The sequence below is a fragment of the Mesorhizobium waitakense genome (genome assembly GCF_056431085.1).
The window spans coordinates 1-51142 of record NZ_JBWKME010000114.1 but is presented as its reverse complement, the minus strand read 5'-3'; the positions used below and the strand labels follow the sequence as shown (position 1 = coordinate 51142).

General features: G+C 63.5%; 42 protein-coding genes. 28 read left to right on the top strand and 14 right to left on the bottom strand.

Annotated elements, in window-relative coordinates; translation table 11 throughout:
* The first annotated feature begins 155 nt into the window (after positions 1-155).
* Positions 156-1532 (top strand): MFS transporter, encoded by a 1377-nt coding sequence (locus AC07FD_RS24460; RefSeq protein ID WP_478351938.1) that lies wholly within the window; start codon positions 156-158, stop codon positions 1530-1532.
* A gap of 152 nt (positions 1533-1684) precedes the next feature.
* Here AC07FD_RS24460 and purH read toward each other — a convergent pair whose 3' ends face one another.
* On the bottom strand, positions 1685-3301 hold the full coding sequence (gene purH / locus AC07FD_RS24455) for a bifunctional phosphoribosylaminoimidazolecarboxamide formyltransferase/IMP cyclohydrolase (protein WP_478351937.1): 1617 nt from the start codon (positions 3299-3301) through the stop codon (positions 1685-1687).
* A gap of 149 nt (positions 3302-3450) precedes the next feature.
* Here purH and AC07FD_RS24450 point away from each other — a divergent pair, with 149 nt between their 5' ends.
* Entirely contained in the window at positions 3451-3759 is a 309-nt protein-coding gene (locus tag AC07FD_RS24450) for a putative quinol monooxygenase (protein ID WP_478351936.1), read from the top strand.
* Positions 3760-3786: 27 nt separating this feature from the next.
* Here AC07FD_RS24450 and AC07FD_RS24445 read toward each other — a convergent pair whose 3' ends face one another.
* The 3 genes from AC07FD_RS24445 to htpX all read right to left on the bottom strand — a co-directional run bounded on the left by AC07FD_RS24445 (position 3787) and on the right by htpX (position 8063).
* Positions 3787-5511, bottom strand: a complete 1725-nt coding sequence (locus AC07FD_RS24445; RefSeq protein ID WP_478351935.1) for a heparinase II/III family protein — start codon at positions 5509-5511, stop codon at positions 3787-3789.
* Between the two features lie 147 nt (positions 5512-5658).
* Complete coding sequence (locus AC07FD_RS24440) at positions 5659-7047, bottom strand: RsmB/NOP family class I SAM-dependent RNA methyltransferase (RefSeq protein ID WP_478351934.1); 1389 nt, start codon at positions 7045-7047, stop codon at positions 5659-5661.
* Positions 7044-8063, bottom strand: coding sequence for a zinc metalloprotease HtpX (gene htpX / locus AC07FD_RS24435; protein WP_478351933.1), 1020 nt, complete (start codon positions 8061-8063; stop codon positions 7044-7046). Before htpX ends, AC07FD_RS24440 begins: the two co-directional genes overlap by 4 nt.
* A 105-nt stretch (positions 8064-8168) precedes the next feature.
* On the opposite strand from htpX, the gene AC07FD_RS24430 reads away from it, so the two are divergent.
* A complete protein-coding gene (locus AC07FD_RS24430; protein ID WP_095084156.1) occupies positions 8169-8390 on the top strand; it encodes a DUF1674 domain-containing protein in 222 nt (73 codons plus the stop codon).
* Positions 8391-8488: 98 nt separating this feature from the next.
* Here the strand turns inward: AC07FD_RS24430 and AC07FD_RS24425 are convergent, their stop codons facing one another.
* Entirely contained in the window at positions 8489-9160 is a 672-nt protein-coding gene (locus AC07FD_RS24425) for an HAD-IA family hydrolase (RefSeq protein ID WP_478351932.1), read from the bottom strand.
* 167 nt (positions 9161-9327) lie between these two features.
* On the opposite strand from AC07FD_RS24425, the gene AC07FD_RS24420 reads away from it, so the two are divergent.
* The 4 genes from AC07FD_RS24420 (at position 9328) to AC07FD_RS24405 (ending at position 13799) form a co-directional block, all read left to right on the top strand.
* Entirely contained in the window at positions 9328-10197 is an 870-nt protein-coding gene (locus AC07FD_RS24420; RefSeq protein WP_478351931.1) for a transglutaminase-like domain-containing protein, read from the top strand.
* Between the two features lie 488 nt (positions 10198-10685).
* Positions 10686-11777, top strand: coding sequence for a TadE/TadG family type IV pilus assembly protein (locus AC07FD_RS24415; protein ID WP_478351930.1), 1092 nt, complete (start codon positions 10686-10688; stop codon positions 11775-11777).
* The gene (locus tag AC07FD_RS24410; RefSeq protein WP_478351929.1) at positions 11777-12106 is read left to right on the top strand and encodes a hypothetical protein; all 330 of its coding nucleotides are present in this window, start codon (positions 11777-11779) and stop codon (positions 12104-12106) included. Before AC07FD_RS24415 ends, AC07FD_RS24410 begins: the two co-directional genes overlap by 1 nt.
* 424 nt (positions 12107-12530) lie before the next feature.
* A complete protein-coding gene (locus AC07FD_RS24405) occupies positions 12531-13799 on the top strand; it encodes a class I SAM-dependent methyltransferase (RefSeq protein WP_478351928.1) in 1269 nt (422 codons plus the stop codon).
* Here the strand turns inward: AC07FD_RS24405 and AC07FD_RS24400 are convergent, their stop codons facing one another.
* Both AC07FD_RS24400 and acs read right to left on the bottom strand, forming a co-directional pair.
* Positions 13800-14549 (bottom strand): MOSC domain-containing protein, encoded by a 750-nt coding sequence (locus AC07FD_RS24400; protein WP_478351927.1) that lies wholly within the window; start codon positions 14547-14549, stop codon positions 13800-13802.
* On the bottom strand, positions 14549-16504 hold the full coding sequence (acs, locus tag AC07FD_RS24395) for an acetate--CoA ligase (RefSeq protein WP_478351926.1): 1956 nt from the start codon (positions 16502-16504) through the stop codon (positions 14549-14551). Before acs ends, AC07FD_RS24400 begins: the two co-directional genes overlap by 1 nt.
* A 317-nt stretch (positions 16505-16821) precedes the next feature.
* Here acs and AC07FD_RS24390 point away from each other — a divergent pair, with 317 nt between their 5' ends.
* Positions 16822-17094 carry an usg protein gene (locus tag AC07FD_RS24390; RefSeq protein ID WP_457150557.1) on the top strand — a complete coding sequence of 91 codons (273 nt, stop codon included), beginning with the start codon at positions 16822-16824 and terminating at the stop codon, positions 17092-17094.
* A 162-nt stretch (positions 17095-17256) separates the two neighbouring features.
* Here AC07FD_RS24390 and AC07FD_RS24385 read toward each other — a convergent pair whose 3' ends face one another.
* Positions 17257-18291, bottom strand: coding sequence for an aldo/keto reductase (locus AC07FD_RS24385; RefSeq protein ID WP_478351925.1), 1035 nt, complete (start codon positions 18289-18291; stop codon positions 17257-17259).
* Between the two features lie 58 nt (positions 18292-18349).
* Positions 18350-19531, bottom strand: coding sequence for an MFS transporter (locus AC07FD_RS24380; protein ID WP_478351924.1), 1182 nt, complete (start codon positions 19529-19531; stop codon positions 18350-18352).
* Positions 19532-19650: 119 nt separating this feature from the next.
* Between AC07FD_RS24380 and AC07FD_RS24375 the strand changes: the two genes are divergently transcribed.
* The gene (locus tag AC07FD_RS24375) at positions 19651-20559 is read left to right on the top strand and encodes a LysR family transcriptional regulator (RefSeq protein WP_478351923.1); all 909 of its coding nucleotides are present in this window, start codon (positions 19651-19653) and stop codon (positions 20557-20559) included.
* Positions 20560-20614: 55 nt separating this feature from the next.
* On the opposite strand, the gene AC07FD_RS24370 is transcribed toward AC07FD_RS24375, so the two are convergent.
* Positions 20615-21664 (bottom strand): aldo/keto reductase, encoded by a 1050-nt coding sequence (locus AC07FD_RS24370; protein ID WP_478351922.1) that lies wholly within the window; start codon positions 21662-21664, stop codon positions 20615-20617.
* 108 nt (positions 21665-21772) lie between these two features.
* On the bottom strand, positions 21773-22435 hold the full coding sequence (locus AC07FD_RS24365; RefSeq protein ID WP_478351921.1) for a YggS family pyridoxal phosphate-dependent enzyme: 663 nt from the start codon (positions 22433-22435) through the stop codon (positions 21773-21775).
* A 153-nt stretch (positions 22436-22588) separates the two neighbouring features.
* Here AC07FD_RS24365 and leuS point away from each other — a divergent pair, with 153 nt between their 5' ends.
* From leuS to AC07FD_RS24350, 3 genes are all read left to right on the top strand, one after another.
* The gene (gene leuS / locus AC07FD_RS24360; RefSeq protein WP_478351920.1) at positions 22589-25213 is read left to right on the top strand and encodes a leucine--tRNA ligase; all 2625 of its coding nucleotides are present in this window, start codon (positions 22589-22591) and stop codon (positions 25211-25213) included.
* The gene (lptE, locus tag AC07FD_RS24355; protein ID WP_478351919.1) at positions 25200-25781 is read left to right on the top strand and encodes an LPS assembly lipoprotein LptE; all 582 of its coding nucleotides are present in this window, start codon (positions 25200-25202) and stop codon (positions 25779-25781) included. The genes leuS and lptE overlap by 14 nt, the downstream gene beginning before the upstream one ends.
* 297 nt (positions 25782-26078) lie before the next feature.
* Positions 26079-28787 (top strand): DNA translocase FtsK, encoded by a 2709-nt coding sequence (locus tag AC07FD_RS24350; protein ID WP_478351918.1) that lies wholly within the window; start codon positions 26079-26081, stop codon positions 28785-28787.
* Positions 28788-28905: 118 nt separating this feature from the next.
* On the opposite strand, the gene fsa is transcribed toward AC07FD_RS24350, so the two are convergent.
* Positions 28906-29562, bottom strand: coding sequence for a fructose-6-phosphate aldolase (fsa, locus tag AC07FD_RS24345; RefSeq protein ID WP_478351917.1), 657 nt, complete (start codon positions 29560-29562; stop codon positions 28906-28908).
* A 90-nt stretch (positions 29563-29652) separates the two neighbouring features.
* Between fsa and AC07FD_RS24340 the strand changes: the two genes are divergently transcribed.
* Positions 29653-31836, top strand: a complete 2184-nt coding sequence (locus tag AC07FD_RS24340) for a primosomal protein N' (protein WP_478351916.1) — start codon at positions 29653-29655, stop codon at positions 31834-31836.
* Positions 31837-31889: 53 nt separating this feature from the next.
* Entirely contained in the window at positions 31890-32585 is a 696-nt protein-coding gene (locus AC07FD_RS24335) for an aspartate/glutamate racemase family protein (protein ID WP_478351915.1), read from the top strand.
* Between the two features lie 48 nt (positions 32586-32633).
* On the opposite strand, the gene AC07FD_RS24330 is transcribed toward AC07FD_RS24335, so the two are convergent.
* A complete protein-coding gene (locus AC07FD_RS24330) occupies positions 32634-35603 on the bottom strand; it encodes a hypothetical protein (RefSeq protein WP_478351914.1) in 2970 nt (989 codons plus the stop codon).
* A 376-nt stretch (positions 35604-35979) separates the two neighbouring features.
* On the opposite strand from AC07FD_RS24330, the gene AC07FD_RS24325 reads away from it, so the two are divergent.
* From AC07FD_RS24325 to AC07FD_RS24300, 6 genes are all read left to right on the top strand, one after another.
* Positions 35980-36375 carry an AGROH133_08824 family phage infection protein gene (locus tag AC07FD_RS24325; RefSeq protein WP_478351913.1) on the top strand — a complete coding sequence of 132 codons (396 nt, stop codon included), beginning with the start codon at positions 35980-35982 and terminating at the stop codon, positions 36373-36375.
* 246 nt (positions 36376-36621) lie between these two features.
* Positions 36622-37182, top strand: a complete 561-nt coding sequence (locus tag AC07FD_RS24320; RefSeq protein ID WP_478351912.1) for a F0F1 ATP synthase subunit delta — start codon at positions 36622-36624, stop codon at positions 37180-37182.
* Complete coding sequence (atpA, locus tag AC07FD_RS24315; protein WP_478351911.1) at positions 37182-38711, top strand: F0F1 ATP synthase subunit alpha; 1530 nt, start codon at positions 37182-37184, stop codon at positions 38709-38711. The genes AC07FD_RS24320 and atpA overlap by 1 nt, the downstream gene beginning before the upstream one ends.
* Positions 38712-38757: 46 nt before the next feature.
* Positions 38758-39642 (top strand): F0F1 ATP synthase subunit gamma, encoded by an 885-nt coding sequence (locus AC07FD_RS24310; RefSeq protein ID WP_478351910.1) that lies wholly within the window; start codon positions 38758-38760, stop codon positions 39640-39642.
* Between the two features lie 69 nt (positions 39643-39711).
* Positions 39712-41283 (top strand): F0F1 ATP synthase subunit beta, encoded by a 1572-nt coding sequence (gene atpD, locus AC07FD_RS24305; protein ID WP_478351909.1) that lies wholly within the window; start codon positions 39712-39714, stop codon positions 41281-41283.
* Between the two features lie 99 nt (positions 41284-41382).
* Positions 41383-41790 carry a F0F1 ATP synthase subunit epsilon gene (locus tag AC07FD_RS24300; protein ID WP_457153767.1) on the top strand — a complete coding sequence of 136 codons (408 nt, stop codon included), beginning with the start codon at positions 41383-41385 and terminating at the stop codon, positions 41788-41790.
* 300 nt (positions 41791-42090) lie between these two features.
* On the opposite strand, the gene AC07FD_RS24295 is transcribed toward AC07FD_RS24300, so the two are convergent.
* The gene (locus AC07FD_RS24295) at positions 42091-43620 is read right to left on the bottom strand and encodes a mannitol dehydrogenase family protein (RefSeq protein ID WP_478351908.1); all 1530 of its coding nucleotides are present in this window, start codon (positions 43618-43620) and stop codon (positions 42091-42093) included.
* A gap of 96 nt (positions 43621-43716) precedes the next feature.
* On the opposite strand from AC07FD_RS24295, the gene uxaC reads away from it, so the two are divergent.
* The 8 genes from uxaC to AC07FD_RS24255 all read left to right on the top strand — a co-directional run bounded on the left by uxaC (position 43717) and on the right by AC07FD_RS24255 (position 50822).
* Positions 43717-45177 carry a glucuronate isomerase gene (gene uxaC, locus AC07FD_RS24290; RefSeq protein WP_478351907.1) on the top strand — a complete coding sequence of 487 codons (1461 nt, stop codon included), beginning with the start codon at positions 43717-43719 and terminating at the stop codon, positions 45175-45177.
* A gap of 33 nt (positions 45178-45210) precedes the next feature.
* Positions 45211-46188, top strand: a complete 978-nt coding sequence (locus AC07FD_RS24285; RefSeq protein ID WP_478351906.1) for a TRAP transporter substrate-binding protein — start codon at positions 45211-45213, stop codon at positions 46186-46188.
* A gap of 74 nt (positions 46189-46262) precedes the next feature.
* On the top strand, positions 46263-46772 hold the full coding sequence (locus AC07FD_RS24280) for a TRAP transporter small permease (protein WP_478351939.1): 510 nt from the start codon (positions 46263-46265) through the stop codon (positions 46770-46772).
* Between the two features lie 3 nt (positions 46773-46775).
* Positions 46776-48056: a TRAP transporter large permease gene (locus AC07FD_RS24275; RefSeq protein ID WP_478351905.1), complete on the top strand. Its 1281-nt coding sequence runs from the start codon at positions 46776-46778 to the stop codon at positions 48054-48056.
* Between the two features lie 11 nt (positions 48057-48067).
* On the top strand, positions 48068-48841 hold the full coding sequence (locus AC07FD_RS24270; protein ID WP_478351904.1) for a FadR/GntR family transcriptional regulator: 774 nt from the start codon (positions 48068-48070) through the stop codon (positions 48839-48841).
* Between the two features lie 22 nt (positions 48842-48863).
* Positions 48864-49715, top strand: a complete 852-nt coding sequence (kduI, locus tag AC07FD_RS24265) for a 5-dehydro-4-deoxy-D-glucuronate isomerase (RefSeq protein WP_478351903.1) — start codon at positions 48864-48866, stop codon at positions 49713-49715.
* Entirely contained in the window at positions 49712-50473 is a 762-nt protein-coding gene (gene kduD, locus AC07FD_RS24260; RefSeq protein ID WP_478351902.1) for a 2-dehydro-3-deoxy-D-gluconate 5-dehydrogenase KduD, read from the top strand. Before kduI ends, kduD begins: the two co-directional genes overlap by 4 nt.
* Before the next feature lie 10 nt (positions 50474-50483).
* Entirely contained in the window at positions 50484-50822 is a 339-nt protein-coding gene (locus tag AC07FD_RS24255; RefSeq protein WP_478351901.1) for a cupin domain-containing protein, read from the top strand.
* Positions 50823-51142: the final 320 nt, after the last annotated feature.

Below are 51142 nucleotides of genomic sequence, written 5' to 3'. Positions count from 1 at the left end.
GTAACCCATGTATCCGGTTCAAAGTGTTACCCATCTATCGGCTGGACACCGGCAGAGCAATGAGGGGCGGCGCCATGCTTGTTCGTTTGCACCATCACGAAAAAAGATGCAGACATGGCGCGCGACGCGGGCGGAGCGGATGCTGAGGAGGGGACATGGCCGAGGTAACCGTGCAGCGTGCGTCCGGGCGCGGCATCTGGGGATGGATGTTCTTCGACTGGGCGGCGCAGCCGTTCTTCACCGTCGTCACCACCTTCATCTTCGGCCCCTATTTCGTTTCGCGCATGGCGAGCGATCCCAATACCGGCCAGGCAGTCTGGGGCTACGGCATTGCCGCGGCCGGGTTGGTCATCGCCGTGCTGTCGCCGATCCTCGGCTCGATCGCCGACCAGACCGGCCCGCGCAAGCCATGGATCGCGTTCTTCGCCGCGATCAAGATTACCAGCCTTTGCCTGTTGTGGTTCGCGGCCCCCGGTTCCAACCTGTTCCTCATCGTGGCGCTGTTCTCGCTGGCTTCGGTGGCGGCGGAATTCTCGACCGTGTTCAACGATTCGATGATGCCGCGCCTGGTGCCGAAAAGCGAAATCGGCCGCATCTCCAACATCGCATGGGGCCTCGGTTATCTCGGCGGCATGATCGCGCTGATCTTCGTCGTCACCTGCCTGGCCGGCTCGCCGGAGACCGGCAAGACGATCATCGGCCTCGACCCGCTGTTCGGGCTCGATCCGAAACTCGGCGAGGACGCGCGCGCCACCGGGCCACTGTCGGCCGGCTGGTACTTCCTGTTCATCCTGCCGATGTTCTTCTTCACGCCGGATGCCATCAAGGGCATCCCGATCGGGCCGGCGGTGCGCGAAGGCCTTTCAGAGCTGAAATCGACGCTGGCCGAGGTGCGCCAGCGTGGCGGCATCTTCCGCTTCCTCGTCGCCCGCATGATCTACCAGGACGGCGTCAACGCGCTGCTGGCGCTGGGCGGCACCTTCGCGGCGGCGATGTTCCACTGGTCGATCACCGAGATCGGCATGTTCGGCATCATCCTCAATGTCGTCGCCATCCTGGGCTGCTGGGTTGCGGCGCGCCTCGACACCGCGCTCGGTTCCAAGGTGGTCGTGATGATTGCGCTGGTCATGCTGTCCATCGCCACCGTCGGCGTCGTCTCGACCGGTCCGGGCTTCACGCTGCTCGGTCTGATACAGCTGTCGACGGCCGATTCGGGCGGCCTGTTCGGCACGGCGGCTGAAAAGGCCTATATCCTGTACGGCCTGTTGATCGGCCTGGCCTTCGGGCCGGTGCAGGCATCGTCGCGCTCCTACATGGCGCGCAGCGTCACGGCGGCGGAATCCGGCCGCTATTTCGGCATCTATGCCCTGGCCGGGCGGGCAACCAGCTTCCTGGCGCCGTTCCTGGTGGCAACCATCACTGCCGTCAGCGACTCGGCGCGGCTCGGCATGGCGGTGATCATCCTGTTCCTGGGCATCGGCATGGCGATCCTGATCAGGACGCCCTATCCGGCGGACCAGCCGGTGGAATGAGAGACGTTCGATAATTCTACTCCGCCGGCCGGCTGGCCCGGTTTTCTACGCTTCCGGTGCTCACGGACTTGCATGTCCGCTCCGCTCCGGTTCTCGAAAACCACGCCATCCGACTCAGCGGAGCGAATTCTCAAACATCTCTCTGCCGGCAGCTAGTGCCGGAAGTGTCTCACGCCGGTAAACACCATGGCGATGCCGTGCGCGTCTGCGGCGGCGATCACGTCGTCGTCGCGCATCGAGCCGCCGGGCTGGATGACGGCGGTGGCGCCGGCTTCGATCGCCGACAGCAATCCATCGGCGAAGGGGAAGAACGCGTCGGAGGCGACAACCGAGCCCTTGGTCAGCGGTTCGGCAAGGCCCGCCGCCTCGGCCGCGTCGAGCGCCTTCCGCGCGGCAATGCGCGAGGAATCGACCCGACTCATCTGGCCGGCGCCGATGCCGACGGTGGCGCCGTCCCTGGCGTAGACGATGGCGTTGGACTTGACGTGCTTGGCGATACGGAAGGCGAATTTCAGGTCGGCCATTTCGGCCGCTGTCGGTGCGCGCTTGGTCACCACATTCAGCTCAAGGTCGTCGACCACGGCATTGTCCCTGCCCTGGACGAGGATGCCACCGGCGACGGATTTGACCGTCGTGCCAGGCGTGCGCGGGTCTGGCAGGCCGCCGGTGACCAGCAGGCGCAGGTTCTTCCTCGCCGCGACGATTGCGGCGGCCTCGTCGGTCGCGTCGGGTGCGATGATCACCTCGGTAAAGGTTTTCACGATTTCTTCCGCCGCCTCGGCATCGAGGGTGCGATTCATGGCGACGATGCCGCCGAAGGCCGAGACCGGATCGCAGGCGAGCGCCTTGGCGTAGGCTGCCTTCAGTGACGAGCCCTCGGCGACGCCGCACGGGTTGGCGTGCTTGATGATGGCGACAGCGGCGGAGCGGTTCGGATCGAATTCGCCAGCCAGTTCGAAGGCGGCGTCGGTGTCGTTGATGTTGTTGTAGGAGAGCTGCTTGCCCTGCAGCTGGCGTGCCGTGGCGACGCCCGGCCGCTTGTCGCCATTGACGTAGAAACCCGCGCTCTGGTGAGGATTCTCGCCGTAGCGCATCACCTCGACCAGCCTGCCGCCAAAGGCGCGCCACATCGGATGCTCGATCACGAGCGCCTCGGCGAACCAGCCGGAGATCGCCGCGTCATAGGTGGCGCTGCGGGCAAAGGCCTTGGCCGCCAGCTTCTTGCGGAAATCCAGCGACAGCGAGCCGATGTTCATCTCCAGCGCGCTCAGCACCGAGGCGTAGTCGCCGGGGTCGGTGACGATGGCGACATAGGCATGGTTCTTGGCCGAGGCGCGGATCATCGCCGGGCCGCCAATGTCGATGTTCTCGACAATCGCGGCATAGTCGGCGCCGGAGCGGCGGACCTCCTCGAAGGGATAGAGATTGGAAACGACGAGATCGATCGGCTCGATGCCGTATTTGCGCATCGCAGCCGAGTGCTCGGGGTCGTCGCGCACACCAAGCAGTGCGCCATGCACGCTGGGATGCAAGGTCTTGACGCGGCCATCCATGATCTCGGGAAAGCCGGTGAGCTCGGAGACGTCACGCACCGCCAGGCCAGCCTCGGCGATCGCCTTTGCCGTGCCGCCGGTCGAGACCAGTTCGACGCCGGCAGCCGCCAGCGCCCTGGCGAAATCGATCAGCCCGGTCTTGTCGAAGACGGAGAGCAGGGCGCGACGCACCGGAACGAGGTCAGGTGCTGGAATGTTCTTGGCGGCGACGGCCATGGGCGGCGGCCTTTCACGGCTGGTGTGGTGTGTGCCCGCGCCGTAGCACATGAGGCCCGGAAATCAAGCGTCGCGCGTCATTCGACGGTTTCATATGTAATTTGCCGGCCCCGGATATAGGCTCCTCTTCTCGTCAATGGAGGAAACTGATGGCATTTGGCCGTATTGGCCAGTTCACAGCGTTGCCGGAAGCGACGGAGCAATTGCGGGCGATCTATGAAACCGAGGCGATCCCCGCTATCCGCGCCGCAAACGGCAATATCAGCGCAGTGCTGCTGCAGCAGCATCAAGCGCGCGACACATTCATGGCAATCACCATATGGAGCACCGTCGAGGACGCAGAGCGCTATGACCGCAGCGGCCAAGCGGCGGCGATGGTCGACAAGATCCGCTTCGCCTTCGCCGGCCCGCCATCGCTCAGCACCTATGACGCCTTCGGTATCTCGCCACAGGCTTGAGCGAGCCGACTGTTTTCGCGCGCCAGATCAGTTGTTCTCGGGATAGCCGGCGATGCTGGTGCGTGTCAGCTGCCAATGGACTTCGGCGACGTCCGAGGCTTTGAAGGCAAGCACGATCTGGCGGCTGCGGCGCGGGCCGCCAAGGCCGGCGAAATAGATCGATTCCTCGACCTCCGGCACCACTTCGCTGGAGGTGAACACCCAGGTGTCGGCCTGATCACCGGCCAGGACCAGCCGATCGTGCTCGTCCTGCAGCAGGTTGACGTCGGGATGGACGTGGAAGCGGATGGTGACGAAGTCGCGGCCATTGTTGCGGATCGCCGCATTGCCGGGCCGCAGAAAGCGGTCCCTGCCGGCCAGCACGTTGCCATTCTGCGACAGTTTCAGCTCGCGCTCATGCAGGAAGCCGAAGCGCGGGACATAGCCGTCATGGCGGGCGATGAAACCTTGAATTCCTTTCTGGTCGGTGCGCTTGCACTGCACCTGCTGCGGCCCGCCGATCAATGGTGAGCCGAGCAGGTCGTTGACACGCAACGAATGGCTGAAGCGTGCCGACGAGGTATCGTTGATGGTGGCGGTCGAGTGCGCGGCGGTGGCGCGCGCCAGCGGCCGGAACTCGGCGACGCCATAGGTGTCGATGCCGGCGTTGACGATGTAATGCTGGCGGCCGGACGACAGTTCGAAGGCGAGGCATCCGGCGTGCGCGGCATTGGACACGTCGACCGGCGGCGGCAGGCCGGTGTCGGCGATGACGGTGACGCCGCCCATCGACAGGCGCTCATAGCCGGAATGCGGGGCATGCAGCAGCGGCGAGCCGGCGGTGTCGTCGTGACGCAGGATGGTGGCGATGCGATCGTGGATGGTGGCGCCCATGCCGTTGAAGCGGGCGAGGCTGCCGTCCTGATGACGGAAGAAGCGCAGCGCCGGCAGCATGCGGTCGATGGCGCCGATGAGGGCCTGCGGCGGCGTTTCGGCCTGGTTGGCATAGGTCTGGCGCAGCGGCAAAAGGTCGGCGAGGATTTCCAGGACGACCATCGGATTGCGTGAAATGTGACCGCCATCGGCAAGGATCTGGCGGTCGAGCTCCGCGGCGAGGTTGCGGGTGGCGCCGCGCAGCGCCGATGCCGGCGCCGGCAAGGACAGGGCGGCGAAGGCCAGCGCGATGCGGGCGCGCAGCCTGTCCTTGCCATCCGGCATTTCGCGCGCCATCGACCTGAGGTAGCGGATCTGGACGGCAAGCGTCTTCAGGAAGGCGCGGTAGAAGGGGAATTCGGCGCCCTGCAGCACGACCGAGGAATGCTGCAGCCAGGCGATGATGCGCTTGGCCGTCGTGCCGGGCTCCCAGCCGATGCCGGAAATATGGCTGCCATGGATGGTGATCCAGTCGGAGACCAGCGCGCGAGCGTTGGCGGCGGCGAGCTCGGTGCCAGCGGCGCGCATGTGGCGCAGCCAGCGAAAGCCGTGCAGCGTCTTTTGCCAGCCATGGTTGGGCACGTTGATCTGGAAGGGCGACTTGCCGCCGGTCTCGACCAGATGCCCCGACAGGGGATAACGGCCGTAGTAGATCTCGAGCGCGATCTGCGGGTCGGCCAGACGCAGGTCCGGCGGTGCGATCAGCACACGTTCGGGCGTGCGGCCGGAATAGCGCCAACGATAGATCGGCCCGGCACGCAAGCGCCGACGCGTCTTGCGCCAGAACTCCTTCGCGACAAGCGTCCACAGACGCGTCGTGTTGCTGGCAGCAAGTGCCAAATCCCCTCCTGATCGTCCTCTACCCCGGCGCAAGTCTACATGATTGCACGACTCGTGCGAAGGCGAATTCCATCGGACGGCGCCGGCTCACCCGGTCCCGCCCCCGACTCTCCCTAAAAAAGTCAATAAATCCCGGTGGTTAAATATTTAGCCGGCTCTGCGCATGCGGGCGGCGAAGAAGCCGTCGAGGCCCGAGCGTTCCGGCGCGCCGAGGTCCAGATCGGCGGGCGTGGTGCGCAATGTGCCTTGCGGCGTCAGGAACGGATCGATGCCTGCGATCTCGCCTTGCTGCAGCGGATCGTCGGCTATTTCAGCCGTCCCGGCCAGAAAGGCGCGATAGAGGTCCTCGCCCTCGAGCGGGTCGAGAGAACAGTTGGAAAAGACGATCTTGCCGCCGGGTTTTACCAGGGTGACGGCGCGGGCGAGCAGCCTGCGTTGCAGGTCGGCCAGCTTTTCAACATCGGCCGCCGTCTTGGTCCATGGCACGTCGGGATGTCGCCGCACCGTGCCGGTCGACGAGCAGGGCGCGTCGAGGAGCACGGCGTCGAACAATTCCTTCGGCTCGTATTTGGTGAGGTCGGCTTGGACGATGTCGGCGGACAGGCCGAGGCGGTCCAGATTTTGCGTCAGCCGCACCAGCCGGTTCTTCGACGTGTCGATGGCGGTGACATTGGCGCCGGCGAGAATGAGCTGCGCGGTCTTGCCACCGGGAGCGGCGCAGAGATCGGCAACGCGAAGTCCCCTGACATCACCGAACAGCCGCGCCGGCAGGCTGGCGGCGGCGTCCTGGACCCACCAGGCGCCGTCGGCAAAGCCGGGCAATTCGGTGACGGGCCCGGCAAGCTTTTCCACCCGAATTGTGCCGGTCGGCAGAACGATGCCGCCGAGCCGCTCGGCCCACAGTTCGGGATCGGCCTTGACCGAGAAATCGACCGGCGCTTCGTGCCGATGTGCTGCGAGAATCTGCCTGGCCTTTTCATTACCGTAGGCAGCCTTCAGCCGGTCGGAGAACCATTTGGGCGCTTCGTCGGTGGCGGCAAGGGCGGCAGGCAACTCCGTTTCCTTGGCGCGCGCGAGCGTGCGCAGCACGCCGTTGACCAGGCCGGAAAAACGCACCGTGCGCGGATCTGATTTGGCGTGGGTCACCGCCAGGTCGACGGCGGCGCTGTCGGGAATGTCGAGGAACAGGATCTGTGCCGCCGCCACGTGCAATATGTGCGACAGCGCGGTGGCGTTGGGCGGCAGTGGCTTTTCCAGCCGGCGCGCCAGCAACCCGGTGATGGTCATGCGATAGCGCAGTGCGGTGACCAGGATGGCACGCACCAGGCCGCGATCGCGCAGGTCGAGCGCTCTGTACTGCGGATGGCCGTTCTCGTGGTCGGTGAGCCCGTCGAGCGGCGTCCTGGCGTCGATAACTGCGGCAAGCAGGCGCGCCGCCGCCTTGCGGGCGGCGAGACCGGCAACGAAGTCGCCGCCATCCTTGTGTTCCTGATCGCCTGAAACTGTGCGTCGAGGTCCTCTGCCCGCCACGCTCACGACCACCGGCCTTTGGGCCCGGTCGGGTTGCGCCCCCATGGATTGGGCTTCGGTTCAGCCGATTCCGCAGGCTGTTCAGGTCGCGCTGCCTGGCCCCATGGGCCTGACGGCGGCTGTTCGTCCGGCTGCCGGGGCGCCGGGGCCTGGCGTGGTGCGACTCGAGTGTCGCTGCCTTCCATCTGGCGCGCCATCGCCTGCAAGGCGGCGATGCGGTTTTCGGTGCTTGGGTGGGTGGAAAACAGACTGTCCATGCGCTCGCCGGAAAGAGGATTGATGATGAAGAGATGCGCCATTGCCGGATTGCGCTCGGCATCGGGGTTGGGAATGCGTTCGGCGCCGCGAGCGATCTTGTCAAGGGCGGACGCCAGCCAGAGCGGGTGTCCACAGATTTCGGCACCGCGCCGATCGGCCTCGTATTCGCGGGTGCGGCTGACCGCCATCTGCACGATCATCGCCGCAAAGGGCGCCACGATCATCGCCGCCAGCACGCCGACAAAGCCGAACGGATTGTTGTCGCGATTGCCGCCAAGGAAGAAGGCGAAATTGCCAAGCATCGAGATGGCGCCGGCAAAGGTGGCGACGATGGTCATCGTCAGCGTGTCGCGGTGCTGCACATGGGCGAGTTCGTGCGCCATCACCGCGGCGACCTCTTCATGGCTCAGCCGCTGCAGCAGGCCGGTGGAGGCGGCAACAGCGGCGTTCTGCGGGTTGCGGCCGGTGGCGAAGGCGTTTGGCTGCGGATTGTCGATCAGATAGGTCTTCGGCATCGGCAGGCCGGCCTGTTGGGCCAGTGACTGAACGATGGCGTAATATTCGGGCGCGTTCTTTTCGTCGACTTCAACGGCGCGGTTCATCGACAGCACCATCTTGTCGGCGTTCCAGTAGCTGAACAGATTGGTGCCGGCGGCAATGACCAGCGCGATCATCATGCCGCCCGATCCGCCGATCAGAAAGCCGACGCCCATGAACAGTGCCGTCATCGCGGCAAGCAGCATGGCGGTGCGGAGTGTGTTCATCGTCTGCTCCTGTCCCTGTGGCGGTGAAAAGGGGTCGATCGTTGCGAGGTCATCGCTATATGATGGGAAACGCCAGTTCCTGTTTCAATCCGCCGGACATATCGCATGAACGACGAAACCAGTAAAACCGATGCCGACCTTGGCCATGACATCCAGCCAAAAGCGCTGACGCCGGAGGCCAGCCGTGCGCTCGCGGAAGCCGAAGCAAGGCGCGTGAAATATCTGGAGAAGGAGGCCGCGACGCCGAAGGAAATCGGCGGCCGTGGCGGAAAGGAACCCGGCCGCTACGGCGACTGGGAGGTCAAGGGCCTGACCAGCGATTTCTAATGCATGTCGCGCAAAAGTGGCCTCGGTTTTGCGATAACGACATGCACAACAAGAAGGCCTAAAGCGCGTCGCTTGAATCCGTTTCAACTCGACGCGCTTCAGGAAGCCGCCGCGCTTCGTATCTGCTCCAGACCAAGCTGGCCCTGGGCGTCGGCGACCGCCGTCAGGTTGCTGTAGTCAAAAATGGTTTCGTGCGGCGTGTCCATCTTGTGCTGGTGCGTCGCGGTGATCACCACCACCGTGGCGCCGGCCGCCTCGCCCGCCTGGATGCCCGGCGTTGCGTCCTCGAAAACCACGCAGTCGTGGGCGTCGAAGCCAAGCCGTTCGGCCGCCAACAGGAAGCAGTCGGGAGCAGGCTTGCCGTGAACCACGTCTTCCGCCGTGACCATTGTCGCCGGACGCGGGATGCCCGCCGCTTCGATCCGCACCAGCGCAAGCGCGAGCGGCGATGATGTTACGATGGCCCAGCGATCCGGCGGCAGCGCACCCAGGAATGCCGCGGCGCCGGCGATGGCATTGACCCCTTCGACATCGGCGATTTCGGCCCGTGTAATCTCGTTCGCCTCGTGCTGTGGGTCGACCCCGGGAAGTGCCAGCCGGCGGACGGTCTCGATGGCGCGCCTGCCATGCATCGTTGGCAGGAAAGTCGCCACGTCGAGGCCGTGCCCCATCGCCCAATTGCTCCAGACGCGTTCCGCGGCCGCGGTCGAATTGAGCAGCGTGCCATCCATATCGAAGAGGAAGGCCGCGAATTTCTTGCCTGCGAACATGGTTTTCCTTGAATTGGGGGAGCGCTTATGGCGGTCGCCGAACCTAACGTCGCGGCGTCGGTATGGGAAGGCGCGAGGGCCACCTTTTCGATAGTCCCAGGGAACCACAGTACGTCCTCTCGCGTTTGAGCAAAACTGTTTTCCACGACGATCGAAGGGGGACTGCGATGCTGATCCGGCTCGGCTACGAAATCGCCATTGAGTGCACCGCGGCCACCCCGGTGATTTCGCTGCTCGAGATCCACAAGGACAGGCAGGCCGACATAAAGCGGCAGACGCGGGTGCTGACGTCGCCTGCGGTGTCGACCAGGCTCTACCACGATCTCTACGGCAATGGCTGCCGCCGCTTCACCGCGCCCGCCGGCGGTTTTCGCATCCTTTATGACGCGGTCGTCGAGGACAGCGGCGAGACCGACGAAGTCAACACGCTGGCCAGGGAAGTGCCGGTGGCGGAACTGCCCGACGAGGTGCTCGGCTATCTCCTCGGCAGCCGCTATTGCGAGACCGATCACCTCAGCGGCCTGGCATGGCAGCTTTTCGGCCATGTCCCCTCGGGTTGGGCGCGGGTGCAAGCGATCGTCGACTATGTCCACAACCGGCTCTCGTTCGGCTACGGCTATGCGCGTTCGACCCGCACCGCGGCACAGGCGCATGAGGAGCGCGTCGGCGTCTGCCGTGACTTCGCTCATCTGGCGATCACGCTCTGCCGCTGCATGAACATTCCGGCGCGCTATGTGAACGGCTATCTCGGCGACATCGGCGTGCCGGCCGATCCGGCGCCGATGGATTTCTCGGCATGGCTGGAAGTGTTCCTCGACGGCAAATGGTACGCGTTCGATCCTCGTCACAACACGCCGAGGGTCGGCCGCGTCGTCATCGCGCGCGGCCGCGACGCCACCGACGTGCCGCTGCTGCACAGTTTCGGCCCGCACCGGCTCAGCCTTTTCAAGGTGTGGACCTACGAACAGGAAGGCAATCTGTTCAATCCGCCCTATCACGGCATCGACAGGACGGTCAGCGCGCAGATGCTGGCCTAAGGTGTGCCGATATTCAGGTGATGCCGGCCTGCAAACGGCAGCTTCCTGCGCTTCCGGTGCTCACGTACCCAAAAGTACGCTCCGCTCCGGTTCTCGGAAACCACCGTTTTCGACACGGCCTGACCTGAATCTCAACACACCTTAATTCCCGGCAGCCGGACGCGTGTGCTTCGGTCGGTTCGCGCATCACTTTTGCACTGCGGGTTCTGGACAGCTGGTCCGCTTCGGCACAGAAGCCCTGTGCCGCTACAGGACGTCATCGGGCATTGCGTGATCCCTTGGCTCGATCATGGTAAGCGGCTGGTAAACGAAGCCGGAAAAGTATTTTTCTATTTACCGGTCATTCACCTTTGCGCAGCTCTCAACCTAACAAAAACAATAGGTTGTTGGCGAACGGCTGGCCTTCTGTCTCGTAGCGGCGTTACCCGGCCGGAATCCTGCATTGTCCTTCCCGCGGCGACGAGGCCGAGGCGAGTGGAGGCTGCAGGATGCGGAATTACGGGGGTCTTGTTCACGCGGTTGGCGCCTTCGCCAGGCATCGTGGTGGAAATTTCGCAGTCCTGTTCAGCCTTACCGCCTCGGTCTTGGCGCTAGCCGTTGGCTTTTCCGTCAACGTAACGCAGCTCTACAATGCCAGATCGAGCCTGCAGGGCGTGGTCGACGCCGCGGGCACGTCGACGGCGCGCGACCTGACGACCGGCGTCATCAGGGAAGCCGATGCCAACAGATCGGTGCAGGCCTTTCTCGATGCCAACAGCCAGGCAGGCATCCTGCAGGCTGATCAGATCGTGCTCGACAGGCTGATTGTCAGCAGGACCGCCAAGACGGTCCAGGTGGACGCCCATGTCGATGTCGCCCTGTATTTCCCGATGTTCAACATGGGTGACATAAAGCGCGTCGCTGCTTCCACAACGGCGCTCTATTCTGACAAGACCATCGAAGTGGCGATGATGCTCGATGTGACCGGGTCGATGGGGCCGAACATCTGGGCCAAGACCAACAAGATCGGCGACCTGCAGATTGCCGCTTCCGGGGCTGTCAAGGATCTGCTGGACAACAACATCGATCCGAGAAATCCGCGTGTGCGTGTGGCGATTGTTCCCTACGCCGAAGCTGTGAACACTGGCGGTCTTGCTGACAGTGTCCTCGTCGAGGAGAAGGGTGGGCCGGACCTGCCGCCACCCTTGGATGCTCCGGTTTCGGTGTCGGTGACACCAGCGCCCGACAAATGCGCCACCGAACGCAAGGACAAGGATGGCTATGCCGACACTTCGTCCGACGGACCTTCCACGTCGCGGTGGGACAGCAACGGCAAGGAGTACCTGGCCAAAATCAATCGGGACGATCACATGAGAACCTGCCCGACGCCGGACCTCATCCCGCTGTCGGCCGACGAGGACAGACTGCTCGACACGATCGATGATTTCAGCGCGGCTGGCGTGACCGCCGGCGGTATCGCCGCGCAGTGGGGCTACTACATGCTTTCACCCTCGTGGCGCTCGACCATCGTCAATGCCGGGCTGGGTGCAGGTCCCGCCAATTTCGACAAGAGGAAAGTCGCCAAGGTCGCCATCCTCTGATGACGGACGGCCAGTTCAACACAGCCTTCGTCGGCGAGCGCGGCGCGCCAAAATCACAGAATGCCGGCCAGATGTCGCGCGACAATGCCGAGGGCATTTGCGCCGACATGAAGCGCGTCGGCATCGAGATATTCACGATCGGCTTCGATCTGAACGATCCAACCATGACGGCGACTGAACGGGACCAGGCAAAAAGCGTGCTCCAGGACTGCTCCACGGCGGATACGTCGTCGCTGAAGCACTATTACGAGGCGGCCACAGGGACGGAATTGAAGCAGGCGTTCGACGACATCGTCCAGAACATCGAGAAGATCACCGTCACCAAATGAGTCTTTGAGCAGCGGACAGTTCCGCGGGTTATTGGTCCAAAAGGAAAAGGCCGCCGCTTCTCTCGAAGCCGGCGGCCTTCCGTGTTTCCGTCCGTGGCGCGGCCAATGGCGGTGACCCGTGAGGTCACCTACCGCGCATCTCGCGCCTTAACGGGAAGTCTGCTTCCCGAAAGTGCAATCCGCTGAGGCCACGTTCTGGAAAACGAAATCACTCGACATCGGATCACCTCCTTTCGATTTGTTGAACACACAGAGATGATGGGGTCTGATTTGGCAAATGGCAAGGCGTCACCCTCAAAAAGCCGGGTGTGTGTCTTTCCGGACATGCTGGCCAGACAGGCTGGCCAGATGGGCTGCCAGACGGGGTGGCTTGCGATCCGGGGGCAAACGGACAACATTGGCGCTCTGGCTTTGGGGAGGAAGCATGGACGCCACCGACAAGGCCGCGCGGATCGTTCGAACGGTTGTTGAAACGCTGAAGCCGGGCTTTGCCGTCAAGTTGTGGACGGGCGAGCGGATCGGTCCCGCAGACGGGCCCGTGCTGACCATCAACGACCAGGACATCGTCTGGCAGATCGTTCGCCGACCGTCCCTATCGACCCTTATCGAAATGTGGATTTCCAAGGCAGTCGATATCGAGGACGGATCGCTGTTCGATTTCTATGCCCTGCCTTCGACGGGCAAGCCGCGGACGAAGCTGAAGGCATTGCCGAAACTGGCGCTTGTGCGCGACCTGCCGGCGGTACTGTTTTCGAGAAAGCAGATGGCATCGCGGGTCGATCTCGCCGGTCGCAACCCGTTCGTCAGCGGCTCGAGCAAGGAGGCGATCCAGCACCACTACGACATCTCCAATGCCTTCTACGGGCTCTTTCTCGACGATCGCATGGTCTACAGCTGCGGGTACTTCAGGGATTTCGCCAACGGCATCAATCAGGCGCAGGTCGACAAGCTCGACCATATCTGCCGCAAGCTTCGGCTGAAGCCCGGCGAAAGACTGCTCGACATTGGCTGCGGCTGGGGCGCGATGCTGATCCATGCCGCGAAAAATTATGGTGTTATCGGCCACGGCGTCTCGCTGTCGGAAGCCCAGACAATGCTGGCCCGCGAGCGCATTCGCGCCGAGGGGCTGGAGGACAAGATTACTATCGAGATAAAGTCCTACGCGGAGCTCACCGGCACCTTCGACAAAATATCGTCCATCGGCATGTTCGAGCATCTGGGCCTGGCAAACCATGCCGCCTATTTCTCCGCTGTCCACCGGCTGCTGAAACCGGGCGGCATCTATCTGCATCACGCCATCACAAGGCGCAGCAAGGGCGACATGAAGAAGACCCTGCGCAAGGGCCCGGAATACAAGGCGCTGATCAAGTACATCTTCCCGGGTGGCGAACTCGACACGATCGGCATGACGCTTGGCAATCTCGAAGCGCATGGTTTCCTCGTCTACGATGTCGAGAACCTGCGTGAGCACTATGCCCGCACCTGCAGGCTGTGGGCGGAGCGTCTGCACGCCCGCTTTGACGAGGCGATCGCCGAGGTCGGCGAAGCCAAGGCACGCCTGTGGCTGCTTTACCTGACGGGCTGTTCGATCACCTTCGAACGCGCCTCGGCGCAGATTTTCCAGACCGTCGTCACCAAGCGTGCGCGGGGGTCGAGCGGCTTGCCGCCGACGCGGGCGGATCTCTACCGGTGATCAGACGAATCGCATCGCCGCGCCGATTTCGACGCGGGCCGGTCGATCGACCGTGCAGTAGACGCCGAGATTGTGCGCGTTGTAGCGGACCAGATTGCGCAGGATGGCCGGGTCGTGGTCGAAACCATCCTGGGCGATGATGGTGAAGCCGCAGCGGCGGCACGGCTCGGAGATGGTCAAGAGCAGATCGCCGATCGCCAGCTTGCGGCCGATCCATTCCGTCTCCGGGAACGATCCTTCGACCGGCGCCATGTCGACGACGATGTTGGGGCGGAAGCGTCGCGGATCGGGCACGCCTTCGGGGTGCAATGCCTTCAGCCGTGCAAGCGAAGCCGTGGTCAAAAGGTGGATCGGGGCCTTGCGGTAACGCTCGGCGGTCAGCGGTCCGGAATAACCAGGCGCCGCGTGTTCCCTCCGAAACGGCCGGATCGAGGCCGCGAAGCCGAGATAGGCGGAAACGGCGCGATCGCTTGCGGCTCCCGGTGCCGCCAGCCAGTCGCCGTCCCGAATGGCAACCTCCAGTTCGCCGGTTGGCGACAACCGGGTCCTGATGCGCGGCACCTTGTGCCATTTCGCATCGCGGTCGGGCCGCGCGATTTCGTTGTCGGTGGCATCGACGAGACCGAACATGCGGTCGCCGTCGATGCTTTCCTGATCCATCGAAATCGCGTCCAGGCGTTCGCCGGCGAGCGAACTCGCCGGATAGCGCCAAAGCTCGGTGACCGAACCCATCGCGACTGTCGATTGCATCAGCTTTTCTTGTTCTGCCGGTTGGCGATCAGGTCCTCGACGACGGCCGGATCGGCAAGTGTCGAGGTGTCGCCGAGGGCCGAAAAATCGTCCTCGGCGATCTTGCGCAGGATGCGGCGCATGATCTTGCCCGAGCGTGTCTTGGGCAGGCCGGGCGCGAACTGGATCTTGTCGGGCGAAGCGATGGCGCCGATCTCCTTGCGGACATGGGCAATCAGTTCCTTGCGCAATTCCTCGCCAGTCTGTTCGCCGGCCATCAGCGTGACGTAGCAGTAGATACCCTGGCCCTTGATGTCGTGGGGGTAGCCGACGACGGCCGCTTCCGAAACCTTGTCGTGACTGACCAGTGCGGATTCGACTTCGGCCGTGCCCATGCGGTGGCCGGAGACATTGATGACGTCATCGACGCGGCCGGTGATCCAGTAATAGCCGTCGGCGTCGCAGCGGCAGCCGTCGCCGGTGAAGTACTTGCCCTTGTAGGTCGAGAAATAGGTCTGCACGAAGCGCTCGTGGTCGCCATAGACGGTGCGCATCTGGCCCGGCCAGGAATCGGTGATGCACAGATTGCCGTCGGCCGCGCCCTCCAGCACCTTGCCCTCGCCGTCGACCAGCTGCGGCTTGACGCCGAAGAAAGGCCGCGTCGCCGAACCTGCCTTGAGGTCGGTGGCGCCGGGCAGCGGGGTGATCAGGATGCCGCCGGTCTCGGTCTGCCACCAGGTGTCGACGATCGGCACCTTGCCGTTGCCGATGACGTTGAAATACCACTCCCAGGCTTCCGGATTGATCGGCTCGCCGACCGAACCCAGCACGCGTAGCGACTTGCGCGATGTCCTGGTGACATGCGCATCGCCAGCGCCCATCAGCGCGCGCAATGCCGTCGGCGCGGTGTAGAAGATGTTGACCTTGTGCTTGTCGATGACTTCCCAGAAGCGCGACTGCGACGGATAGTTCGGCACGCCCTCGAACATCAGCGTGGTGGCGCCGTTGGCGAGCGGCCCGTAGACGATGTAGCTGTGGCCGGTGACCCAGCCGACATCGGCGGTGCACCAGTAGATGTCGCCGTCATGGTAATCGAAGACATATTGGTGCGTCATCGAGGCATAGACGAGATAGCCTGCGGTGGTGTGGAGCACACCCTTCGGCTTGCCGGTCGAGCCTGAGGTGTAGAGGATGAACAGCGGATCCTCGGCCTTCATCTTCTCCGGCTTGCATTCGGCCTTAACCGTCGCGACCTCGTCGTGGTACCAGACGTCGCGTCCGGCCACCCAACCGGTCTTGCCGCCGGTGCGGCGCACAACCACTACCTTTTCGACTTTCGTTCCGGCCTTGGCGGCGATCTCGATCGCCTTGTCGGTGTTGTCCTTCAGCGGGATCGGCTTGCCGCCGCGCAGGCCTTCATCGGCGGTGATGACGAAGGTCGACTTGCAGTCGTCAATGCGGCCGGCCAGCGCGTCCGGCGAGAAGCCGCCGAAGACGATCGAGTGGATGGCGCCCAGCCGCGTGCAGGCCAGCATCGCGTAGGCGGCTTCCGGGATCATCGGCATATAGATGGTGACGCGGTCGCCCTTCTTGACGCCGTGCTTTTTCATCACATTGGCGAGCCGGCAGACATGCTCGTAAAGCTCGTTGTAGGTGATCTTCTTGTCGTCGTAGGGATTGTCGCCTTCCCAGATGATGGCGGTCTGGTCGCCGCGCTTCTTCAGGTGGCGGTCGATGCAGTTGTACGAGACGTTGGTCAGCCCATCCTCGAACCACTTGATCGAGACCTTGCCATCGAACGAGGTGTTCTTGACCTTGCTGAAGGGCTTGAACCAGTCGATGCGCTTGCCATGCTTGCCCCAGAACTTGTCCGGGTTCTTGACGCTGTCGGCATACCATTTCAGGTAGGTGTCATTGTCGATCAGTGCGTTTTTCTTCCACGCCGGCTGGACGCGATGGACATGAACCTCGGACATTCTTCACTTTCCTCCCGAACCAATCCGCCGGCTTGAAACGCCGGCGGGATCGCGGCGACGCGGCCGCGAATTCGGCGGCATTATTACCAGTTCCTCCGTTACGGCAATATTAGACGTTGGATTCGCGTGGCGTGATGCCGCAGACAGACTTGCGCCGACTGTCAGCACTCAGGCGATGCCGCTGCTAACTGCATGTTTTCGCGCGGAAAACCCGTTCTTGATCAGGAAAAATCAATAGACAGTTAAGCAACGGCGCGCACAATCCAGCGTTGGGAGGAACGGAGACTCAACCAAGGGATCGTCCAAGGGGGACTGCAATGCACGACCATTCCGAAATGGACCTGATGCTTAGGGGATATGGCCTGACCACGGCCAAGATTCTTTACCATTTTCCCGATCATCCGCACCTGCTGCAGAGCTACATCTGGCAGGACTACGACATCGCTCCGAAGTTTCCGGTCCTGATCCGGTTCATCGAGTTCTGGAAGACCAGGCTCGACGGCCCCCTGCATTCGGTTGTCTACACGCATCAGAAGCTGATCGCGCCGAACGAATGGCGCAAAGTCGACGGCGAGTTTGTGCTGCATTAGGGTGTGCCGATATTCAGGTGAGGCCGGCCTGCGAATGGCGGTTTCCTGCGCTTCCGGTGCTCACGTACTATAAGTACGCTCCGCTCCGGTTCTCGGAAGCCACCATTCTCGACTCGGCCTGACCTGAATCTTGACACACCCCGATCCCGAACGGCTGATGTGTTAGACCGCCGGCGGGTTAAGCCGGGCGAAACCTTCCTGGCGGCGATAGGGGAAATATGGGTAGGGCGCGGTGACTTCGCTTGCCACGTCGAGTTTCCCGATCTGCTCCGGCGTCAACGTCCAGCCGATGGCGCCGAGATTTTGGCGCAGCTGTTCTTCGTTGCGGGCGCCGATGATGACCGAGGACACGGTCGGGCGCTGCAGCAGCCAGTTGATGGCGATCTGCGGCACCGTCTTGCCGGTTTCTTCGGCCACCGCGTCAAGGGCATCCATGACCCGGTAGAGATGCTCATCCTCGACCGGTGGGCCGAAGCTGGCGGTGTCGTGCAGCCGGCTCTTGTCCGGCAGTTTTGCTCCCCGGCGGATCTTGCCGGTCAGGCGGCCCCAGCCGAGCGGGCTCCACACCAGCGCGCCGACGCCCTGGTCGAGGCCAAGCGGCATCAGCTCCCACTCGTAGTCGCGGCCGACCAGCGAATAGTAGACTTGGTGCGCGATGTAACGCGGATAGCCGTGCCTGTCGGCTTGTGCCAGCGACTTCATCACTTGCCAGCCTGAGAAGTTGGAGACGCCGACATAGCGAAGCTTGCCGGAGCGCACCAGCTCGTCCAGCGTCGACAGCACCTCCTCGATCGGCGTGCCGGCATCGAAGGCATGCAGCTGCAGCAGGTCGATGTAATCGGTGCCGAGCCGACGCAGCGCGTCGTCCACGGATTTGATCAGCCGCGAACGCGACGAGCCGTAGTCGGCCGGGCCGTCGCCCATCGGCAGCGCGGTCTTGGTGGAGATGAGCACCGCATCGCGGCGGCCTTTTATGGCTTCGCCAAGCACTTCTTCCGACGCACCGTTCGAATAGACGTCGGCGGTGTCGAACAGATTGACGCCGGCTTCGAGGCAGATGTCGACCAGCCGCCGCGCTTCCCTGGCGTCAGTGTTGCCCCAGGCGCCGAACAGCGGGCCTGCGCCGCCAAAGGTTCCCGCGCCAAATGAGAGTGCGGGCACTTTCAGGCCCGATGCACCGAGACGTCGATAGTCCATTTTCGTGGCTCCTGGTGGTTTGGAAAGGGATGTCGAAGGCGATCCGGTTTTGCCGGCGTTATGAGCGGACCGAGAGAGGCTCGCCGATCGTAGGGCTGCGATCGAGACGCAGTGCCAGTCCCGCCACGGCGAGTGCGGTGAGCGGCAGCAGGGCGGCCACCCAGGTGAGCGAACCCAGGCCGAAGCCCTGGGCGATCACCGCGCCGCCAAGCCAGGCGCCGGCGGCGTTGCCGAGATTGAAGGCGGCGATGTTGAAGGACGAGGCAAGGCTTTGGCCCGCACCTTGCGCCTTTTCCAGCACCCACATCTGCAGCGGCGCCACGGTGGCGAAGGCGGCGGCACCCAGCAGGCCGACATAGATCACGGCCATTACCTGGCTGTGGATGGCGAAGGTCATGGTTGCGAGCACCAGGGCCAGCACCACGAGGCTGCCCAGCACGGCCGGCACCAGCCAGCGATCGGCGACCTTGCCGCCGGCGAGATTGCCGGCGATGAGACCGCCGCCGAAGACGAGCAGGATCGGCGACACAGCTGCTTCGCCAAAACCGCTGATCTGCGTCAGCAATGGAGCAATGTAGGTGAAGACGGCGAAGACGCCGGCATAGCCGAGCACGGTGGTGGCGAGGCCGAGCAGCACGGGCGTGCGGCGCAGCACGGCGAGGTCGGCGCGCAGGTCGCTCTTTTCGGGCGCCGTCTGGCTGCGTGGCACCAGAGCCAAGATGACGGCGAAGGCCGCCAGGCCAACCACGGTTACCGCCCAGAAGGTCGCCCGCCAGCCAAAGGCCTGGCCGAGCCAGGTGCCGAAGGGCACGCCCAGGATGTTGGCGATGGTCAGGCCGGTGAACATCAGTGCGATCGCCGAGGCCTTCTTGTTGGGCGCGACCAGCCCGGTGGCGACCACCGAACCGACACCGAAGAAGGTGCCATGGGCAAAGGCGGTGATGACGCGGGCGCCCATCAGCGTCCAATAGTCGGGCGCCAAGGCACAGGCGAGATTGCCAAGCGTGAAGATTGCCATCAGCGCCAGAAGCACGGTCTTGCGCGGCCAGTTGCCGGTGGCGATGGTCAGCAAGGGCGCGCCGATGACGACGCCGAGCGCATAGCCCGAAATGAGCTGGCCGGCGGCCGAGATCGAGACGCCGAGATCCTTGCTGACGTCGAGCAGCAAACCCATGATGACGAATTCGGTGACGCCAATGCCGAAGGCGCCGGCGGCGAGGGCGTAAAGAGCAAGAGGCATGGCGATTTCCACTTCGATGAGGATGAGCGCCGTCCCGCGCCCCGACCCGAAAGATCGTGTCGCCATGCATTGTGAACCAGACTTGCGCCGGGCACATTTTCTGTGAAATAGATTCACAAATGGCCAGGCCTGATATCAATCGCTCCGGCGAGATCGAAGTGTTCGTGCGCGTCTTCGAGGAAGGTAGTTTCTCTTCCGCGGCACGCGCGTTGCGCATGACGCCGTCGGCGGTCAGCAAGCTGATCGCGCGGCTGGAGGCCCGGCTTGGCGCGCGGCTGGTCAGCCGTTCGACGCGAAAACTGCAACTGACACCGGAAGGCACCGCGTTCTACGACAGCGGTCTGCGCATCCTGGCCGACATGGCGGCGGCCGAGCAGGAAGCCGCGGCAGGGGCGGCGCCACGCGGACGGCTGCGCGTCAACTCCTACGTTCCCTTCGGGGTGCACCGGCTGATCCCGCTCCTGCCACGCTTCCTTGAACGTTACCCCGAGATCTCGGTCGATCTGGTGCTGACCGACAGTGTCATCGACCTGATGGCGGAACGCGCCGATGTCGCCATCCGCGCCGGGCCGCTCGGCGAATCACGGCTGGTGGCGCGCAAGCTCGGGCAAAGCCCGGTGGCGGTCGTTGCAGCACCTTCCTACCTCCGGACGCATGGCACGCCTCTAACACCGGCCGATCTCGACAGGCACAACCGCATGGGCTTCGGTTTCGTGCGGCATCTCGACGGCTGGCCATTCCTCGATGCGGCCGGCAACGCCATCATGGTTCCGATCACCGGCAACACGCTGGTCAGCGACGGCGAGGCAATGCGGCTGATGGCGCTGGCGGGCGCGGGCATTGCCCGGCTGGCGCGCTGGCACGTGGCAGCCGATATCAGGGCCGGCCGGCTGGTGCGGTTGCTCGAGGATTTCAATCCGGGCGACGAGGAGGCCACCCACGCCGTCTATGTCGGCCAGGGCCGGCATCTGCCGGCGCGGGTGCGCGCCTTTCTCGATTTTCTTGGCGAGAGCGTGCGGCTGACCTAAGGCGAGACGGCTCTCGGGAGTTCGTGGGCTCCCGAGATGTCTGTGCTGGCGGCGGCTATGCTTTCGGCGTGAACGGCGCCGGGCGGCGGCCGGCGGCCTGGCGCTCCACCATCCAGCCGGGATATTCGGCCGGCAGGGCGCTGACCTCATCGAGACGGACAAGATCGTCGGCGTCGAGCTTCAACTGGGTGGCGGCAAGGTTCTGTTCGAGCTGCTCCATGCGGCTGGCGCCGATGATGACGCTCATCACGAAAGGCTTTGCCAGGACATAGCCGAGCGCCACCGTGGCAACGCTCACATCGTGCTTTTTGGCGATCTCGCGCATGACGGCGACGGCCGCCCAGGCGCGCTCCTCGTTGACCGGCGGGAAGTTGAAGCTTGCCCGGCGGCCTTCGCCATTACCCGGCGCGCCGGGACCGTATTTGCCGGAGAGCAGACCGCCGGCCATCGGCGACCACACCATCAGGCCAAGCTTCTCCTCGTTGATGAGCGGCACGATTTCGCGTTCGAGATCGCGGCCGGCGATCGAATAATAGGACTGGATGGTCTCGAAGCGGGCAAAACCCTTGCGGTCGGCGATGCCGAGCGCCTTGGCGATGCGCCAGGCCTGCCAGTTGGAGACGCCGACATAGCGGACCTTGCCGCTGGCAACCAGATCGTCCAGCGCCCGCAGCGTCTCGTCGATCGGCGTCACCGTGTCGGTGCCGTGCAACTGATAGAGATCGATATGATCGAGTTGCAGCCGCTCGAGACTGGCATCGACCGAATCCATGATGTGGCCGCGTGAGGAGCCACGCTGGTTCGGACCGTCGCCCATGGCGCCGTGCACCTTGGTGGCGACGACCACCTTCTGCCTGTCGACGCCGAGATCCCTCAGCGACTGGCCAAGCAGCCGCTCGGACTCGCCAAAGGAGTAGACGTCGGCCGTATCGAAGAAATTGACGCCGGCGGCCAGCGAGCGCGCAACGATTTCGTTGACGCCCTTCTGGTTGAGGCTGGCGATCAGGCCCCATTGGGCGTTTTCGCCGGCGGCGCCGAAGGTCATGGTGCCGAGGCAGAGTTCGGAGACGAACATCCCCGTATTTCCAAGCTGGTTGTAACGCATGGTGGAAGCTCCAGGAGAATGGTGATGACACCAAGCAAATAGGAACGATACGTTTCGTTTCTAGTGTTGGCACAACGAGGCTGCCAGATTGGCCTAAAGTCCGCGGTGTCAGCGGCTGCCGAAGATCGCCGAGCCGACCCGGACGCTGGTGGCGCCGAAGGCGACCGCCGTTTCGTAGTCGCCGGACATGCCCATCGACAGTTTGGCGACGCCGGCCTCATGCGCAAGCTTCTCCAGCAAGGCGAAGTGAGGACCTGGGTTCTCGTCGGCCGGCGGGATGCACATCAGGCCTTCGATGGCGAGGCCATGGACATCACGGCAGCGGGTGACAAAGGCGACCGCGTCGCGCGGTTCGATGCCGGCCTTCTGCGGCTCGGAGCCGGTGTTGACCTGGACATAGAGCTTCGGCGCGCGACCCTGCCTGGCGATCTCCCTGGCGAGTTCGACGGCGATCTTGTCGCGATCGACCGTCTCGATGACATCGAACAGCGCTACCGCCTCCTTTGCCTTGTTCGACTGCAGCGGACCGATCAGATGCAGTTCGATGTCGGCAAAAGCCTCCTTCAGCGCCGGCCATTTGCCTTGCGCCTCCTGCACGCGGTTTTCGCCGAAGACGCGCTGGCCGGCCTCGATGACCGGGCTTGTGTCAGCGGCGTCAAAGGTCTTGGAAACCGCGACCAGCGTTACCGCGCCAGGATCGCGGCCGGCTTCGCGCTCGGCGGCGGCGATCTTGGCCTTGACCGCGAAAAACTGCTGAACGGCGTCACCCATATGCAAATCCCGCTGTTTTGATCCGCGTTTTTGACCGACGCGAGACCCATATGGTTGACGGGTTTGCCAAACCATGGTGAACACCCGGACCATATCCAATGAACTGCCGAGCTGTCGCCCGCAGTCCGCATGCTTTTAAGTGAAAAACGTCCCATGGCAACCGAACGATACAATCCGCGCGCGTCAGAGCCCAAATGGCAGAAGGCCTGGGACGCCAGGAAGCTTTTCGAAGCGCACAATGACGATCCGCGCCCGAAATACTACGTGCTGGAAATGTTCCCCTATCCGTCGGGGCGCATCCATATCGGCCACACCCGCAACTACACGATGGGTGACGTGGTGGCGCGCTACAAGCGGGCCAAGGGCTTCAACGTGCTGCACCCGATGGGCTGGGACGCCTTCGGCATGCCGGCCGAGAACGCGGCGATGCAGAACAAGGTCCATCCCAAGGAATGGACCTACCAGAACATCGCCACCATGCGCGAGCAGCTGAAGGTCATGGGCCTGTCGCTGGACTGGGCGCGCGAATTCGCCACCTGCGATGTCGACTACTACCACCGTCAGCAGATGCTGTTCCTCGATTTTGTCGAGAAGGGCCTGGTGACGCGCAAATCCTCCAAGGTCAACTGGGATCCGGAGGACATGACCGTTCTCGCCAACGAGCAGGTCATCGACGGACGCGGCTGGCGTTCGGGGGCGCTGGTCGAACAGCGCGAACTGACGCAGTGGTTCTTCAGGATCACCGATTTCGCGCAGGACCTGCTGGATTCGCTCGACGGCCTCACCGAATGGCCGGAAAAAGTGAAACTGATGCAGCAGAACTGGATCGGCCGCTCCGAGGGCCTGCTGATTCGCTGGCCGCTGGCCGACGCCATCGGCGGCGAGCATGAGCTGGAAGTCTATACGACAAGGCCCGACACCATTTTCGGCGCCTCCTTCATGGCTGTCGCCGCCGATCATCCGCTGGCCAGGAAGGCTGCCGAGACCAATCCGGCGCTGGCCAAGTTCATCGACGAGGTCCGCCATATGGGCACTTCGGTGGCGGCGCTGGAGACGGCTGAGAAGAAGGGCTTCGACACCGGCATCCGCGTCGTTCATCCGTTTGATGACAGCTGGACGCTGCCGGTCTATGTCGCCAATTTCGTGCTGATGGAATACGGCACCGGCGCCATCTTCGGCTGTCCGTCCGGCGACCAGCGCGACCTCGACTTCGCCAACAAATACGGCCTGCCGGTGATCCCGGTGGTGATGCCGGAAGGCGAGAATCCAGGGAGCTTCCAGATCATCGATGAAGCCTATGTCGGCGACGGCGTGATGATCAATTCGCGCTTCCTCGACGGCATGAAGCCGGATCAGGCGTTCGACGAGGTCGCGAAACTGCTGGAGCAGAAGACCATCGGCAACCGGCCGATGGCTGAGCGCAAGGTGAATTTCCGCCTGCGCGACTGGGGCATTTCGCGCCAGCGCTACTGGGGCTGCCCGATCCCGATGATCCATTGCGAGGATTGCGGCGTGGTGCCGGTGCCGAAGGCCGACCTGCCGGTCAGGCTGCCCGACGATGTCGATTTCGACCGGCCGGGCAATCCGCTCGACCGCCATCCGACCTGGCGCCATGTCAAATGCCCGCAATGCGGCAAGGATGCGCGTCGTGAAACCGACACGATGGATACGTTCGTCGATTCGTCGTGGTATTTCGCACGCTTCACGGCGCCCAGAGCGTATGAGCCGACCGATCCCAAGGCAGCCAATGAGTGGCTGGCGGTCGACCAGTATATTGGCGGCATCGAGCACGCGATCCTGCATCTGCTCTATTCGCGCTTCTTCACCCGCGCCATGCGCGAGACCGGCCATGTCGATCTGGCCGAGCCGTTCAAGGGCCTGTTCACGCAAGGCATGGTGGTGCACGAAACCTATCGCGTCGGCTCGGCGTCGAATGGCCGCTGGCTGGCGCCTACAGAAGTGCGGCTGGAGGACGACGACGGCAAGCGCCGCGCCATCGACATCGCCACCGGCGAGGCGGTGACGATCGGCCCGCTCGAAAAGATGTCGAAATCGAAGAAGAACACGGTGAGCCCGGAAGACATTACCGACGGCTACGGCGCCGACACGGCGCGCTGGTTCATGCTGTCGGATTCGCCGCCCGAGCGCGATGTCGAATGGACCGACGATGGCGCCGCCGGCGCGCATCGCTTCATCCAGCGCATCTGGCGCCTGGTGTCGACGGCCGCCGAGACGCTGGCGGGCGTCGAGCCGGTGGCGGCCAATGCCGGCGAGGCGGCAGCCGTCTCCAAGGCGGCGCACAAGATCCTGAAGGCGGTCGGCGAGGATATCGAAAAGCTCGCCTTCAACCGCGCCATCGCACGCATCTACGAACTGGCCAATGCGCTGACCACGCCGCTCAACGATGTGGCCGAAGGCAAGGCTGATGCGGCGCTGAATGGCGCTTGCCGGCAGGCCGTGGAGATACTCGTGCATCTGATCGCGCCGGTCATGCCGCATCTGGCCGAGGAGTGCTGGGAAACGCTCGGCGGCACCGATCTGATCGCCGAACGGCCGTGGCCGGTCTTCGATCCAGCACTGGTCGTCGACAACGAAGTTACCTATCCGGTACAGGTCAACGGCAAGAAGCGGGGGGATTTGACAATTGCCCGCGACGCGGACCAAGGTGCGGTCGAAAAAGCGGTATTGGCCCTCGACTTCGTGCAGAAAGCGCTCGAAGGTAAGGCTCCGCGCAAGGTGATCATCGTGCCGCAGAGGATCGTCAATGTCGTTGCCTGATCGAAAGACAGAGCTGGGCCGTTTGCTGCGCCGCTTGGCGCTTGCCGGCCTGCTCGGCTCGCTTGCGCTGGCCTCGGCCTGCACGGTGCGGCCGCTTTATTCGAGCGCGCCGCTGTCGACCAGCTCGACCGGCAGTGCCAATTCCGAACTGGCGTCGATCGGCATCAAGCCGGTCAACACGCGTTTCGGGCAGCAGGTGCGCAACAATTTGATCTTCGGATTTGGACGAGGCGCTGGCGAACCGGCCTCGCCGGCCTATTCGCTCTTTCTCGGCGTGGGCGAAGCCGTCGAATCCGCGGCACTCGTGCAGGTCGGAACCGACGAAGACGAGCCGACCGCTGGTTCCGTGACGCTGACCGCCAACTATACGCTGAGCGATGCCAAGACCGGGGCAAAGATCGCGTCCGGGAGGCGTTCGATCACCTCGTCCTTCGACAGGCCGCGTCAGGAATTCGCCTCATACCGGGCACAGATCGACGCCGAGAACCGTGCCGCGCGCGAACTGGCCGAAGCGCTGCAACTGTCCATCGCCCAGGACCTGGTCAAGTACGGCAAGACGGCCGGCTAGCGCATCATCGTTTCGAACGCTCCCGCCTCAAAACGCGGGTATGGCGGGCAATGGTGACGTTGATCACGCGCGCCCAAAGTCAGACCGCCGAAATTGCCGCAGAGATAGCGCGCCTCACTCCTTGTGGCTCCCCCAGGCAGATTGCGCCGGCGTGAGTGCTGCCTGACGACGGTCGCTCGTTGCGACCGGTACGATGACATTGCTGTCCCAAGATCGTCGACGATCGCGCCGCCGGGAAGCAACTGTTAACCACTCGCTCCCTATTGCTCGGCAGGTGTTTCAGAGCGAGTCGTGAGAATGGAATCCAAGCGTTTTTCCCGGGTCAATTCATTGAAGGCAACTTCGCCCGATGACCCCGGGGTAGAGCGTTTCGAGGGCGTGAGTGGCACGGCCGGTCGGCAAGCTCCTTCAGCCGCGACAGGCGGCCATGATCGCCCAACTCACCAGGGACAGGACGGCCGGCAGTCCGGCATACACCAGACAGGCTATTCCGCGCGGGTTGTTGATCTTGGCGGTAGCAAGCGGCCCTATATGGAGCCGAGGGTTGACCAGGGGACGAGCCATGCGTCCCCGAAGATCGGCGACATCGAAAGTCCTGCCTGGCAGGAATATTTCTTCCTCGCGCCCAACGTGCGTTTTACGCGCACGCCTGACTACGAGACCAAGAAGTATCGCCAGCAGAGCGACCCTGTCGTCGAACAGGGCGCTCCAGACGCGCTCCCAACGCAACAGGCCGTCACACAGCCCATCGTTGATAAGGCACCAGTTGCTCCCTCGCTGCTGGCATTGCCGGTTTCGGTGAAAAGCCGCAATTTGGAAACAGCCCGGTTGCAGGGCAGCAGCGAACCGGCCGCATCAAGGACGTCGCCGCTGGCTGCAGCGTCTGCTGCGCCGGGGCGTGCCAACGACAAGGCACGACGTGCGCCGTCGGTACCTCCGATGACCGCCGCAGCGGTACGAGCATCCGTGCGCATGGCCGCCATCCCGGCAGGCAGCGCCGCGGCCAAGACAGCCAACCCGGAGACACTGCGCTGGCCTCATCTCTCCGATCATGCCTTCTTCGAGGTCATGGCACCCTACCTAGTCGACGTTTCGTCCCCGGCCCGACCTGCCAACCCGGCCACGCCGGCGCCGGCCGCGGCTGCGCGAATTGGTATCGGTACATCGTTGGTCTCCGACGCCACCTCGCTGTTTCGTGTCATCGAATGGCTTCCAGGCCAGCCCTCGAAGCCGTCACCTGATGTCCGGCCGTCCAATTCCAACCAAGCCGTCGCCCAGCCCGACATGCCGGCGAGCAATGCGCCGTTGCAGGTTGAGGTCGCTGCAATCTCCGCTGCGGCAAGCGATGCCGTTGCCGTGCCAATCGTTCGGAGTCGAGACGTCGCCGTGCGGGCCGCGTCCGCGTCCCCACGCTTGCCTCTGGCCGGCAAAATCGTGCCTTCAATGGCGGGGGATTCCTATCAGCTCCCCTCCGAAGAGTTGTTGCAGCAGCCACCGGAGGGGCAGGGGTTCTACATGTCGCAGGAGCGGCTTGAGCAGAACGCCGATCTTTTGGAAAGCGTACTCGAAGATTTCGGCGTGCGCGGCGAGATCATTCATGTTCGCCCAGGCCCGGTCGTCACGCTCTATGAGTTCGAGCCGGCGCCGGGTGTCAAATCCTCTCGTGTCATCGGGCTCGCCGATGACATCGCCCGCTCCATGTCGGCGGTTTCGGCGCGCGTCGCCGTCGTACCTGGCCGCAATGTCATCGGCATCGAGCTTCCGAACGAGATGCGCGAAACGGTCTATTTCCGCGAGCTGATCGAATCGGAGGGCTTCCGCAAAACCAGCTGCAAGCTGGCGCTTTGTCTCGGCAAGACGATCGGCGGCGAGCCTGTCATCGCCGAGTTGGCGAAGATGCCGCACCTGCTCGTGGCGGGCACCACCGGCTCCGGCAAGTCGGTCGCCATCAACACCATGATCCTGTCGTTGCTCTACCGACTGAAGCCGGAAGAGTGCCGCCTGATCATGGTCGACCCTAAGATGCTGGAGCTCTCCGTCTATGACGGCATCCCGCATCTTCTGACCCCGGTCGTCACGGATCCCAAAAAGGCGGTCACCGCGCTCAAATGGGCGGTGCGCGAGATGGAGGACCGCTATCGCAAGATGGCGCGGCTCGGCGTGCGCAACATAGACGGCTACAATGAGCGCGCGGCTGCCGCCCGCGACAAGGGCGAGACGGTCGTGATGACCGTGCAGGCCGGCTTCGAAAAGGGCACCGGCGAGCCGCTTTTCGAACAGCAGGAAATCGACCTTGCGCCGATGCCCTATATCGTCGTCATCGTCGACGAGATGGCCGACCTGATGATGGTCGCCGGCAAGGAGATCGAAGGCGCCATCCAGCGTCTTGCGCAGATGGCGCGTGCTGCCGGTATCCACCTGATCATGGCAACGCAGCGCCCTTCGGTCGATGTCATCACCGGCACGATCAAGGCCAACTTCCCGACCCGGATTTCCTTCCAGGTGACTTCCAAGATCGACAGCCGCACCATCCTGGGCGAACAGGGCGCCGAACAGCTGCTTGGCCAGGGCGACATGCTGCACATGATGGGTGGAGGGCGCATTTCGCGCGTGCATGGCCCGTTTGTTTCCGATGCGGAAGTCGAGCACGTCGTGGCGCATCTGAAGGCGCAGGGTCGCCCCGAATATCTGGAGACGGTGACAGCCGACGAGGATGAGGAAGAAGCCGAAGGCGATCAGGGTGCGGTCTTCGATAAGGGATCGGTTGCAGCCGAAGACAATGATTCCATCTATGACGAGGCGGTCAAGGTGGTGGTGCGCGATAAGAAGTGCTCGACGTCTTACATCCAGCGCCGCCTCGGTGTCGGTTACAACCGCGCCGCATCGCTGGTCGAGCGCATGGAAAAGGAAGGGTTGGTCGGTGCACCCAACCATGTCGGCAAACGCGAGATCATCATGGGCCGGCGCCCGCAGATGAGCGCGCCTGACGATGACGGCACCGATTGATCGGCAGACGCGCCCTTGCCGACGTCTTCGGGAGCACAATAAAAAAGGCCGGTTGCCCGGCCTTCTTTATTGGAAGCGGTGTGACCTCAGCCGATCGCTATGTCAGCCGATCGCCATCTCAGCCAATGGACTGGCCGGTCTTTGTCCAGTCGGCGAGGAACTGTTCCAGGCCCTTGTCGGTCAGCGGGTGCTTGACCAGTGCCTTCAGCGTCGCCGCCGGCACGGTGGCGACATCGGCGCCGATCAGTGCTGCCTGCTTGACGTGGTTCACGGTGCGAACCGAAGCCACCAGGATCTCGGTCTGGAAATCATAATTGTCGTAGATCTGCCGGATCTCCTGGATCAGCTCCATGCCGTCGACGCCCATGTCGTCGATGCGGCCAACGAAGGGCGAGATGAAGGACGCACCGGCCTTGGCCGCCAGCAGCGCCTGGTTGGCCGAGAAGCACAGCGTGACGTTGACCAGGCGGTTCATCTCGGTGCGGATCGTCTTGCAGGCCTTCAGGCCGTCGAGCGTCAGCGGCACCTTGATGCAGACATTGTCGGCGATCTTGGCCAGAACCTTGGCCTGCTGCATCATCTCGGAATATTCGGTGGCGGTGACTTCAGCCGAGACCGGACCCTTGACGATGTCGCAGATCTGCTTGGTGACCTCGGCGATCTTGCCGCCGGATTTCAGGATCAGTGACGGGTTGGTGGTGACGCCGTCAAGCAGGCCCAGATCGTTGAGCTCACGGATATCCTTGACGTCTGCGGTGTCGACAAAAAATTTCATGGCGGTCTCCTGACGATTTCGTCGTGCTGGGAAAGGCACGTTCAGCGTTGCCCTTTGATCTAGACCAAAGTCGGGGCAAGGTCACGCTTCATGATCGAAGATTCGCCCTTTGTCGCAGCCGCACCCGTGCTGGTGCCGATGCCCGCCGAACGCCCCTACACCTATGCAGTGCCGGCCGGCATGCGCGTGGTGCCGGGCTCGATCGTGCGCGTGCCGCTTGGCCCGCGCCAGGTCGCCGGCATCGTGTGGGATGGCGCGGTCGAGACGGTCGACGCGAAAAAGCTGCGCCCGATCGAACAGGTTTTCGATTGCCCGCCGATCGACCGCGCGATGCGCCGCTTCGTCGACTGGGTGGCGCAGTACACGCTGTCGCCGCCCGGCATGGTGGCGCGCATGCTGCTCAGGGCGCCCGAAGCTTTCGACCCCGAACCATGGATCGAGGGGCTGCAGCGCACCCTCTTGACGCCCGACCGGATGACGGGTGCGAGAGAGCGCGTGCTGGAGACGGCCGAAGGCGGACTTGCCTGGACGCGCTCCGGCCTGGCGCACGCGGCAGGCGTGTCGTCGACGGTGATCGATGGCCTTAGGGCGCAAGGCGTGTTCGAGACGGTGATGATCCCGCCGCGCCCGGTGGTGGCCGCGCCCGACACAAGCTACGTCGTGCCGGAATTGATGCCGGACCAGAGCGACGCGGCGCGGATGCTGCGCGCCAATGTCGCGGCCGGTGTGTTCAATGTCGCGCTGCTCGACGGCGTCACCGGGTCGGGCAAGACCGAGGTTTATTTCGAAGCGGTGGCGGCCGCCCTCGACCAGGGCAAGCAGGTGCTGATCCTGCTGCCGGAAATCGCGCTGACGCACGCCTTTCTCGAACGCTTCCAGCAGCGGTTCGGCGCCAAGCCGGGCGAGTGGCATTCGGACCTGCCGCCGCGGATGCGCGAACGCGTTTGGCGGCAAGTGGCGGAAGGCGGCGTGCGCGTCGTCGCCGGCGCGCGCTCGGCGCTGTTCCTGCCGTTCAGGGAGCTTGGCCTCATCGTCGTCGACGAGGAGCATGACCCCGCCTACAAGCAGGAAGACCGTGTCTTCTACAATGCGCGCGACATGGCGGTGGTGCGCGGCCATATCGGCAGCTTTCCGGTGGTGCTGGCGTCGGCGACGCCATCCGTCGAAAGCCGGGTCAACGCCAGCCAGGGCCGCTACAACAGGGCGGTGCTTTCCGCCCGCTTTGCCGAGGCGGCTCTTCCTCATCTCAAGGCGGTCGACATGCGGCGGGCGCCGCCGGCACGTGGCGGCTTCCTGTCGCCGGTGCTGCTCGACCAGATGCGCCAGACGCTGGGGAAGAAGGAGCAATCGCTGCTGTTCCTCAACCGGCGCGGCTATGCGCCGCTGACGCTGTGCCGCGTCTGCGGCCATCGCTTCGGCTGCCCGGTCTGCTCGGCCTGGCTGGTTGAGCACCGGTTTCGCGGCCAACTGGTCTGCCATCATTGCGGGCACAATGAACGCCGCCCCGAAGCCTGTCCGGAATGCGGTACGCTGGACCATCTGGTCGCTTGCGGACCCGGCGTCGAGCGCATCGCCGAAGAGGTCGTCGCGCATTTCCCGGACGCGCGCACCATCGTCTTGTCGTCCGACCTGATGGGCGGCGTGCTGCGGTTGCGGCTGGAGCTGGAAGCGATCGCCAATGGCGAGGCAGACATCGTCATCGGAACGCAGCTTGTCGCCAAGGGTCACAACTTCCCGAACATGACTTTGGTTGGCGTCGTCGATGCCGATCTCGGCCTCGCCAATGGCGATCCGCGCGCCGCCGAGCGCACCTTCCAGCTGCTGAGCCAGGTGACCGGCCGCGCCGGCCGGACCGGCAAGAAGAGCCTCGGCCTGCTGCAGACTTTTCAACCCGACCATCCGGTGATGCGGGCGATCGTCTCCGGCGACGCCGAGGCCTTTTACGAGCGCGAGATCGCCGAGCGCGAACGGGCGGCCCTGCCGCCGTTCGGCCGGCTCGCCGGCGTCATCGTCAGTGCGGTGACGCGGGCCGAAGCCGAAGGCCACGCACGCGGCCTGCGCCGCGCCGCGCCCGAGGCGACCGACCTGTTCGTGCTGGGACCGGCGGAGGCCCCGCTGTCATTGCTCGGCGGGCGCCACCGTTTTCGCCTGCTGATCCAGGGCGAACGGCGCGCCGACATGCAAGGCTTCATCCGCGCCATGCTGGCCAACGGGCCGAAACAGCGCGGCTCGGTCAGGGTACAGGTCGATATCGACCCGCAGAGTTTTTTGTAAGGGCGCGATTCCAGCGCTAGGCTGCCTCCAAGCCGGCAAGACAGGAAGATCACATGAAAACCCTCGGCCTTCTGGGCGGCATGAGCTGGGAATCGACCGCCATCTACTACCGTCTGCTCAACGAGATCGTGCGCGAGCGGCTCGGCGGGCTGCATTCGGCCAAACTGCTGCTGTGGTCGTTCGATTTTGCCGAGATCGCCGAGCGGCAACATCATGGCGACTGGGACGGCGCCGGCGCGCTTCTGGCTGACGCGGCACGCAAGCTCGAGGCGGGCGGCGCGGAGGGCCTGCTTCTGTGCACCAACACCATGCACAAATTGGCCGACCAGGTGCAGGCGTCGGTATCGATCCCGTTGATCCACATAACCGACGCCACCGCAGTCGCCGTCAAGCGTGCCGGCATGCAGCGCCCGGCGCTGCTGGCGACGCGCTTCACCATGGAACAGGATTTCTACAAGGGCCGGCTCGCCGACAAACATGGGTTGCAGCCCATTGTGCCCGATGCCGCCGGCCGCGACATGGTGCATCGCGTCATCTACGAGGAACTGTGCCAGGGCGTCGTCACCGAAACGTCGAAAGCGGCCTACATCGCCGAGACCGAACGCTTAAGGCGAGAAGAAGCTGCCGACAGCGTCATCATGGGCTGCACTGAGATCACCATGCTGATCGGCCAGCCGGACTTCGACATACCTGTCTTCGACACGACGCGCATCCATGCCGAGGCGGCGGTGGCCTTCATGCTGCCCTGAAGCAATTCGAGGGAAATCGCGCAGCGATTTCCCTTGGGAAGTCAGAGATCAGGGCTGGATGGCGACAGTGCCGCTGCCGACCACTTTCAGCTTCCATCCGTCTGCCTGCGTGCCAGCGAGATTGAGATGCCCGGCCAGGAAATACAGGCGATCGGTGTCGGGGCCCTTGGCGGTGCAGAAGCGATCCTGCAGATAGGACGGAGGCGTCGCCTGGTAGTAGAGGTCCGCCTCGATGCTGGCAGGGCGTGCGCCCTTCGGCAAATCGGCAAGCGGTATCGAGTAGCTCAGCGTGTCGCTGCCGCCCGATACGTAGTCGGGATCGTCCTCGACGGCGGTCCCGCCGACATCGACGGCGAGTTCCTCATCGGCCCCCAATGCCTTGGCGATTTCGAGCCGGCTTTCGACCGGGAGGAAGCCCGCCGGCAATATCCGGTTGTCCTTCACCTCCGTGCAGATCGACAGGAAGCTGGTCGTCAGTTCGCCTTCAGGCTTGGATTGCGCATTGCAGACCGGATTGGTCGTATTGGCGGGCGGCGTGGAGACCAGTTCCTGATAGATCTGAACCTGATCCTGTCGCGTGATCTTCTGGTAATGTGGCTGATGCGGCCGTTCGCCAGGATGGAGGCGGCCGGAACAATCGTCTTTCCACCAGAGCTCACCATCAAGCGGCTGGCCGTCGGCGCCGACGATCACACCGGCAGCATTTGTGCGGCCGGAAACCCAAAGCTGTTCGCCATTCTGGTCGAGCACGCTGAAGGTGACAAACGCACGCCGGAAACCCACCCCGGAGGGAAACTTGTGACCAGCCAGGTTCTTCACCGTCACCTTGGCATCTAGCGCGTCGGCGGTCATGGCAAGATCGCTGACGGCCACGGTGGCGGTTGCCTGCGAAGCCTGGTCCAGCATCGCCTGCTCGGTGAGGACGAGAGGATCGAGCGCCTTCTTGCCCATCATCGGATCGCGCGTCCTGATGCCGAAGACATCGGGAAACTGCTGCGCCATCTTGACCAGGAAGACGTTGAGACCGACGAGCGTGTGGCGGGCAAATCCCTCGCGAACCGAAAGATCCGGTGCGTTGCTGGATTCGGTCTGCGGGAAATTCAGATTTTCCTGGATGCTGGCGATCTTGCTCATCGTCGGCGATCCGTCCTGTTCCGTCGATGGCATGTGACAACCCTGACAGCTGCGCGGCGTGGCACCGGCACCCAGTGGAAGCGGTCCGTCCGGAGTGCTGCCGGTTCGATAGGCACTGAACGCCCATTCCGGATAGGTCGTCTGCTCGTAGATATGCGCCAGGGTGTTGGTGCCCTGCAGAACCGGCAAATGAACCGTGTGGCACGTCCCGCAGACCTCGGAGCTCATGATCGTGGCGTCGTGGACTGGTTTGATGCCGAGTGCGGTATGCATCGGGCCGACTTCCGGTTCCTCGAAGGGGCCGATGAGCGTATCGGGCGAACCGACCATGAAGCTGCCGGTGAAGGTCTTGGCAAAGCCGGTCGCGTGCGGATTGAGCAGCGCCTGCCGCTCGTCCGCACAGGCGTTCTGCGGCTGATCACCGAGCGGTCCGCTGGCCTTGGTGTTGAGCACCATGCGATGACAGGATGTGCAGGTGATGCCATCGCGGGCAAGCATGCCGTAATTGGCGTGCGCGGCACTCGGATTGTCGGCCGGCCAGGGCGTCGCATCGACCATGTCGCGCGTGAACAATTCGCATTTGCCCGAGCGCGCCTTATCGTCGATGTGGAACTGCCGTTCCCCGGCGATGCCGTGGCAGCCAAGGCAAACGTCCTGCACCACACCGGACATTTTGGGGTGAAAGCTTTGCGTTTCACTGGCCAGTTGCGCGAAGAATATCGGGTCGCGGCCTCCCAGCCCCATCGGCGAGGTTCGCCAGGTTGCCAGCGGAGACAGATTGATCAAGCCGTCGCCATGCGGGTTTGGCCTGGTCATGTCGAACTGCAGCCCGGTGCTGCCGGCATCATGACAACCCAGGCACTGGCTCGAGGTCAGGAACGTATCGGACGCATCGGGACCCTTGGCCCCGACCCAGGTGTTGTCGTAAGTTTCGGAAGGCATTCGCGAGACGGTCTCATAGGTCGGCATCTCGCGGACATAGGCCTGCAGCGCGGCGATCACGTCGGCGTTCGCACTGTAGAGCGGTTGGCCAAGACGCGGGTTGCCATCGACCGGCAAAACGACGGCCTGGTGCAGGGTTGTTGCCGACGCTCCCTTGAAAAAATCCTGTGCGAGATAGTTGAGCGGCTTGCCTGGCTCACCCGCGATGTTCTTGGGCGATGCGAAGGTCAGATTGTCCGCCGCAGAGGCATGGCAGTTCATGCAGTACTGGGCGAAACCCATGTTGGGCAGGCTGTTGTTGTCAGCCGGCAGGGCTGGCCAATCCGGTGTCCAGCCGCTCTGGCTGCCAAAGCCGTACCAGCCCCAGAACCAGCCATCGTAAGAGGCGCTGGCATCGCGGATCATGATCGCGGCGCCGCTGGTTGGAAAAAGTTTGAGAGGATCGACCGTCCGGCAATCCGACGCCGGCTCCGAAAACATCTCCTTCACCATGATGGCACCGTCGGGAACCGGCGGCGGATGATCGATCTCGCCCTCGGCGGAGCGATTCTTGCGAAGCCAGTCCATCATCTCCGGCGAATACCAGATCATGACAGGCGCATGGGTTCCGAAATCCTTGCCCTGCCAGGCGCCGTTGACCAGGGTCGCGATGCGGGGTCCGGCCTGGCGCACGACTTTGTCGTGCACCCATCCAGCAGCTTCGTCGCGATAACAGTAATTGCCGAGATACTGGTTGAGCTTGTTCTCGTAGTCGCCCAGGGACAGCGACGAGGGCTTCTTGATCGTGGCCTCGAGCTCATGGCAGACCGAGGGATCGGCGGGAGCCATGACCGTCGGCCGTTCGGCGATACAGTCCGCGCGTGCACCCTGCGCGATCCCGGCAAGGGCTGCCGCGGCGATCCAGATGCTGGCCAGATGCAACGCCCGACAAAGATTCGGCATGATCTTCTCCGAATTTCGAGATCCTGCCTGCCGCACTCCGTCCGCGCAGATTTCACAAGTGATCGTGAAACATGTGAAATTGCTAAAATAAACAAGAAGTCGACGAAAGGAACATTCGAAGCATAATACTTGCGTTACGTTACGGCAAGACACGGAATCTATACTGTTGAAGAAATTGCCCCGCCCCGTCTCTTGTCCAGGAATTGTTTGCCTGGCAGCCGAATCGGCTGCGAAGCCGCTGGTTCCACGAGGGCAACTCACATAGGCGATGGCCTTTCCAGCGTGGCTTTGCCGAAACCCCGACTTGCCGGCTGGCGCTTGACTTCCTCGACGGGCGACATTCAATGCATCCAGAATTGCGTGAGGGGGAAGCAAGATGGATTTTGCGTTTCCATGGCCGATGAGCCAGGGCGAATGGCTGGCCTGGTCGAGCGCCGTCGTCACCACGCTGCTCGGCCTTCTGTTTTTTCTGGCGCCTGCCTTGGCCTTTCGTGTCCTGCGGCTGCAGGTCAAGCCCGAGAAGGTGGCGGCAATCGCCGAGGGGCGCGGCAGGATGTCGGGCTTCTATCTGGGTGTTGGGCTGTGCTGCATCCTACTGGCGCAGCCGTTGATCTATATGACGCTTGGCTTCTCCTGGCTGTTCACCGCCTTCGGCCGGTTGCTGTCGATGATGTCGGATGGCGCCAATACGCCTTTCAATTGGGTGTCCATTGTGGTGGAATTGGCATTGGCAGCATTGCCGCTCGCCTTCGCCTTCGGCTTTCTGCCTTGAATCCAAGGGTATTCCGGGGCGGAAGAGGGGACCCTTTTGCCGGATGCGACAATAGTGCCTGAAAACCATGCGGAACGACGCATTGCGGTCTTAAAATGCCTGTGCTAGACGGCAATCGACTTTCGGCCGGGGATAGCGGAAGCCGCGTCTCCGTGCTTGGAAAAATGCAGTAAGGTCAAAGATTTAGCCAGAGTTTTTGCTCGAGCCAACAATCTGCGGCCTGTCAGACAAGAGAAAAGACGGTCCGTGGCCCAATCGTCATCGCCAATCTCAGGTGTCGCAGAACGCTACGCGGGTTCGCTGTTCGAACTCGCCCTGCAGGCAAATTCGGTCGCCAAGGTCGAGGCAGACCTCAACAGTTTCGAAGCGATGCTCGCGGGCAGCGCCGACCTTACCCGGCTGATCAACAGCCCGGTGTTTTCCAGCGAGGACCAGGCTAAGGCCATCGCGGCGATCGCCGACAAGGCCGGGATTATCGGCCTGACCGGCAATTTCCTGCGCGTCGTGGCCCGTAACCGCCGGCTGTTCGCCATCCCCGGCATGATCAGGGCGTTCCGCCAGATCGCCGCCGAACACCGTGGCGAGACCGCTGCTGAAGTGACGTCGGCGCACGAGCTGACCGATGCCCAGCAGAACGAACTCAAGGCGGCGCTGAAGAGCGTTGCCGGCAAGGATGTGGCCATCTCCGTCACCGTCGATCCGTCGCTGCTCGGCGGGCTGGTGGTCAAGATGGGCTCGCGCCAGATCGATACGTCGCTCAAAACCAAACTCAATTCGCTCAAGCTTGCACTGAAAGAGGTCGGCTGATGGACATCCGCGCCGCGGAAATTTCCGCAATTCTGAAAGACCAGATCAAGAATTTCGGCAAGGAGGCCGAGGTCTCCGAAGTTGGACAGGTGCTGTCCGTCGGTGACGGTATCGCCCGCGTCTACGGCCTCGACAATGTCCAGGCCGGCGAAATGGTCGAATTCCCCGGCGGCATTCGCGGCATGGCGCTCAACCTCGAAGCCGACAATGTCGGCGTCGTCATCTTCGGCGCCGACCGCGACATCAAGGAAGGCGACATCGTCAAGCGCACCGGCGCCATCGTCGACGCGCCTGTCGGCATGGGCCTGCTCGGTCGCGTCGTCGACGCGCTAGGCAATCCGATCGACGGCAAGGGCCCGATCAAGGCGACCGAGCGCAAGCGCGTCGACGTCAAGGCGCCCGGCATCATCCCGCGCAAGTCGGTGAACGAGCCGATGTCGACCGGCCTCAAGGCCATCGACGCGCTGATCCCGGTCGGCCGTGGCCAGCGCGAGCTCGTCATCGGCGACCGTCAGACCGGCAAGACCGCGATCATCCTCGACACGATGCTCAACCAGAAGTCGGTGCACGACAACGGGCCGGAGAAGGAAAAGCTCTACTGCGTCTACGTCGCCATCGGCCAGAAGCGCTCGACCGTTGCGCAGTTCGTGAAAGTTCTCGAAGAGCGTGGCGCGCTCGACTATTCGATCATCGTTGCTGCCACCGCTTCCGACCCCGCGCCGATGCAGTACCTGGCGCCGTTCACCGCATGCACAATGGGCGAATATTTCCGCGACAACGGGATGCACGCGCTGATCAGCTATGACGATCTGTCGAAGCAGGCTGTCGCCTATCGCCAGATGTCGCTGCTGCTGCGCCGCCCGCCCGGCCGCGAAGCCTATCCGGGCGACGTGTTCTACCTGCATTCGCGCCTGCTCGAGCGCGCAGCCAAGCTCAATGACGACAATGGCAGCGGTTCGCTGACCGCGCTGCCGATCATCGAGACGCAGGCCAACGACGTGTCGGCCTACATCCCGACCAACGTCATCTCGATCACCGACGGCCAGATCTTCCTCGAAACCAACCTGTTCTTCCAGGGCATCCGCCCGGCCGTCAATGTCGGCCTGTCGGTGTCGCGCGTCGGCTCGTCGGCGCAGATCAAGGCGATGAAGCAGGTCGCCGGCTCGATCAAGGGCGAGCTTGCGCAGTACCGCGAAATGGCGGCCTTCGCGCAGTTCGGCTCCGATCTCGACGCCGCCACGCAGCGCCTGCTTAACCGCGGCTCGCGCCTGACCGAACTCCTGAAGCAGCCGCAATTCTCGCCGCTCAAGGTCGAGGAGCAGGTCGCGGTGATCTTTGCCGGCGTCAACGGCTATCTCGACAAGCTGCCGGTCAACCAAGTCGGCAAGTTCGAGCACGGCCTGCTCAGCCATATGCGCGCGGCCGGCAAGGCCGTGCTGGACGGTATCCGCAAGGAGAAGGCGCTGTCGGACGATCTGCGCGCCAAGCTGAAGGCCGAGATCGACGCTTTCGCCAAGACCTTCGCCTGAGCGAAGCGCCAGTCGGGATGAGACAAGACGGGATCAGGTTTGAAGCATGCCTTCATTAAAAGACCTTCGTAACCGTATCGCCTCGGTCAAGGCGACGCAGAAGATCACCAAGGCGATGCAGATGGTCGCCGCGGCGAAGCTGCGCCGTGCGCAAGAGGCTGCGGAAGCGGCGCGCCCCTATTCGGAGCGCATGGGTTCCGTGCTGGCCAACATCACCCAGGCAATCGGCGGCGGCGGCGATGCCCCGGCGCTGATGACCGGCACCGGCAAGGATGACGTACACCTGCTCGTCGTCTGCACCGCCGAGCGCGGCCTGTGCGGCGGCTTCAATTCACAGATCGCCCGCCTCGCCCGCGATCACATCCGCAACCTGCTGGCCGACGGCAAGCAGGTCAAGATCATCTGTGTCGGCAAGAAGGGGTTCGACATCCTGCGTCGCGATTACGCGTCACTGATCCTCGATCGTGTTGACCTGCGCGAAGTGAAGACGCTTGGCTTCATCAATGCCGATGCCATTGCCAAGAAGATCGTCAACCTCTTCAACGAGGGCGGCTTCGACATCGGCACGCTGTTCTATTCGCAGTTCAAGTCGGTTATCAGCCAGATCCCGACGGCGCAGCAGATCATTCCGGCCGGTTTGGCTTCCGCCCCGGCCGAGGCGACGGATGGCGGCAATGCCGTCTATGAATACGAGCCGGAGCCGGGCGAAATCCTCGCCGACCTCATTCCGCGCAACATCTCCGTGCAGGTTTTCCGGGCTCTGCTCGAAAATGCGGCCGGCGAGATGGGTGCCAAGATGAGTGCCATGGACAATGCGACGCGCAACGCCGGCGACATGATCAACAAATTGTCGATCACCTACAACCGCCAGCGGCAGGCGCAGATCACCAAGGAACTGATCGAAATCATTTCGGGCGCCGAGGCGCTCTAGGCACGCGCTTAAGAGGGTCATCGACCTTCTGGCGTGTGAGAAACAAAGAGACGAAAAAGGGTAAAGACGATGGCGAAAGCAGCGACCCCGAAGACGGTGGCCCCAAAGGCCGCAGCGCCGGCAAAGGCTCCGGCAGCAGCAACGAAGGCGGCTCCGGCCAAGAAGGCGGCCGCGCCCGCCAAGGCGGCTGCAGCCAAGGCACCAACCGCAGTCGTCAAGAAGACGGGTGCGGTCGGCAAGGTTCGGCAGGTCATCGGGGCCGTTGTCGACGTGCAGTTCGGCGACCATCTGCCGGCGATCCTGAACGCGCTCGAGACGATCAATGTCGGCAACCGCCTGGTGCTCGAAGTGGCCCAACATCTCGGCGAAAACACCGTGCGCTGCATCGCCATGGATTCGACCGAAGGTCTGGTGCGCGGCCAGGATGTCTATGACACCGGCGCGCCGATCACCGTGCCTGTCGGCCCGGGCATGCTCGGCCGCATCATCAACGTCATCGGCGAGCCGGTCGACGAAGAAGGCCCGGTCGACGGCATCGAGATGCGCTCCATCCACCAGCCGGCGCCGTCCTATGTCGATCAGTCGACGGAAGCGCAGATCCTGATCACCGGCATCAAGGTTCTCGACCTGCTTGCGCCTTACGCCCGCGGCGGCAAGATCGGCCTGTTCGGCGGCGCCGGCGTCGGCAAGACCGTGCTGATCCAGGAACTGATCAACAACGTCGCCAAGGCGCATGGCGGCTTTTCGGTGTTTGCCGGCGTGGGCGAGCGCACGCGCGAGGGCAACGATCTCTTCCACGAGTTCATCGAATCCGGTGTCAACAAGAAGGGCGGCGGCGAAGGCTCCAAGGCAGCACTTGTCTTTGGCCAGATGAACGAGCCGCCGGGCGCCCGCGCTCGCGTCGGCCTGACCGGGCTGACGGTCGCCGAATATTTCCGCGACCAGGGCCAGGACGTGCTGTTCTTCGTCGACAACATCTTCCGCTTCACGCAGGCGGGTTCGGAAGTGTCGGCGCTGCTTGGCCGTATTCCTTCGGCGGTGGGCTATCAGCCGACGCTCGCCACCGACATGGGCGCGCTGCAGGAGCGCATCACGACGACGACCACGGGCTCGATCACCTCGGTGCAGGCGATTTACGTGCCGGCCGACGATTTGACCGACCCGGCGCCGGCGACCTCCTTCGCCCATTTGGACGCGACGACCGTGCTCAACCGCGCGATTTCGGAAAAGGGCATCTATCCGGCCGTCGACCCGCTCGATTCGACCTCGCGCATGCTCGACCCGCTGGTCGTCGGCGACGAGCACTATGGCGTCGCGCGCCAGGTGCAGTCGATTCTCCAGCGCTACAAGTCGCTGCAGGACATCATCGCCATCCTGGGCATGGACGAGCTGTCGGAAGAGGACAAGCAGACGGTGGCCCGCGCCCGCAAGATCGAGCGCTTTCTGTCGCAGCCTTTCTTCGTCGCCGAAGTGTTCACGGGTTCGCCGGGCAAGCTGGTCGACCTCGCCGACACCATTAAGGGCTTCAAGGGCCTCTGCAACGGCGACTACGACCACCTTCCGGAAGCCGCTTTCTACATGGTCGGCGGCATTGAGGAAGCGGTCGAGAAGGCACAGCGCCTGGCGGCCGAAGCGGCATAAGAAGCGAATAGCGAATAGGGAGTAGCGAATAGGGGTTTATGAGACGAGCGAGTTTCTTCACTACTCGCTACTCACTATTCCCCGTTTGCTAGATTGATCATGGCCGAAGCTTTCAAGTTCGAACTGGTCTCGCCGGAGCGCCTGCTTGTTTCCGAGCAGGTCGAATCCGTCGTCATTCCAGGTGCAGAAGGCGAGATGACCGTGATGGCGCATCACGCGCCGGTCATGACCACGATCAAGCCGGGTGTGGTCACTGTTAAGACCGCGTCGGGCGAGGAAGAGCGTTATGTCGTGTTCGGCGGCTTCGCCGACATCGTTCCGGCTGGCTGCACGCTGTTGGCGGAGTCGGCTGTGGCGGTGAATGATGTCGACCGCGCCGATCTCGCGCGCCGCATCCAGGAAGCCAAGGAAGACGCCGCCGACGCCAAGGACGACGAGGCCCGCAGCAAGGCGGAGCAGTTCCTTAGCCAGCTCACGACGCTGGAAGGCGCCATCCTGCCGGCGTAAAATTCGCTTCGGATGACTAAGTGAAAAGCGGGGCCTTGCCTCGCTTTTTTTTGGCGGACAGTCCGGCTGCCTTGGGCATGGGGGTGGCCGATGACGGAAGAAAGAGCTGGGCGAGAAAGAGCTGGGCGAGAAACAGCCTCGCGATCCCGGTGGTCGACGGCACTACATCGGATTTCCGGTGTTATCGGGCGTCGATCTGGCTTGGCTGGCCAATCTCTCACGTATCGCTTTGATGATCGTGTGGGTGGCACTCGTCGTGCCCTCCGCGCCGCGATCTAAGCCGGTCGGGCCCCGACTCGACTATTCACTTCCTATGCCCAACGCGGCGAAGGCCAGTGTTGGACCATCCCGTCGCAGGTGAACGAGATGGACAGCCACGAGTTCAATCAGCGTCTGGCGCTCGGCGTGGTCGCTGGCGAAGCCGGCGAGGTCGAACACCGCCGTTACGGTCTCATTCGCCGGTAGCTGCTGGCTCAAAAGCGCCGTTAATGCCGGATCGAGTGGGTCGGTGAAATGGCCATCCGGCAAGGTCTTTCCCCGCGCAGCGCAGGCGGCGATCCAGGCGGCGACCACCAGCGCGAGATGGACCAATTCGGTGCCGGCTTCCAAGCACTCCAAGGCCGATGCGACGATGCGTTGCGGCAGCTTCTGGCTGCCGTCATTGGCGATCTGCGCCGTACGGTGGGCAAGAGCGGTGTTCGAAAAACGCTCGGCAAGCTCGGCCGTATAGGCTGATGTATCGAGGCCGGCATCCTCCGGCAGCGTCGAAATGGCTTCGACCCACAATGCATCGACGAACTGCCGGATTGCCGGGTCGGCGAAGGCGCGATCGACGGTGGTGTGACCGCTGAGCAGGCCGAGATAGGCGATGCCCGAATGCGCGCCGTTGAGCAGCCTGAGCTTCATGTCCTCGAAGGGGCCGACATCGCTGACCATGGTGACGCCGAACTGTTCCCAGGCTGGCCGGCCCTCCGGAAAATTGTCCTCGATCACCCATTGGCAGAACGGCTCGGTCATGACCGGCCAGGCGTCCCCGACGCCGAGTTCGGCAGCAATCCGCGCCCGGTCTGCGTCGGTGGTGGCCGGCACGATGCGATCGACCATGCTGGAGGGAAAAGCGACCTGGTCCGCGATGTGACTGGCGAGGCCGCTGTCGGCATTCGCTGCGAGCCTGGCATCGCGTAATTCGGCGAATTCGATCAGCAGCCGGTGCAGCGTCGCACCATTGGCCGGCAGGTTGTCGCAGCAGAGCACGGTGAATGGCGGCGTGCCGGCGGCGCGTCGCCGCGCAAGCGCCTCGGCGAGGAAACCATGCGCTGTCTTCGGCATTTGCGGATTTGCCAGATCGTGGACGATATCGGGATGAGCGGTGTCCAGCCCGCCGCCGACGGCCCTGAGATAGGCCTTTTCGGTGATCGTCAACGTCACGATGCGGGTGCGCGGATCGGCCAGCGCGGCCAGCACGGTGCCCGGGTCTTCCGGCGCCACCAGCATCGAGGCGATGGAGCCGATGACGCGAAGCTTTTCCTCGCCGCTGCTCCTGATCGCCAGCGTGTAGAGCCCGTCCTGCGGCGAGAGCGCATCGCGTGTGTCGGCGCTGCGCAGTGAAACGCCGACGATACCCCAACTCGTGTCTCCCGCCGCCAGGCAGTCGTCGACATAGGCTGCCTGATGGGCGCGATGGAAGGCGCCGACGCCGAGATGCACGATACCCGGGACGACGAGGCTGCGATCATACAATGGTGTCGCGGCCGACGCCGGCAAAGTATGTGCCGTCATCGCGGAAAGGCGCCTGGTTGGCGTGGCGCGGCTAGTCTGGTTGGACGGCATGAGATCGCCTCAGAGATGGGTCGGCAAGCGACGTAACATCGGATTTCTTGCCACACAATGGTAGGAAAAGTCATCATACAACAATCTAATTTTTGTATGTTGACATTATTTCTTGCCGACCCTACCGATAGCGGCCCTGGGAGGATCGTCGTGGCACTGACCAATGCGGATTTGCTGTTTCCCGCCGACGCGCATTCGCGCTCCATCGCCGGCGATCTCTATGCCGGGATCAAGGATCTGCCCCTCGTCAGTCCGCACGGGCACACCGATCCGCGCTGGTATGCGCTGAACGAGCCGTTCCCGGATCCGGCGCAATTGCTCATCGTGCCGGACCATTACATTTTCCGCATGCTGTTCAGCCAGGGCGTCCGCCTCGAGGACCTCGGCGTGGCGACCCTGGACGGCGCACCGGTGGAGACCGACGGCAGGGCGATATGGCGACGTTTTGCCGAGAACTATTTCCTTTTCCGTGGCACGCCGACCCGGCTGTGGTTCGACCATGTGCTGGCGCATCTGTTCGGCATCGACGAACCGCTGAACGCGGCGACAGCCGACCGCCACTACGACACCATCGCGACGGTGCTGCAATGGGAGAATTTCCGCCCGCGCGCACTGTTCGAGCGCTTCAACATCGAGGTCATCGCGACAACGGAAGGCGCGCTCGACGATCTCAAATGGCACCAGATGATCCGCGACAGCGGCTGGGAGGGCAAGGTCATCACTGCCTATCGGCCGGACGCCGTCGTCGATCCGGACTTCGAGGGGTTTTCGGCCAATCTTGACAAGCTTGGCGAGATCACCGGCTGCGACACCGGCAGCTGGGCCGGCTATCTCGATGCGCACCGCCAGCGGCGCGCTTTCTTCAAAAGCTACGGCGCGACATCGTCCGACCATGGCCATCCGACGGCCGAGACCGCCAATCTTTCGGATGCGGCGGCCGCGGAGCTGTTCAACCGGATTCGCGCGGGCTCGGACGACGAGCGCGAGAAGCGTCTGTTCCGCGCCCAGATGCTGACCGAAATGGCCAAGATGAGCCGGGATGACGGGCTGGTGCTGCAGATACATCCCGGCTCTTGGCGCAACCATTCGCCGGCTGTTTTCCAGAAATTCGGCCGCGACAAGGGTTTCGATATACCGACACGGACCGACTATGTGACGGCGCTGAAGCCGCTGCTCGATTGTGTCGGCCTGGAACGGGATCTCACGATCATCCTCTTCACGCTCGACGAGACCAGCTATGCGCGCGAACTGGCACCGCTGGCCGGCACCTACCCGGCGCTGAAGCTCGGGCCGGCGTGGTGGTTCCACGACAGCCCGGAAGGCATGCGCCGCTTCCGCGAGATGACGACCGAAACGGCCGGCTTCTACAACACTGTCGGCTTCAACGACGACACCCGCGCCTTTCCATCCATACCGGCGCGCCATGACGTGGCGCGGCGGGTCGACTGCGCGTTCCTGGCGCGTCTCGTCGCCGAACACCGGCTGCGCGAAGACGAGGCGCACGAACTGGCGCGGGAGCTTGCCTATACGCTTGCAAAGAAGGCGTACCGGCTCTGAGCCAGCGCCTTGGTTTATAAAAGGGAGGAAGTCATGTTGCATCTTTCGAAATTGACGGCAGCCACGTTCGCCTTCGGCTCGTTGCTGGTCGGCATTGCCAACGCCGACACCGTGCTGCGCTCGGCCGACACTCACCCGGACGGCTATCCGACGGTCGAGGCGGTCAAATACATGGGCGATCTGATCAAGCAGCGCACCAATGGCCGCTATTCGGTCGAGGTCTATCACTCGGCGCAGCTCGGCGAAGAAAAGGACACGATCGAACAGACGCAGGCCGGCGTCATCGACCTCAACCGTGTCTCGATGGGACCGTTCAACGGCATCGTGCCGGAAACCGCGGTGCCGTCGCTGCCCTACATGTTCCGCTCGGTCGAGCATATGCGTCATGTCATGGACGGACCGATCGGCGATGAGATCCTGAAGGCTTTCGAGGCGCATGACCTCGTCGGCCTTGCCTTCTATGATTCCGGTGCACGCTCCTTCTACAACACCAAGAAGGACATTGCTTCCATGGCCGACATGAAAGGCATGAAGTTCCGCGTCATCCAGTCGGACGTGTTCGTCGACATGGTCAATGCGCTGGGCGCCAACGCCACGCCGATGGCCTATGGCGAGGTCTATTCGGCGCTGCAGACCGGCGTCATCGACGGTGCCGAGAACAACTGGCCGAGCTTCGAATCCGCCAAGCACTACGAGGTCGCCAAGCACTATACGCTCGACCAGCACCAGATCGTGCCGGAAGTGCTGGTGATGGCGAAGGCGAGCTGGGACAAGCTGGCGCCGGAAGACCAGGCGATCGTCCGGCAGGCAGCCAAGGACAGCGTCGCCAAGATGCGCGAACTGTGGGACGCGCAGGAGAAGAAGTCGCGCGACATCGTCGAGAAGGCCGGCGTCAAGGTCAGCGAGATCGACAAGCAGCCGCTGATCGATGCCATGAAGCCGGTCTATGACAAGTATCTGTCGACGCCGGAGCTGAAGGATCTCGCCGCCCGTATCCAGGCCACGAAATAATGGAGCCGGACAAACAAGCCGCGGCGCGGGTTTCCGCGCTGCCATTGCGGGAGGACGGGTTGAAGGCGTTCTGGATGGGTGTGGAGCAGTTCTTGTCCAGACTGGCGCGGCTGGCGCTGTGGATCAGCGGAGCGGGTCTGACGCTGATGACGATCATCATCTTCTGGCAGGTATTCTCGCGCTACATTCTCAACCGGTCGCCGAGCTGGACGGAAGCGTTCTCGGTGCTGCTGATGGGCTGGTTCATCTTCCTGGGCGCTGCCGTGGGCGTGCGGGAACGCACGCATCTCGGCTTCGATGTCCTGCTTTACTTCCTGCCAGCCTCGGCCAAGGCGGTGCTGCGCAGCATTTCGGACATCGTCGTGCTGGCCTTCGGCGCTGGCATGATCGTCTATGGTGTCCAACTGGCCAGTCTGACCTGGAACACGGTGATGCCGTCTCTGTCGTTGCCTGGCGGCGTCAGCTTCCTGCCGGTCATTTTCGGTGGGGCGCTGATCTGCCTGTTTTCGCTGGAGCGGCTGGCCGGCCGTTTTGCCGGGCTGCCTGTCGATGCCGATATCTACGCGACGGGCGAGGAGCTTTGAACCATGGTGCTGGCCATTCTCTTCGGCACATTCGTGTTCCTGCTGGTCATCGGCACGCCGATCGCGTTCTGTCTCGGTGTCGCCAGCTTCGCGGCCGTCCTGGTGCTTGGCTTGCCGCCTGTCGTCGTGTTCCAGCGGCTCAACTCCGGCATCAGCATCTTCTCGCTGATGGCGATACCGTTTTTCATTTTCGCCGGCGATCTGATGGTGCGGGGCGGCATCGCCGCGCGGCTCGTTGCGTTGGCCGGATCCCTGGTCGGGCATCTGCGTGGTGGCCTCGGACAGGTCAACATTGCCGCGTCGACCCTGTTCGGCGGCATTTCGGGGTCGGCCGTGGCCGATGCGTCGGCGGTCGGCGGGCTGATGATCCCGCAAATGAAGGCACGCGGCTACGGTGTCGACTACGCGGTCAATATCACCTCGGTCGGCGCCATCATCGCCTTGCTGATCCCGCCGTCGCACAACATGATCATCTATTCGATCTCGGCCGGCGGCCGCATCTCGATCGCCGACCTGTTCACCGCCGGCATCATCCCGGGGCTGCTGTTGGCACTGTCGCTGATGGTAACGGCCTATTGGGTCGCAACCCGTCGCGGCTATCCGACGGAGCCGTTCGCCGGCTTTGGCCGGGCCTTGCAGCTGCTTGTCGCCGCCATTCCCGGTCTCGTCCTGATCGCCATCATCTTTGGCGGCGTCAGGTCGGGCATTTTCACCGCCACGGAGAGCTCGTGCATCGCCATCGTCTACGCCTTCCTGGTGACGCTGGTGGTCTATCGCTCGATGGGCTGGGGCGACTTCGTCGCCGCCACCACGGCGGCCGTGCGCACGACGGCGATGGTGCTGATGATCATCGGCTGTGCCGCCGCCTTCGGCTGGTTGCTCGCCTATCTCAGGGTGCCGGCAGCACTCGTCGCCTTCCTGCAGGCAATTTCCAGCGACAAGCTGGTCATCCTGCTTCTGATCAACGTGGTGCTGCTCATCCTCGGCACCTTCATGGACATGTCGCCGCTGATCATCATCACAACGCCGATCTTCCTGCCCGTGGTCACGGCCTATGGCGTCGATCCCGTGCATTTCGGCGTCATCCTGATCCTCAACCTGGGCATCGGGCTGTGCACGCCGCCGGTGGGTGCGGTGCTGTTCGTCAGTTGTGCCATCGGCCGTATCCCGATCTGGACGGCCATGCGGTCAATCTGGCCATTCTACGGAGCGGCATTTGTCGTCCTGATGCTTGTCACCTACGTGCCGGAAATCTCATTGTGGCTGCCAAGCCTGTTCCATTAGGGGATTACCACGTGTCCGCTGCCGCAACCGACCTCAGGGTCGAGAGAAAACCAAAACTGTCGGAGACCGTTGTCGCGGCGATCCGCAAGCAGCTCCAGGCGGGCGAGATCCTGCCCGGCCACAAACTGCCGACCGAAGGCCAGTTGACCGAGACCTTCGGCGTCAGCCGCACCGTCATCCGCGAGGCTCTGGCCAAGCTTGCCGCCGACGGGATGGTCGAGCCGCGCCAGGGCGCCGGCGTCTTCGTCACCGAGCACATCTCGACGATGTTCGGTGCGCTGGCCGCCGACATGGGGAGCAAGGATTCGATCGCGCTCAACGTGCTCGAAGTGCGGCTGGCGATCGAGATCGAATCGGCCGGGCTCGCCGCCATCCGCCGCAACGCCGCGCAGGAGGCGGCGATCCAGGAAGCCTTCTTCGAGTTCGAACGGCTGCTGCTTGCCAGCGAGCCGACCGGGCCTGCCGACCTCGCCTTCCATCGCGCCATCGCCAGCGCCACCAACAATCCCTTCTATGTCGAGATGCTCGACGTGCTCGGCCGGCGCGCCATTCCGTGCGACGTGACCTCGCCCTGGTCGACCGAGCTGGTGCAATCCGACACATATCAGCGCGGGCTGCAGCGCGAGCATCTGGTGATCCTCAACGCGATCACATCAGGCGACGCCGAAGCCGCGCGCGAGGCGATGCGCGCGCACCTCACCGCCAGCCAGCAGCGCTATCGCGAGCGTCTGCATGCAAGGCAGGTTTTCTATGCCAGTTCGGTTAAGGCCGCTGCCGGCGAATGACCCATCTCAAGTCAGGACAGCAATGAGCCAGAGCCATACCGACTACACATCGCGCTTCGCCATCGACCCGGTCGCCGCCGCGGCGATGGGAACCGACGAACTGCGCCATCACTTCCACATCGAGGACCTGTTCCAGCCCGGCCGCATCAGCCTGACCTACACCCACTATGATCGCATGATCGTCGGCGGTGCCATGCCGACCGAGGCACCGCTTCAACTGGAGGCGATCAAGCCGACCGGGACCAAGGATTTTCTCGATCGCCGCGAGCTGATCGCCGTCAATATCGGTGGCGCCGGTGTCATCAAGGCCGGCGGCCAACCTCATGAATTGCAGGCGCGCGACATGCTCTATCTCGGCATGGGCAGCAAGGATGTGTCGTTCGCCTCGGTGGATAAAGCCGCGCCGGCTAAGTTCTACCTGCTCAGCGCACCGGCGCATCAGGCCTGGCCGAGCCGGCTGATCCGCATCGGTGACGCCAAGCGCCTCGACCTCGGCAACAAGGATAGCTGCAACGAGCGCTCGATCTTCCAGTTCATCCATGCCGAAGGCGCAAAAACCTGCCAGCTGGTGGTCGGCATGACGCAGCTGGCGCCGGGCTCGGTGTGGAACACCATGCCGTGCCATGTGCATGACAGGCGCATGGAAGCCTATCTCTATTTTGACCTGCCCGAGACAGCGCGCGTTTTTCACTTCATGGGCGAGCCGGACGAGACACGTCATATCGTCATGGGCAACGAGGAGGCGGTGCTGTCGCCGGGCTGGTCGATACACTCTGGCGCCGGCACTTCGAACTACGCCTTCATCTGGGCGATGGCCGGCGACAATGTCGACTACACCGACGTCGACCCGGTGGCATTGGACGACTTGCAGTGAGCGACCTTTCCGCCTTCAGCCTGGCCGGCAAACGCATCGTCGTCACCGGCGCCAACACCGGCATCGGTCAAGGCATAGCCCTCTCGATCGCGCGTGCCGGCGGCGCGGTGATCGGCGTCGGCCGCTCGTCGATGGACGATACGGCAAGCAAGATTGCCTCAATCGGTGGGCAATTCGAGGCGGTGAGCGCCGACCTGGCCGACACGGCAGCCGGCCCGATGCTGGACCGGATCTGGGACGAAAGCGGCCCGCTCGACGGGCTGGTCAACAATGCCGGTATCATCCGGCGCGCCGATGCCGTCGATTTAAGCGAGACCGACTGGGACGACGTCATGGACGTCAATTTGAAGACGGTCTTCCTGCTCTGCCAATCCTTCGCCAGACGCGCGCTTGCTGGCGGACGGCAAGGCAAGATCGTCAACATCGCTTCGGTGCTGAGTTTTCAGGGCGGCATCCGCGTCGCGTCCTACACCGCCTCGAAACATGGCGTGCTCGGCATCACCCGGCTGCTTGCCTGCGAATGGGCGGCAAAAGGCATCAACGTCAACGCCATCGCGCCCGGCTACATCGAGACCAACAACACGCAAGCGCTGCGTGCCGATCCCGATCGCAGCGATGCCATCCTGGCGCGCATTCCGGCAGGGCGCTGGGGCGAAGCGGGCGACATTGGCGACGCCGCCGTCTTCCTGCTGGCGCCGGCGTCGAACTACATGCATGGCGCGGTGGTGCCGGTGGATGGCGGCTGGCTGGCGCGATAAGGAGATGACGATGGCTGAGCCGAAGATTTTCGCGCATGCCGGCGAGGGCGGCTGGACGGCGACGCCGGACGGCAACAGGCGGCGCGTCCTCCTGCACACCGATGAACTGATGATGGTCGAATTCGGCTTCGACGAGGGTGGCGTCGGTGCCCTGCATTCGCACCCGCATGTCCAGGCAAGCTATGTCGCGGAGGGCCGATTCGAGGTGACCATCAACGGGCGGACCGAAATCATCGCGGCCGGTGGCAGCTTCATCGTGCCGTCCAATCTGGTGCACGGCGTCAAGGCGCTGGAGGCGGGGCGGCTGGTCGACAGTTTCACGCCGCACCGGGCCGATTTTCTCGCCTAGTCCACGACTTGCTTAGCCAAGGCTGGGAGATCGAGCGCGGGGAATGACCCGCGCCCCAAAGAGGCGCGGGTTGTTGCCTGGGCGCTTTTGGCGCCGCGGTACTCAAGACATGACCGCAGGATGTGGAGCCTGCCGTATCATCGTGAACATAGGTTTAACGCGCCGTACAACCGATGGCTGTCCCAGAGCGGTTCATCATTTCACGGAAACGGAGAACCACTCTATCTCTTTGTTTTCACGCAATTCCCTGAGGGAAAGCGCTACGCGCTTTTCCCGGGAAAACCGTTTCACACTTTTCCTGGAATTGCTTGTCTTATGAC

What these genes read in the sequence shown, in the direction of transcription:
- AC07FD_RS24460 (WP_478351938.1), top strand. Translation starts at nt 156, where the DNA reads ATGGCCGAGGTAACCGTGCAGCGTGCGTCCGGGCGCGGCATCTGGGGA.
- purH (WP_478351937.1), bottom strand. Translation starts at nt 3,301, where the DNA reads ATGGCCGTCGCCGCCAAGAACATTCCAGCACCTGACCTCGTTCCGGTG.
- AC07FD_RS24450 (WP_478351936.1), top strand. Translation starts at nt 3,451, where the DNA reads ATGGCATTTGGCCGTATTGGCCAGTTCACAGCGTTGCCGGAAGCGACG.
- htpX (WP_478351933.1), bottom strand. Translation starts at nt 8,063, where the DNA reads ATGAACACACTCCGCACCGCCATGCTGCTTGCCGCGATGACGGCACTG.
- AC07FD_RS24430 (WP_095084156.1), top strand. Translation starts at nt 8,169, where the DNA reads ATGAACGACGAAACCAGTAAAACCGATGCCGACCTTGGCCATGACATC.
- AC07FD_RS24425 (WP_478351932.1), bottom strand. Translation starts at nt 9,160, where the DNA reads ATGTTCGCAGGCAAGAAATTCGCGGCCTTCCTCTTCGATATGGATGGC.
- AC07FD_RS24420 (WP_478351931.1), top strand. Translation starts at nt 9,328, where the DNA reads ATGCTGATCCGGCTCGGCTACGAAATCGCCATTGAGTGCACCGCGGCC.
- AC07FD_RS24415 (WP_478351930.1), top strand. Translation starts at nt 10,686, where the DNA reads ATGCGGAATTACGGGGGTCTTGTTCACGCGGTTGGCGCCTTCGCCAGG.
- AC07FD_RS24410 (WP_478351929.1), top strand. Translation starts at nt 11,777, where the DNA reads ATGACGGACGGCCAGTTCAACACAGCCTTCGTCGGCGAGCGCGGCGCG.
- AC07FD_RS24405 (WP_478351928.1), top strand. Translation starts at nt 12,531, where the DNA reads ATGGACGCCACCGACAAGGCCGCGCGGATCGTTCGAACGGTTGTTGAA.
- AC07FD_RS24400 (WP_478351927.1), bottom strand. Translation starts at nt 14,549, where the DNA reads ATGCAATCGACAGTCGCGATGGGTTCGGTCACCGAGCTTTGGCGCTAT.
- acs (WP_478351926.1), bottom strand. Translation starts at nt 16,504, where the DNA reads ATGTCCGAGGTTCATGTCCATCGCGTCCAGCCGGCGTGGAAGAAAAAC.
- AC07FD_RS24390 (WP_457150557.1), top strand. Translation starts at nt 16,822, where the DNA reads ATGCACGACCATTCCGAAATGGACCTGATGCTTAGGGGATATGGCCTG.
- AC07FD_RS24385 (WP_478351925.1), bottom strand. Translation starts at nt 18,291, where the DNA reads ATGGACTATCGACGTCTCGGTGCATCGGGCCTGAAAGTGCCCGCACTC.
- AC07FD_RS24380 (WP_478351924.1), bottom strand. Translation starts at nt 19,531, where the DNA reads ATGCCTCTTGCTCTTTACGCCCTCGCCGCCGGCGCCTTCGGCATTGGC.
- AC07FD_RS24375 (WP_478351923.1), top strand. Translation starts at nt 19,651, where the DNA reads ATGGCCAGGCCTGATATCAATCGCTCCGGCGAGATCGAAGTGTTCGTG.
- AC07FD_RS24370 (WP_478351922.1), bottom strand. Translation starts at nt 21,664, where the DNA reads ATGCGTTACAACCAGCTTGGAAATACGGGGATGTTCGTCTCCGAACTC.
- AC07FD_RS24365 (WP_478351921.1), bottom strand. Translation starts at nt 22,435, where the DNA reads ATGGGTGACGCCGTTCAGCAGTTTTTCGCGGTCAAGGCCAAGATCGCC.
- leuS (WP_478351920.1), top strand. Translation starts at nt 22,589, where the DNA reads ATGGCAACCGAACGATACAATCCGCGCGCGTCAGAGCCCAAATGGCAG.
- lptE (WP_478351919.1), top strand. Translation starts at nt 25,200, where the DNA reads ATGTCGTTGCCTGATCGAAAGACAGAGCTGGGCCGTTTGCTGCGCCGC.
- AC07FD_RS24350 (WP_478351918.1), top strand. Translation starts at nt 26,079, where the DNA reads ATGGAATCCAAGCGTTTTTCCCGGGTCAATTCATTGAAGGCAACTTCG.
- fsa (WP_478351917.1), bottom strand. Translation starts at nt 29,562, where the DNA reads ATGAAATTTTTTGTCGACACCGCAGACGTCAAGGATATCCGTGAGCTC.
- AC07FD_RS24340 (WP_478351916.1), top strand. Translation starts at nt 29,653, where the DNA reads ATGATCGAAGATTCGCCCTTTGTCGCAGCCGCACCCGTGCTGGTGCCG.
- AC07FD_RS24335 (WP_478351915.1), top strand. Translation starts at nt 31,890, where the DNA reads ATGAAAACCCTCGGCCTTCTGGGCGGCATGAGCTGGGAATCGACCGCC.
- AC07FD_RS24330 (WP_478351914.1), bottom strand. Translation starts at nt 35,603, where the DNA reads ATGCCGAATCTTTGTCGGGCGTTGCATCTGGCCAGCATCTGGATCGCC.
- AC07FD_RS24325 (WP_478351913.1), top strand. Translation starts at nt 35,980, where the DNA reads ATGGATTTTGCGTTTCCATGGCCGATGAGCCAGGGCGAATGGCTGGCC.
- atpA (WP_478351911.1), top strand. Translation starts at nt 37,182, where the DNA reads ATGGACATCCGCGCCGCGGAAATTTCCGCAATTCTGAAAGACCAGATC.
- AC07FD_RS24310 (WP_478351910.1), top strand. Translation starts at nt 38,758, where the DNA reads ATGCCTTCATTAAAAGACCTTCGTAACCGTATCGCCTCGGTCAAGGCG.
- atpD (WP_478351909.1), top strand. Translation starts at nt 39,712, where the DNA reads ATGGCGAAAGCAGCGACCCCGAAGACGGTGGCCCCAAAGGCCGCAGCG.
- AC07FD_RS24300 (WP_457153767.1), top strand. Translation starts at nt 41,383, where the DNA reads ATGGCCGAAGCTTTCAAGTTCGAACTGGTCTCGCCGGAGCGCCTGCTT.
- AC07FD_RS24295 (WP_478351908.1), bottom strand. Translation starts at nt 43,620, where the DNA reads ATGCCGTCCAACCAGACTAGCCGCGCCACGCCAACCAGGCGCCTTTCC.
- uxaC (WP_478351907.1), top strand. Translation starts at nt 43,717, where the DNA reads ATGTTGACATTATTTCTTGCCGACCCTACCGATAGCGGCCCTGGGAGG.
- AC07FD_RS24285 (WP_478351906.1), top strand. Translation starts at nt 45,211, where the DNA reads ATGTTGCATCTTTCGAAATTGACGGCAGCCACGTTCGCCTTCGGCTCG.
- AC07FD_RS24280 (WP_478351939.1), top strand. Translation starts at nt 46,263, where the DNA reads ATGGGTGTGGAGCAGTTCTTGTCCAGACTGGCGCGGCTGGCGCTGTGG.
- AC07FD_RS24275 (WP_478351905.1), top strand. Translation starts at nt 46,776, where the DNA reads ATGGTGCTGGCCATTCTCTTCGGCACATTCGTGTTCCTGCTGGTCATC.
- kduI (WP_478351903.1), top strand. Translation starts at nt 48,864, where the DNA reads ATGAGCCAGAGCCATACCGACTACACATCGCGCTTCGCCATCGACCCG.
- AC07FD_RS24255 (WP_478351901.1), top strand. Translation starts at nt 50,484, where the DNA reads ATGGCTGAGCCGAAGATTTTCGCGCATGCCGGCGAGGGCGGCTGGACG.